Genomic DNA, 57,671 nt, shown 5'->3' with positions numbered 1-57,671 from the left:
GAGCAGTTCCGCGTCGTGGGCGGGGTCCGGGAACCCGACAGCCTGTGAGGCAGAGTCAGACCAGTAGTTCAGCCACCCGAGACAATGTGGAATCTCGGGCGCGGGGATGGAGTCTGGGCGCTTGAGCGCTGGCAACCCCCGTGGTGGCGTTGGTGGCCCATACATCTTCGGCCCCATCTGCTCCGCAATGACGAGCATCACGTTTCCCGGCGTTATATGTCCCCACAAAGCCTGTGCACCCTCTGCCACACCTGCCAATACATCCCCCGCGGCGGCGATAGCGGCTTCCTCCAGCGGCAACAGCGCATGGATTTGAAGCTGCGGCTGGGCGCCCGGATAACGGCCCGCCGGGATTTCCCATCCGCCTAGCGTCACGACATGGTCGTCATCGTCATTACAGAGGAACGGAAAATCCCCATCTGTTCTCTCTCTTTCGACCCATTCATCTCGTTGGGGCAAAGCGACGAGTCCTTCTTCCTTGGACATCGTCCATCCCAGGCGCAAACCAGGGAAAGCTCGTTCCATCCCATGAACGATGGCGAGTCTGCGCTCATCACGGTTCATGAGTGAAGGCGCGTAGACATTGAGGATGAGAGAGTTTTTTGTGTCTGACATTTCAACACCAATTCATGACTACCACATCAAGGCTGGGGTCTGCTCGGAACAGAGCTGCTTTGTGTTCTTCGCTACGAACGCCGACGACAAACTTAAAGCCACATTCCTCGGCAAGCCTTCGCTCTCGCTGTATTTCCGGCAACTTCATTTCGACGAAGAACTGCTGCGAGCGAGGCGGTTGTTTCTCAAAGTCATCCGTTTTGACCTCCCAGAGCGTGCGCGTGGCCAGTTGCAACGCGTCGAAGTTCTTCCCATTCACGTACACATCTCCACCAGGGAAGGTGTTGCCCGGCATTTTGTCGGCGCATTTGTTGTGCGGATCATGCCCGCCACGGTGGCGCGGTAAGGGGATGGGCTTGCATCTCGGGTCGTCTTCTTCCTGGGTGAGGGCGGTCGCGGGCTGCTTTCGCGGTGGTGGCTCCCGGGCCGGTGTTTTCGCCACACGAGGCTGGGCCTCCAATTCCACCATGAGCTGCCGCGAGGACTCCGACACCTCCCGCAGCCGAGCCTCGTACTCCCCTTGTGCGTCCACCCACTCTGGGCGACGGTCGATCTCCGGACCGGCGGTGCTGGAGGGGTAGAGCAGGACGAGGCCCACGAGCAACGGGCCCACCCGGGGGAGGACTTCAGCCAACGCTCTGGCGCGCCCGGGCCTGCTCCAGGTCCTCCTTTCCAATCCGCGACTCTTGCCGCACCGGCTCCATCGGCGCGGACACGAGGCGGATGCTCAGGCCTGGGGGAGGAGTTGGGACGAAAGCGTGAGGCCGTGGCATCGACGGCGGGGCAGGCGCGCTCACGCAGGCGGTGAGAAGGAGCATAAGGGCGCTACAAGCGTGCAAACGCATGGTCACGTCCTTTCAATCAAGCGTGGGAGGAGTGGGTTGAAACCTACGCTTGGTCCGGAGAGGGTGTCAAAGAACCTCCGGAGAGGGTGTCAAAGAACTTGAGCAGGCGCGACACCCGGCGGGAAGGCGAAGGGAGGAAAGCAGGCCAGGAAATCCTCCCGATGCCACCACGCCGCCGCCTCTCGAAATGCCGCGACCCCCGGAGAGATGAAGGTGACGTGCGCGGACGTGACGGCGCTGGAGCGCGTGACGGCCTTCCGTCCCTCCATTCCCCTGGAGAAGGGGCTCGCCCGGCTCGTGGCCTGGTACCGCGGTCACGAGGGGTGAGCCCGGCGGCGGGTGCCGCTCACGGCAGATGGATGATCAATCCACTTCCGGTCCTGACCCTCTTGGTCACCGTGGCGCTGCCGAACCAGGTGATGAGGCCACTGCTTCTCAGCTCGATGCTGACCGTGCCGTTGGCGGTGGCGGTCAGGGGACCAGAGCCTTCGTTGATGAGCGAGGCGGCACCGCTGACGGGCAGCAGTCTGGCATCGAGATAGCCCGAGCTCCGGAGTTGGGTGTCCAGGCTCTGGGTGGTGCCCTGGAGGAACATTCCTCCACTGCCGCTCACTTGAGCATTCACCGCCTGGGCAGTGCCATTGAAGGAGAGAATGCCAGAGCTCTTGACGCTCAAGGCGAGGTTGGCCGCCGGCGTGATCGTGGCACTCACCGGCCCCGAGCCCGCGACGGTGATGGCCGACAGCGCGGTGGCGGAGATCTGCACCTTCGAGCCGTCCTCGACCTCCGCGATGAACTCGCTGGTGGTGATGGTCAGGACACCGTCCTTCACCGTGGTGAGCACCTTGGACTGGAGGTTCGCGTCCACCGTCACCGACACGGACTGTGGGCCATCGACGATGAAGACCGGCAGTAGCGTGTCGTTCTCCACCTGGGAGAAGGGGCCGACCGGCCGTTCCTGCGTCGTGAGATTTCCACTGGAACCGGTTTGAGCAGCCGTCGCCTGGGCCAGAGAGGACTTGTTCGCACTCATGGGTTGTACCTTTTCCACTACGGGTGAATGAGTGGCGGACTTCTAGCAAATGACGGACCAGACCGGCTTCGCCGTCAACCCCGCGTGGAAGCGATGAAGGAGGAGGGCGCGGAGGCCCCGAGAGTGAGGCTGACGTGTCGGTGAACATGTCAGCCGGCACGTCAACGGGGAGCCCGCGACTGATGAGCTATTGATCCCTCGCGCCCACCCCACCTCTCGTCGTACAAATTTCTCCATGACCCATCTGTCTGCTTTCCCGATCACCCAGAAGTGGCCCGCGCAGCACCCCGAGTGGATTCAGCTCTACTCGCTCCCCACGCCCAATGGCGTCAAGGTTTCCATCCTGCTCGAGGAAATCGGCTTGCCCTACGAGGCGCACAAGGTCAGTTTCGAGACCAACGACCAGCACTCGGCGGAGTTCCTCTCCCTCAACCCGAACAACAAGATTCCGGCGATCATCGACCCCGACGGCCCGGGCGGCCAGCCATTGGCGCTGTTCGAGTCCGGGGCGATCCTGCTCTACCTCGCCGAGAAGAGCGGCCGCTTCATCCCGCGGGATGCCGCCGCGCGCTACGAGACCATCCAATGGCTGATGTTCCAGATGGGCGGAATCGGCCCCATGTTCGGCCAGCTCGGTTTCTTCCATAAGTTCGCCGGCAAGGACTACGAGGACAAGCGCCCACGTGATCGCTACGTCGCCGAATCCAAACGGCTGCTCGGCGTGCTCGACCGCCGCCTGCAGGGCCGTGACTGGATCATGGGCGAGGAGTACAGCATCGCCGACATCGCCATCTTCCCCTGGGTTCGCAACCTGATCGGCTTCTACGGAGCGGGCGAGCTGGTCGGTTTCGACGACTTCACCCACGTCAGACGCAGCCTGGAGCGCTTCGTCGAACGTCCGGCGGTGAAGAAAGGCCTGACCATTCCGGGTTGAACGCAGCATCGGCGAACCACCACGGGCCGATCGAACTCGAGCATTCGGAGCGTGAAGGCGCCCTCACTCTCCGACAACTGCCTTGCAATTGCCACTGGGTTGCATTTAATCCTCGTGATGGGACAGGGGGGACCGCGAGTGGTCGCGGTTCATTCGGAGCGAGGAGAGCATGTCCGACATCGTGAACACCGGTGCGCTCGAGGCCGTCGGGCTCGAGCACCGCTATGGCTCGAAGACCGTTCTTCGAGGGCTGAACTTCACCGTGGAGCCCGGGCGGATCTACGCCCTGCTCGGCGGCAACGGCGCGGGCAAGTCGACGACGCTCGGCATCTTCCTGGGCCTGGTACGCCCGACGGCGGGGCGGGCCCGGGTGTGTGGCCAGGAGGTGGCGGCCGATCCCCAGGCCGCGCGGTCGCGCCTGGCCTATGTCCCCGAGAACGTGGCCCTCTACGAGCACCTCAGCGCGCGGGAGAACCTCGACTACTTCCTGACCCTCGCGGGGAGCGAGCAGCGCGCGCCGTCGGACATCGACGCGGCGCTGGAGGCGGTCGGCCTGGCGCACGAGGCGTGGGGCAAGCGCGTGGGCGGGTTCTCCAAGGGCATGCGCCAGAAGGTGGCGATCGCGCTGGCCATCGCCCGGCGCGTGCCCGTGCTGCTCCTGGACGAGCCGACCTCGGGCCTCGATCCACGGGCGACCGGGGACTTCAACCGCCTGCTGGACACGGCCCGCTCCCGGGGTGTCGCCACCCTGATGGTGACGCATGATCTGCTGAGCGCCGCGGAGATCGCCGACCGGATCGGCTTCCTGGCCCAGGGCCGGCTCGAGGAGGAGCTGGCCGCCACCGGCGCGGAACGGTTCGACGTCCGGGCCTTGCATCAGCGCTACGCGCGGGCAGGGGAGGCGGCATGAGCTTCCGACACACGAAAGTGCTCCGGGTGGCCGCCGAGGAGTGGCGCGCCCTGGTGCGCAACCGGGTGGCGGTGATCGCCAGCCTCACGCTCGTGGCCCTGCTGGTGACCTCCGCCCTCCTGGGCCTGGAGCAGCGCGAGGCCACGCAGGCGGCCCGGGCCCGCTACCAGGCCACGGCGGACGAGGCGTTCGACGCCCAGCCGGACCGCCATCCGCACCGGATGGTGCACTACGGACAGTTCGTCTTCCGACCCCTCTCGGCCCTGGCCTTCTTCGATCCGGGAGTGGATGGCTTCACCGGCAACACGGTGTTCCTGGAAGGCCACCGGCAGAACAGCGCCAACTTCAGCGAGGCGCGGCAGTCCTCACTGCTGCTGCACTTCGGCCAGTTGACGCCGGCCTTCGTGCTGCAGACCCTGGCGCCGCTGCTCATCGTCTTCCTCGCCTTCGGGGCCGTGGCACGCGAGCGCGAGCAGGGGACGCTGCGGCTGCTGCTGGCCCAGGGCCTGCGCCCGTCCGAGCTCGCCGCGGGCAAGCTGTTGGCCCATGCCGGCGGGGTGGCCGCGATCGCCGCGCCGGCGCTCCTGGTGCTGGCGGCCGTGGCGCTCGCGGGCTGGGCGCCCCCCGTGCCTGGCCTGCTGCTGGTGTCCGGCTATCTCGTCTACCTGTTCATCTGGGCGGTGGGGGCCCTGCTCGTGTCGCTGCTGGTCCGGCGCGCCCGGGATGCGATGATCGTCCTGGTCGCGGCCTGGATGGGCGTGGTCATCCTCGCGCCCCGGCTCCTTCCCGAGCTCGCGGTGGCGCGCCTCCCCACGCCGACGCGCATCGAGACGGACGTGACGATCCACCGGGAGCTCAAGCGGATCGGCGACAGCCACAATCCAGACGACCCCTACTTCTCCGAGTTCAAGGCGAAGACCCTCGCCCGCCATGGCGTCGACAAGGTCGAGGACCTTCCAGTCCAGTGGGCGGGGCTGGTCGGCATGGAGGGCGAGCGCCTGACGAGCGGGCTGTTCGATCGCCACGCGCGAGACGCCTTCGCCCGCGAGGCGGCGCAGAACCAGCTCGTGCGCCAGCTCGGAGTGCTCAGCCCGCTCATCGCCGTGCGCCAGCTCTCCATGAGTCTGGCCGCCACCGACACCGAGAGCCATCAGGACTTCCTGGAGCAGGTGGAGCGGCACCGCTACGCCTTCGTCCAGGCGCTCAACCTCCTGCAGGTGACGAAGATCCCGAACCAGAACGCCGGAGCGGACCCCCGGATCTCCGCCGAGCATTGGAAGACGCTGCCGGGCTTCACCTACCGGCAGCCGGACGTGCTCCAGCTCGCGGGCGAGCGGATCCAGGCCAACCTCCTGGTGCTGGTCTGCTGGCTGGCGGTCTTGCTCGCCGGCTGTGGCCTCGCCGCCCGGCGCCTGGAGGAGGCCTCGCGATGAGCACCTGGACAGCGGAACTCCGATTGTTGTTCCGGGCGCCGTTGAGCGCCGGCGCGCTCGTGCTGCTCCTGCTCCTGACGGCCCTGTCCGTGGCGGCTGGCCTCGCGGCGACCGCCCGGCAGTCCGCCGTCATCGAGCGGGTGGAGGCCACGCAGGGACTGGACCTGGCCTCGGTGACCCAGGAGTACGGCAAGCCTGGCGCAGAGGCGGGCTCCGCCGCCTACTACACCTTCCACCTCACCACGGATCCACCGTCGCCCCTGGCCTTCGCGGCGCTCGGCCAGCGGGACGTGCAGCCCTATGTCCTGCGCGTGCGGTTGTTGGGCCTGCACTCGCAGCTCTACGAGTCCGAGACCCTGAATCCGGAGCTCGCGCTCCCCGGCGCCTTCGACTTCGCCTTCGTGCTGATCTACCTGGCGCCGCTGGTCATCATCGCCCTGATGCACGAGCTGGTGTCGGGCGAGCGGGAGGCGGGACGGCTCCGGCTCCTGGTTTCCCTTCCAGCCTCCGGTCTCGGGGTGTGGGGACGCCGCGGCCTCCTGCGCTACCTGCTGGTCCTGGGCGCCTTGCTCGTCCCGTTCGGGGTGGGCGCCGTGCTCTCCCGGGCCCCGGTGGCGGGGACCCTCGCCATCGCCCTGGCGGCGGCGCTCTATGCCGCGTTCTGGTCGGGACTGGCGCTGGGGGTCGCCACGCGGGGCCGGAGCTCGGCGGCCAATGGCGCGGCGTTGATGGCCTGTTGGATCGCGCTGACCCTGCTGGCGCCCGCGCTGGCCAACGCCGTCATCTCCCGCGCCATCCCCGTGGCCCAGGGCGTCGATCTGACCCTGGCCCAGCGCGAGCGGGTGCACCGCGCCTGGGACATTCCCAAGGAGGAGACCTTCCGGCCCTTCTTCGTCAAGCATCCGGAGTGGCGCGACACGCCGCCGGTGCTCGGCCGCTTCCATTGGAAGTGGTACTACGCCATGCACGAGGTGGGGGATGACGGGGTCGCCGCCGAGGTCGCGGACTACCGCCAGAGCCTGACGGCCCGCGAGGAATGGGCCGCCCGGCTCGGCTGGCTCCTCCCAGCGGCCGCCGTCCAGACGTTCCTCCACCGCGCCGCGGACAGCGACCTGCGGGCGCAGCTGGCCTACCAGCGCGGCATCGAGGCGTTCCACACCCGGCTCCGCGACTTCTACTACCCGTACCTGTTCCACGAGCGGCCGTTCCAGCGGGCCGACTTCGAGCGGCTGCCTCGCTATGAACCCCGGCCATCGAGCGCCTCCCTGCCACTGGCTCCGCTGCTCGGGCTGCTGGTGCTGACGGCGCTCGCCTCCGGCGCCGCCATCCGAGGCGTCCGGGCCCTGTCCTCGTTCGCGGCCCGGGAAGGACGGTGAACCTCAGTCGTAGTGGGGGCCCTGTTCTCGCCTGCCGAGTGGTATGACGAAAACCGACCCTCGAAGCGCGATCTGCTGAGGAGAATCGTATGAGTCTTCTGGTGCTATGTGAGTTCAGAGCACGAACCGACGGAGAGGCAGAGTTCCTGCGGGTGGCGCGGGCATTGGCATCCGCCGCTGCGACCGAGCCGGGAACGTTGCGCTACCAGTGGTTCGTCACGCAGAGGCCCGGTCATTATTCGATCATCGAGGAGTACGTCGACGCTGACGCGGCCGAAACGCATAACAACCATGTGGATTCACTGCTCCGCGAACTCTTCGCGGTGGCTGATCTGGTGTCGGTGTCATTCTATGGGGAACTCAACCAGTACTTGCGCGAGTGGATTTCCGGCCGCGAGGGAATTGCGATCAATGTGCCGTTGTCAGGCTGAGCACAGGTGTGCCTGAATCGCCTGCGGGGCCGGGACACCGGCCCGGCCGACGGCTCGGTTGGCACCCGGCAGCAGCCCTCCTACCTGATGTTCAGATCCTTGCCCTTACTCGACCGTGAGAACGATCTTCCCTTGGATGTGCCCGTGGGTGGCTCGCTCATGGTCCCGGGGCCATGAGGGCTGAGCCTGGCGGAGTATGCCGCCCCTACGTGGGGTGAACCACGACCTCTCGCTACGCTCCACCTGGGGCGGCATACGATTCGGTTGCTGGCGCCACGCCTCCCCGAGGAGCGACTCCCGCCACGAGGACACCTCTTCATGTTGGACATCCCGGGTTTCAGGATTCTCGGCACGCTGCGCGCGACGGGGTCGAACGTGCTGTTCCACGCGGTGCGCGAGGCCGATGGCGTCCCCGTCATCCTCAAGACGCCCATGTCCCCCTCGCCGGGCTCCAGGGAGAACGAGCGGTACCGACGGGAATTCGTCCTCCTGGTGTTGCAGATCCTCATCAACCTGCTGAGCAACGCGAAACACGCGCTGGACGGAGTGCCCGAGGGCCAGCGCAACCTCTGGGTGAGGCTGGAGGCCGAGGGCAACGTGGCGCGCATCCAGGTGGAGGATGACGGGGTGGGCATCGCGCCGGAGCTGATGGACAGCCTGTTCGCCCACGGCTTCACCACGCGCAAGGACGGCCACGGCTTCGGGCTGCACTCGAGCGCACTGGCGGCGCAGATGCTCAAGGGCCGACTCACCCTGGAGAGCGCGGGCCTCGGCCAGGGCGCCGTGGCCACGCTGGAGCTTCCACTCGCCTAGAACACCGACCGATTTAAAAACCACATCATCCCACCTGCTGCTGGGACAACTCTAGATGGCGTTGCCATGTCTCCAAATTCTGGATGCTGGCCGCACGTCGTAGATCAAAGACGTTCTTACGCACGCCCCGATAGCGCGCACGACGCCCCTGTCGTCGCGCTATATGGGCTTGTCGATGTTCCACCCCTACTCGCTTCCTGAGTCGCTCTCGCCCAGCAGGTGTCTTCATTAATTTGCGCAACTTGTGCTGGAGCGCTTCATCTTCACTGATTGCCACAGTCCGTCCTTGTCCTATCTGGGCTTGTGTACATTTCTCGCGCAATGGACAAGTCTCACAGTCCTTTGTCGCGAATTCGACTGTCTTTCCCAGTTCGAAGCGCATTGTCTTCCCCTCCGGACACGTGATGGTCCGGCTTCGCATATCTATTTTGAAGTCTGACTTCGCGAACAACTCCCCATTGCGTGCCTTCCACGGCTTGCTCAGCACTTCCCCTCCCTCCTCGAGCACGCTGTCCACGATACTGCTGTTGATATACCCCCGGTCTATGTGTAACTCGTCAATCTTCACTCCTTGCTTCTCCATGTCCTTCTCAAGCGCCGGTGTTGCCTCCGCTTCAGGTCGGTTGGCGGGCGTCACAGCACATGCCAGGATGAGTTCTTCGTCCAGCGCCGTGGCCACATGCTGCTTGAATCCGTTGAAGCGCTTGCTTTTGCTCTTGCGTCCATGACGCATCTCCCCATCTTCTACCGACACTCGTCTCTCTTCCGCCACTTGCTGGCGAACGCGGACACCTCCTCCTTCTGGGTCCGGCTCCAGGTCCTGCTTGCGAATCTGCTCGAGAGTCTGAACGTGTTCCCTCAAAGGCTCCTCTTCCATCTCCTCTGCCAGATTCTTTCTTAGCCAGGACAGCATGCTTTCCACTTGCTCGAGCAGGGCTTGCAGCGCTTTCTTTTTCTGCCCCGCTTCGCTCCAGTCCACATCCAATCCCTTCTTGATACTTTTTTCCAACAACAAGGGAATACCCGCCTCTCGGCAGGCCTGCTGCTTGGAACATCCCAGCAGCTTCGCCACGCACATCATCACCTTGCGCGCTGCGTGTCCTACCAGGTTGATGGTGTCCTCTACCCGGCCAGCTCCCTCCAGTGGCTTTGAGTCAATCGCCACTCGCAACAGCGTCTTGAGCTTTCGCTCACCGAACTCTTTCTGTTCCCGCGCCACCTCGACTGTCTTCTCCAGGAGGCGCCGGTCCATTTGGTTTCTCATCAGCCGCTGACGAAACTCATACAACGAGCCCTGGGAGAACGCCGGCTCGCTGTGACCCAACCAGCCCAACACCATCTGCACTCTCAAGTCGAAGACCGTCAGTTCCACCAGGGTGGCATCCGACACTCCCATGTATCCCTGTAAGAGTATTGCCATTGCCATCAGCCCGGGTGCTATAGCCACTTTCCCTGCTCCTGTCTGGCGGTACATGGAGGCCAGTTCCGCCTGAAAAGCCTCATCCATCAGCTTGTGCCGATTCAGACGCAGAAAAGCGAACAGCTTGCCGTTACGGCTCATCCGTTCGACAATCTGTTGCTCTTGCTCGTTCAACTCCCGCGGAGGAGTCCATCGAGCTATCTCTCCGGTCACCTTCGGCGGACTGACGGCTAAGGTCATGTGCCGACCTGATCAAATTCAGCCCCTGTTGTCCACCCCCTCACGTAAATCCTTGATTTTACTAAAAAATCAAATCGGTCGGTGTTCTAGGAGCTTGTCGGAGTATCGCCCCAAAACGTGTCCTACATACCAACCGTAGCGGTGCGTTCGACTCGCACTACTCGATATGTAGTGGGTCGTGGGAATATTCCGACAGGCTCATAGTACTACTTGGTCACTTGCCTCTTCCTCCGAGGAGGTCTTTCCCTTGGAAGCTCGCGGCTCTCCTCGGGAAGCGACCGAGTAGTACTAGAACACCGACCGATTTAAAAACCACATCATCCCACCTGCTGCTGGGACAACTCTAGATGGCGTTGCCATGTCTCCAAATTCTGGATGCTGGCCGCACGTCGTAGATCAAAGACGTTCTTACGCACGCCCCGATAGCGCGCACGACGCCCCTGTCGTCGCGCTATATGGGCTTGTCGATGTTCCACCCCTACTCGCTTCCTGAGTCGCTCTCGCCCAGCAGGTGTCTTCATTAATTTGCGCAACTTGTGCTGGAGCGCTTCATCTTCACTGATTGCCACAGTCCGTCCTTGTCCTATCTGGGCTTGTGTGCATTTCTCGCGCAATGGACAAGTCTCACAGTCCTTTGTCGCGAATTCGACTGTCTTTCCCAGTTCGAAGCGCATTGTCTTCCCCTCCGGACACGTGATGGTCCGGCTTCGCATATCTATTTTGAAGTCTGACTTCGCGAACAACTCCCCATTGCGTGCCTTCCACGGCTTGCTCAGCACTTCCCCTCCCTCCTCGAGCACGCTGTCCACGATACTGCTGTTGATATACCCCCGGTCTATGTGTAACTCGTCAATCTTCACTCCTTGCTTCTCCATGTCCTTCTCAAGCGCCGGTGTTGCCTCCGCTTCGGGTCGGTTGGCGGGCGTCACAGCACATGCCAGGATGAGTTCTTCGTCCAGCGCCGTGGCCACATGCTGCTTGAATCCGTTGAAGCGCTTGCTTTTGCTCTTGCGTCCATGACGCATCTCCCCATCTTCTACCGACACTCGTCTCTCTTCCGCCACTTGCTGGCGAACACGGACACCTCCTCCTTCTGGGTCCGGCTCCAGGTCCTGCTTGCGAATCTGCTCGAGAGTCTGAACGTGTTCCCTCAAAGGCTCCTCTTCCATCTCCTCTGCCAGATTCTTTCTTAGCCAGGACATCATGCTTTCCACTTGCTCGAGCAGGGCTTGCAGCGCTTTCTTTTTCTGCCCCGCTTCGCTCCAGTCCACATCCAATCCCTTCTTGATACTTTTTTCCAACAACAAGGGAATACCCGCCTCTCGGCAGGCCTGCTGCTTGGAACATCCCAGCAGCTTCGCCACGCACATCATCACCTTGCGCGCTGCGTGTCCTACCAGGTTGATGGTGTCCTCTACCCGGCCAGCTCCCTCCAGTGGCTTTGAGTCAATCGCCACTCGCAACAGCGTCTTGAGCTTTCGCTCACCGAACTCTTTCTGTTCCCGCGCCACCTCGACTGTCTTCTCCAGGAGGCGCCGGTCCATTTGGTTTCTCATCAGCCGCTGACGAAACTCATACAACGAGCCCTGGGAGAACGCCGGCTCGCTGTGACCCAACCAGCCCAACACCATCTGCACTCTCAAGTCGAAGACCGTCAGTTCCACCAGGGTGGCATCCGACACTCCCATGTATCCCTGTAAGAGTATTGCCATTGCCATCAGCCCGGGTGCTATAGCCACTTTCCCTGCTCCTGTCTGGCGGTACATGGAGGCCAGTTCCGCCTGAAAAGCCTCATCCATCAGCTTGTGCCGATTCAGACGCAGAAAAGCGAACAGCTTGCCGTTACGGCTCATCCGTTCGACAATCTGTTGCTCTTGCTCGTTCAACTCCCGCGGAGGAGTCCATCGAGCTATCTCTCCGGTCACCTTCGGCGGACTGACGGCTAAGGTCATGTGCCGACCTGATCAAATTCAGCCCCTGTTGTCCACCCCCTCACGTAAATCCCTGATTTTACTAAAAAATCAAATCGGTCGGTGTTCTAGGCCACTTCGACGAAACGCGTGCCGGTGAGGCCCTCCGCCTCCATGGCCTGCTTGAGGTCCTCGGAGATGATGAGGCCCAGGGAGAAGCCCCAGGTGCGGAAGATGCGCGCATCCCCTACCTTCAACGGGTCGATGCGCATGCCCGCGACGACCCGATACCTTCCTACCTTCTCAGGCTGGCCATCCTCCGGCTTCCAATACTGCACTTCCTCGCATCGGGCGTCGTCGATGCAGCGGATGGTGCGCAATGTATTGAGGATGAAAAAGGGCCCCATGTGGCCCTCGATTTGTGCGGGTAGGAATTGCACCTCTTGGATGCCCAGGCGCTCGAAGAGCTGGACCATACGACCATGGACCACGGGGGTGCCGAAGGCGTCCACGGTGAAGTCCAGCGTCAGCCCATCGGGCTTCACGGGGAACCGGATGGTTCCCTGGGGCTCGAGCCATTGGCTCTTGGTGAACCGCCAGGGATTGATTTTCTGGCCGTGCTCATCGAGGGGATGGCGTAGGTGCCAGCGTCCCTCGATGCGCATGTCATCCTCCAACTCGAAGTACCTGGGCATGCTTTTCTCTTCGTCCTCAGTCCGGAGACTTCGTCGCCAGCCGGTGAAGGAGTGAGCCCGGAGTGCATACCTCTTCAGCAACTTTTCGGAGCGCTTGCTGCAGCGTGCTCCTGCATTGAGAGGTGGTTCCACAGTCTTCAGTCGCCAGGCTGAGCCTCCTGAATACCTCTTTGTGGTACTCCTCTGGATGTGGACCTTTGTGTCCCTTGAGGTAGACGAGGTTCTCCGCTGCGTCCAGGCTCATCCCTGCCAATGCGAAGAGTTCCTCGAACCTGGGAGTCCAGGGCCCACCGGAGACTGTCGAGACTTCATTTTTGTTCGTGGCGAGGTGGTGCCAGTGATAGCCACCCTGTCCCTCGGAACCGTCGGTGCAGGCACCGACCACTGCGGCGGCCGCCGTGCCCGCCGCCACTCCCGTCACGACGATGGAGCCATCCGCCATCATCTGCACCGTCGTCGCGCCTTCCATCGACATGCCTCTGGGCAACGCGAACCGGGGAGCACGCAGCAACGCTCCGAGTCCGCCTGTAGGCACCTCGGGTAGACCCCTGGCCACTCCCATGCTGGCCACCACCATTAGCACTCGCAGCCCCGTGCCTCCCATCGCCTTGCCAAAGCGTTCTGACACCGCCTCCAGTTCCTGCACCGTCCTCGCCGCTTGTACCTCCCGGTACAATTGCAAGCAGGCCCAGGCCACCCGGGAGAGTTCCAGTACCCCCACTGCCAGTGCCAACCGGAGCGTCAGTGTCGCCGCGAAGGCTTTGGTGAACAGCGGTTCGGGCAGCAGCCATGCCGAGAAGTACACCGACACCGAGAGCACTACACTGGAGAGGAAGATGGGTGAGCTGAACAGTTCCCGCGCGGCCTCACGCACGCCCGCGCCCATGTAGCGAGGAGAGAGCTTCATGGCTAGGAAAAGGGGGCTTGTCTCCAGCGATTCGGGCAGGGGAAGCAGCGGCGGGCCGTACCGCGACACGAAATCCTCCCTCAACCGTAATTCCCACTCCGCTGGCCCCGGCTCCGTGGAAGTCCGCACAAGCCGGAACCGGCGTCCCTCCTTCCTCGGGAAGGATTCACGAAAGGCCGCGAGCACAGCCCGCCCATCCGCCACCCGCAGTTGCTCCAGTGCCGGGTTCAGTGCCACCGGCTCGAAATGGAGCTTCAGCGCGCCTTGGGATAATGCGCTTGTCCGCACCACCTTCGGCTGCACTGGAGTTCTCGAGGAAATCTCCTCCGGGGACGTGGCACACGAACTAGTCAGAACGAGCCATAGGGCCACGACTGCGCGCTGCCAGGAGCGGGTTCTCATGCGCCGACATCATGCATGGCCCAGGGGCCTCAAGCCATCACGTGCCGAAGAGCCGTCTCCCTCGTCACCTGGACCCGGGAAGATACGTGTTTGCCCCTGGAACAGGGGCTGCCCCGGCTCGTGGCCTGGTACCGGGGCCACCAGGGCTGAGCCCGGCGGCGGATGCGGCCCCCTCCGCCGCCGGAGCGGCCCTGCCTACCAGCGACCCTGGACGCGCTGCATGAAGTCGTACGGGTAGCCCAGCTCCAGGGCACTCGCCTCGTCCAGTCGCTTGACCTGGGCGTCCTCCAGCTTGAGCTCCGCCGCCTTCAGGTTGTCCTCGAGCTGCGCCACGTTACGCGCCCCGAAGATGACGGAGGTGACGGCGCGCTTGCGCAACAGCCACGCCAGCGACACCTGGGAGGCCGAGGCATTCAGCTCGGCGGCCACCGCGTCCACGGCCTCCAGGATGCGCCAGTGGCGCGGGGTGTCGAACTGGGTGAACCGGTCCTTCCACTTCGCCAGCCGCGAGGCCTCCGGCGGGGGCTGCCCCTTGCGGTACTTGCCGGACAGGAAGCCGCCCGCCAGCGGGGACCAGGGGAGGATGCCCAGGCTGAACTGCTCGCACACCGACACGTGCTCGCGCTCCAGCTCGCGCACCACCAGGCTGTACTGCGCCTGCAGCGCCACGAAGCGCGAGAGGTGCTGCGTCTTGCTCGTCCACAGGCTGTCCACCAGCCGGTAGGCCGCGTAGTTGCTCGCGCCGATGTAGAGCACCTTGCCCTGGCGCACCAGGTCCTCCAGCGCCCGCAGCGTCTCCTCCTCGGGCGTGTCGATGTCCTGCATGTGCAGCTGGTACAAGTCGATGCGGTCCGTCTTCAGCCGACGCAGGCTCTGCTCCACCGCGGAGCGCAGGTGGTAGCGCGAGGCGCCCGTGTCGTTGGGGCCCTTGCCCATGCGGAAGCGGAACTTGGTGGCCAGCACCACCTCGTCGCGCCGCTGGGAGCGCTCGAACCAGTTGCCCAGCACGCGCTCGGTGAGGCCGTCGTTGCCGTACACGTTCGCGGTGTCCCAGAAGTTGATCCCCGCGTCGAGCGCACGGTCCATGATGGCGAAGGACGTCTTCTCGTCGGCCCCCACGGTGTGCATCATCGATCCCTCGGACGCCTCGCCGAACGTCATCGTCCCCAGGCACAGGCTCGACACCTTCAGCCCGCTGTGTCCCAGCTTGCGGTATTCCATCGTGCTCCTCCGATCGCGGTGGTACGGAGCCCTTAGCAACTCACAGCGGCTTGTCCAGGGTGATGGGCAACTCGCGCACGTGCTTGCCCGTGGCGAGGCGGCGCTCGCGCCTGATCATAGAACGGCGCTGGCGCAAAGCACCGCCACCAGTCCAACCACTGAAATCACGGTCTCGAGGATCGACCAGGTGCGGAACGTGTCGGGGGTACTCGTCCCGAGATAGCTTTTGACCAGCCAGAAGCCGGGATCGTTGACGTGGGAGAAGAACACGCTCCCCGCGCCAATGGCGAGGACGACCCACTCCGGGGCGATTCCCGTCGCGGTGACGACCCCGGACATGACGCCGACGGTGGTGATCGTCGCCACGGTGGCCGAGCCCGTCGCGAGGCGGATCGCCACCGCGACCAACCAGCCCAACAGGAGCGGAGAGATGGCCTGGGCCGAGGCCAGCTTCGCCAGGAGGTTGGAGAGACCAGCCGAGACCAGGACCTGCTTCAGCGCTCCGCCCGCGCCGATGGACAGCAGGATGGCGCCCGCCGACTTCATCGTCTCCGTCCAGATCGTGTCCTGCACCTGGGGATTGCGCAGCTTGCGCCCGAAGAGCAGCGGCAGGGCGACGAGGTTGGTGAGCAGGAGCGCGGGCACCGGATGGCTCACCGCGCTCAGCCAGCCCAGCCGTGACGCGGTCCACGGCGGCAGCAGCCCGCGCAACTCCCCCGCCGCGATGAGCACCACCGGCATCAGGATGACGCAGAGCGAGGACGCCTTGGGCGGCGCGGCGACCGTGAGGTCATGCCGTTCGATGACAGGCGCCACGAGCCGGACGTCGCGAGAGGTGAAGAACGCCAGGAGCGGACCGGCGATGATCGCGGTCGGGATCGCGACCAGGATCCCGTAGAGCATCGTGCGGCCCATGTTCGCGCCGAGCGCGTTGACCGCGAGCAGGGGGCCTGGATGGGGCGGCACCAGCGCGTGAACGACGGACAGTCCGGTCAGGGCGGGCAGCATGAGCTGGAGTCTGGCCGCGTCCGGGTTCGAGCTGTGGGGCAGGGTGGCCGCGGCCGCCACCACGATCGGCAGCAGGAGCACGAGGCCGGTCTCGAAGAACAAGGGCAGGCCAACCACCATTGCCACGAACAGGCTCGCCCACGGTGCTCCCGCCGGCCCGGTGAGCTTCAGGCTGGCCTGCGCCAGCGAATCAGCCCCACGGCCGCCGCGATGCCGAGGACGGCCGCGAGGAGCAGCCGGAGGTCCGCGAGGCTCAACTTCGCACGCTCTCCGACAGGGCCGCGTTGAGCGCCAGGAGCAGCCGGCGCACGGCATACCCCTCGAAGTCTTCCACGGGGTCCACGGTCGCGGGAAACACCTCGAGCGCGCTCTCGATCATCGCCAGGGCTGGCCGGAGTCCCTCCGGACCTGGGCTCCTGGGCGCCTGGTCCAGGAGGAAGGCGGTGTTCACCAGGTTCGCCCAGCGATTGTTGTCTGCCATTGCCTGGCCGCCTCCTCGCTCACAGATGGAAGTCACCGGATGCTTCGGGCTGGTAGAGAATCTCCACGATGCGGAATCGGGTACGGCGTGCATTCGGCAACGGCCACTCGATGATGTCATTCTTCTTGAGACCCAGCACCGCCAACCCGGCCGGCGCCAGGACCGAGAGCTTCGACTGTTCGATATCCGCCTCTTCTGGATAGACCAGGGTCGCCTCGCGGCGACGGCCCGTGTCCAGGTCCTCGAAGAGGATGCGCGATCTCATGGTGACGACATCGGGCGGAATCTGGTCCTGTGGCTCCACCACCGCGCGCTCCAGCTCTCCGTCCAACTGTTCGGCCGCGGCCGCCAGGGAGCCGTCGAGGTGCCGATCCACCACCACCCGCAGGCGCTGCATGTCCTCGGCGGTGACTCGCACGGTGGGAGCGGAGGTCGTGACGCGCTGCTCGATCTCTGGACGTGAGTTCATGGTGAACCTCGGAGCCCCTGGCGCACCACGGCGCGCCAGAAGCCCTTGGGAAGAGGGGTGATGAGGGGGGAAGGCCGTCTTGCTAGGAAGCGGGGGAGCGGAGCGCCGTCGGCGGTGGGATCAACCCGTCACCATCGAGGCGCGCCCCCCAGGGCAAGGCGTTTTGCGGACACACCTTCCCTGAGCGCCGCGCCGGGGCATCGATGCTCTGAGCGAGAAGGTGGATCGGGACAAGACGCCTCCAAGTGCCATCCTGAAGGTATCTGCTCAAAGGCTCTTCCGCAACCCATGGGAGCCGGACGGGTCCAGCTCTCCCTGTCCCGGCACACCTGCTGCCGATCCCGGAAGCTGCTCGGAGGAGCGGCTACAGGCGGCTCAGCAGCTCCGCCTTCTTGGCCGCGAACTCTTCCTCGGTGAGGGCGCCCTTGTCGCGCAACTCCGCCAGGCGCTCGATCAGCGACAAGGGGTCCGTGGAGGGAGCGGTCGCCGGGATCGCGGGAGGGTTCGTGGGCCCCACGGGAGCGGGTGCGATCACGGGGAGCTCGGAGAGGCGGATGGGGCCGTACTGGCTGGTGAGCGTGAGCGACTGGCCGGCGCCTTGCTGCTGGGAGACGCCGCTGATCCGATGCTCCCCGGTGTCGTGGATCGTCACCTGCCCACTCCGTTGGATGACGAGGCGGCGGTGGTCGGGGAAGTACGCGTAGCGCAGAGTTCCTTGCGCGCCACTGGAGGTCGGCTCACCGAACTCCGCGGGCCACCAGGAGGCGCCGGACGTGGCCGGGGCGAGCAGGGGCTCCATGCGCATCCGCCGGGCGAGTTCCACGCAGAGCGCGTCGACGCGGGCCTTCAGGGCGTGGTCGAACATGTTGCCGACCATGAGCATGCCGCCTTGCGACCATTGGCCGAGCCCACCGAGCTCGGGATGGTTGAACTGGGCCTGGGTGCCGCCTCCGACGGCGAGGGCCTCGAGCAGGACCCGTACGGCCTCGCCGCTCACGCCATGCCGCTGGGCCAGCTCCGCGACGGCGCGGTGTCCTTCCGAGGTCAACTCCGGCATGACGGGCACTCCAGTGGGGGAGGGGCGGACCGGGGGCTATCCGGGCAGGGCGAAGGGCTCCCAACCCGAGGACCACGGGATGCGCGCGTAGGTGAAGTGGTGGGTGTCCTCCGTCGGCCAGGCCGCCTCCAGCGGCTCCTCCACCAGCTCGAAGACTCCATGGTCGAAGGGCTTGCCCTGACCCGGCGTGCTGCGCACCACGCGCTCGCGCAGTCCCCGCCCCGCGAGCTCCAGCGTGCGGTAGTGGCAGTAGGGATTGTTGCCATTGCGGTTGAAGAGCACATGCGCCATCTGGGTGCATCCGCCCCGGCACGCCTCGGCGTACTTGCAGCTCCCGCAGTAGCCCCACATGTGCGCGGTGCCTTCCTCCGTGCCCGCCTTGGCGTTGAAGGTCAGCTCGCGCGAGTCGAGGATGTCCGCCAGGGGCTGCTTGCGGACGTTGCCGCCGATGTACTCGGTGGGCAGGGTGGGGCAGCCCTTGATGCCACCGTCGGCGTGGATGCCCAGCACCGACAGCCCCGCCTTGCACCCGGCCCACACCTGTCCCACGTTGGCGAAGAGCAGGTCGTCATACGGGCCGAAGTAGCCGATGTTGTTGGAGGGCGCCAACGCCAGCTTTCCCTCCTCACGCGCCCGCACCGCGATGCGCGCCAGCATCCGGTAGAGGTCCGGCAGCTCCGCGGGTTGCAACAGCATCCACGCGTTGTCCCCGCCGTTGCCCATGGGGTTGGTGATCTGGATCTGCCAGGCGCTGCACCCCGCGTCCCGCAGCCGCTCGTACAGCTCGGGCATCTCGGGGGCGGACAGCCGGTTGATCTGCGTGTTCGCGCTGAAGAGCAGGCCCGCGTCGCGAAAGTGCCCCAGCGTCTCGAAGCAGTAGCGGAAGGAGCCACGCCGACCACGGATGCGGTCATGCGTGGCCTCCAGTCCGTCCACCGACACGGAGACGTGGGAGATGCCCGCCTCCTTCATGCGCCGGGCCGTCTCGCGCGACAGGCCATAGCCGCCCGTCGTCATGGTGCAACGCATGCCGTGGTCGGTGATGGCTCGGGCGATGTCGAGCCAGTCGGGGCGGAGAAACGCCTCGCCCCCCTCGATGGTGACTTCCTGGATCCCCACCTCGGAGAGCTGGCGGACCAGGTCCATCGCCTCCTCGCGCGACAGCTCGTCCTCGCGCTTGGAGCCCGCGCGCGAGCCGCAGTGGCCGCAGGCGAGGTTGCACTTCAGGGTCAGTTCCCACACGGCATAGGCCGTGCGGGGTTGCAGGACGGGCGGAGGCATGGGGGCGAGCGCGCGGTCAGGGGGAGGACTTCAGCGCAGGTCCGGCGGGGGCGGCAGGCCGTAGATGGAGGCGTTTCCACGCTCGACGCCTCCCGTCACGTTCTCCAGGTTCTTCTCCTCCAGCTCGAGCACCTTGCGCGTGCGCTCGCTCAGCCGATCCAGGATCTCGGTGCGAGGGAACTTCTTCTCGGGCTTCGTCGTCATGGGGACTCCCCTGCGGAATGGGTGAGCCCCCGAGGATAAGAATCCCTGATGGTTCAAGTCAATCGCCAGGAGGCAGAAGGACTAGAAGGTCACCGCGGCGCTCACCGACAGCGAGGTGTCCGTGGGGAATTTTCCCGGCGCGGGCATGCTGTCGTACTGCACGAGGAAGGTGGTGGCGATGGCGAGCGCCCGGGTGAGCCGCACGTTGAGCTGGGCCTGGTTGGTGACGAGCAGTCGCGAGCCCTCGATGAGGCTGGGCAGCACGCTCAACTCATCCACGAAGGCGACGTCCTTGGTGATGCCATGGCGGAAGGCCAGGCCGGCGCGCGGGCCGCCCAGCGACACGTCCGGGAGATCCGTACGCGTGGGGTAGTACTGGAAGCGCGTCTCGCGCGCGTAGCTCAGGGCCAGGTCCGTGCGCAGGAAGGACTCGCTGCCGTCCTGGCGCTTCACGTCCCACCAGATGACGCCGATACCCGCTTCGCCGCTGCCCCGGAACTCCACGCTCTTCACGTGGTCCGTCTCGCCCCGGCCGAGGATGTAGCCGCTGATCTGCGGGGTGAAGCGGTGATCCGCGCGCAACTGCAGGGCCGCGTTGAGCGCCACCACCTGGTTGGGCGCCTGCGCCTGTCCCTCCAGGGTGGGCGCGCGGCTCTCGCCATACGAGCCCGAGGCCTGGGCGGAGTAGATCCAATGCTCCGACTTGCGCTCCGCGGTGGCCAGGCCGTTGAGCGTCACGGTGGATGCGTTGCCGGTGATGAAGATGAGGCCCAGGCCCACCGTGGCGTTCCAGACATCCGGCTTGGGCGGCGGCGGCGGAACGGGCTTGCCGTCCGGGCCGGTCGTGGCGAGGTCGGGAGCCGCGCGGGAGATCTCCTGGGCGAGCAGCTTGATGGCCTCGGTGATGCGGGCGTTGGCGGCGGCGGCGCGCTCGGCGGCGGCGGCGGCGCGCTCGGCGGCATCCGCGGCGGCGGCGGCGCGCTGCTCGCTGGCGGCCTTGTCATCGACGGGTGCCGGAGTCTCGGCGGGAGGGGTCTGCAGCAGGAGGAAGGTGGACAGCAGGGCTGGGACGGAAATCACGGTGAGACATCCTGAAGAGGGCTGAACGGCGCGCAGTCTTCGCCCAGGATGGGTCCGGGTTGCAATGCCTGGGATGGAAGTGCGACGAAGGCAACCGGGCGGGACTCACCACGAGGGGCCGCGGGAGAGACGGGAGATGGACCAGAAACGAGGCATGACACACGCTCCCGGAGGAGGACGGGCCGTGTGGCGGGCGCTGGGGTATCTGCGTCGCTACCGGGGCGAGACGGTGGGGGCGTTCGTGTCGCTGCTGGTGGCCTCGGGCGCCAGCCTCGCCGCTCCCCAGATGGTGCGACTGGCCGTGGACGAGGGGCTCGCCCGAGGGGCGCTGTCCGTGGTGCGTGCGGCCGTGGGCGGGCTGGTGGCCATCGCGCTCGTGCGGGGCTTCTTCAACTTCCTCCAGGGCTACCTCGCGGAGCGGGCCTCCCAGGGCGTGGCGTTCGACTTACGCAACGCGCTCTTCGCGCGGCTGCAGCGCTTGAGCTTCAGCTACCACGATCAGGCGCAGACGGGGCAGTTGCTCACGCGGCTGACGAACGACGTGGACCAGGTGCGCGCCTTCGTGGGCGGCGGGGTGGTGCAGGTGGTGGCCTCGCTGCTCATGGTGGTGGGGTGCTCGGGGCTGCTGTTCCTCACGCACCCGCTGCTCGCGCTCGCGGCACTGGGGGCCATCGCCCCGGTGCTCTGGGTGCTCCGCCAGTTCATGGGCCGCATCTCTCCGATGTTCGGCATGGTGCAGGCCACGCTCGGACGGCTCAACTCGGTGTTGCAGGAGAGTCTGCGCGGCATCCGGGTGGTGCGAGCGTTCTCGGGCGAGGGGCGTGAGGCGGCGCGCTACGGGCGCTTCAACGACGAGTTCCTGGAGCACAACCTCCAGCTCATCCGCATCATCTCCTCGCACTTTCCCCGCGTGGGCCTGTTCGCCAACCTCGGCACCTGGGTGGTGGTGGGGCTGGGCGGGTGGCTCATCTTCCACGAGCGGTTGAGCGTGGGCGAGCTGCTCGCGTTCAACAGCTACCTGGGCTTCCTGTTCATGCCGCTCGTGTCGCTCGGCTTCCTCGCCGCGCAGATGTCGCGCGCGGGGGTGTCGGCGGTGCGCATCTTCGAGCTGCTCGATACGGCGGTGGAGGTGGTGGACAGGCCCGGGGCCCGGCAGCTGCCCGCCTTGAGTGGCCGGGTGGAGCTGCGCGACGTGCGCTTCCGCTACGCGGGGGGCGAGCGGGAGATCCTCCGCGGGGTGAGCTTCGAGGTGGAACCGGGACAGCTCGTGGCGATTCTCGGCACCACGGGCTCGGGCAAGAGCACCCTCATCAACCTCATTCCCCGTTTCTACGACGTGACGGGAGGCACGGTGCTGCTCGACGGCCATGACGTGCGCGAGGTGACGCTCGCGAGCCTGCGCTCGCAGGTGGGCATCGTGCTCCAGGACGCGATGCTCTTCTCGGGCACCCTGCGCGAGAACATCGCCTATGGCCGTCCCGAGGCCACCCTGGAAGAGGTGCAGGCGGCGGCGCGGGCGGCCCAGGCGGAGGAGTTCATCGCCGCGCTGCCCCAGGGCTACGACACGGTGGTGGGTGAGCGCGGCGTGGGGCTGTCGGGCGGACAGCGCCAGCGCGTGGCGATCGCCCGCGCGCTGCTCACCCAGCCGCGCCTGCTCATCCTCGATGACAGCACCTCGGCGGTGGATGCGCGGACCGAGGCGGAGATCCGCCGGGCGCTCGATGCGCTCATGCGCTCCACGCGGAGCACGGCCATCGTCATCGCCCAGCGGCTGAGCACCGTGCGCGACGCCCACCTCGTCATCGTGCTCGACGAGGGGCGCGTGGCCGCCCGGGGACGCCACGAGGAGCTGCTCGCCACGAGCGCCCTGTACAATGAAATCCTCGGCTCCCAGCTCCAGCCGGACTCCGTGGAGGCCGCATGAGACGGCCCGCGGACCTTCGGGGAATGGCGGAGCTGGAGGATGAGCGCGCCCGGAATCGGGGTGCCGTGGCGCGGCGGTTGTTGGGGGAGACCCGGCCCCATCGCCGCTCGCTGCTCATCGCCCTGGGCTTCGTCGTGGTGGGTGCCCTGGCGCAGGCGGCAGGGCCGTACCTGGTGGGCCACGCCATCGATCACGACATCGTGGGCCGGAATGAGCGGGGACTGCTGCGTGACCTGGCGCTCCTGCTGGTCGTCTACGGGGTGTCCATGGTGGCCCAGCGGGAGCAGACGCTGCGCATCGGCGAGACGGGACAGCGCGTGCTCGCCGGGATGCGCGCGCGCCTCTTCGAGCGGCTCCAGACGCTTCCGCTGTCCTATCTGGACCGGCGGCCCCTGGGCGACTTGATGAGCCGGCTGCTGGGGGACGTGGATCTGCTCAGCCAGTTCTTCTCGCAGGGGCTCGCGCAGTTGCTGGGCTCGGTGCTCGGGCTGGTGGGCGTGCTGGTGGCGATGGTGTCGCTGGACGTGCCGCTGGCGCTGGCCTGCTTCTCCATCATTCCGGTGATGGTGCTGACCACCTGGGGCTTCGCCGCCCGGGCCCGGCGCGCCTACCGCAAGACGCGCGAGACGGTGGGGGACGTGACGGCGGGGCTCCAGGAGGAGCTGGGCGGCGTGCGGCAGGCCCAGGCGTTCAACCGCACCGAGGTGAACATCGAGCGCTTCCGGGCGCGCAACGCCGCCAACCGCGACGCGAACGTGTCCGCCACCGGCATCACCTCCGCGTTCTCGCCGGTGATCGACGTGCTCTCCACGCTCTCCATCGCGCTGGTGATTGGCTATGGCGGCTATCGGGTGCTCGAGGGGCACGTGAGCGTGGGCCTGGTGGCGGCCTTCCTGCTCTACACGCAGCAGTTCTTCCGGCCGCTGCAACTGGCGTCCTCGGTCTACACGCTGATGCAGTCGGCGCTCGCGGGCGCCGAGCGCGTCTACGCCATCCTCGACGAGCCCCGGGAGCCGGAGGACGCGCCGGACGCGGTGGAGCTGGAGCGGGCGGCGGGGCGGCTGTCCTTCGAGCGGGTGTCGTTCGGGTACGACGCGGCGCGGCCGGTGCTGCACGAGGTGAGCTTCGAGGTGGCGCCGGGGCAGACGGTGGCGCTGGTGGGCCCGACGGGGGCGGGGAAGACGACGGTGACGAGCCTGTTGCCGCGCTTCTACGACGTCACCGGGGGCGTGGTGCGGCTGGACGGGCGGGACGTGCGCCATATCAAGCGGGCGAGCCTGCGCGCGCAGATGGCCACGGTGCTCCAGGAGCCGGTGCTCTTCTCGGGCACGGTCGCGGAGAACATCGCCTACGGCCAGCCGGACGCGAGCCGCGAGCGGATCGAGGCCGCCGCGAGGGCGGTGCACGCGCATGACTTCATCACCGCGCTGCCCCAGGGCTACGACACGCAACTGGCGCCGGGCTCCACGACGTTGAGCCAGGGGCAGCGGCAACTGGTGTCGTTCGCGCGGGCGGTGCTCGCCGATCCGCGGGTGCTCATCCTCGACGAGGCCACGGCGAACATCGACACGCGCACGGAGGCCCTCATCCAGCGCGCGTTGACCACGCTGCTCGCGGGACGCACGAGCATCGTCGTCGCGCACCGCCTGAGCACCATCCGCCACGCGGACCTCATCCTGGTGCTCGAGGGCGGACGGCTCGTCGAGCGGGGGACCCACGCGGAGCTGATGGCCCGGGGCGGCCTCTACGCCACGCTGTACGGCCAGCAATCCCCCGAGCCCCGTGCATCAAGCACACGGTGAACCTCGACAACCTCACCGTGAATCGAGGCGGAAGGCTCTTCTCATCGGCGGCGAAGAGGAGAGAGGTGGAGGAGGACGACCCTCCACCTCCCGAGCATCGGGTGAAGCTCTGGGATTAGAGCTTCACGAGCTCCACGTCATCCATGTGGATGAAGTTGGCGCCGTCCGCCGTGGTGGCCTGGGTGTGGAAGCCAAACTCCAGGTAGCCGCCGGTGACGTTGATGGTGGGCGTCTCGATCTGCGTCCAGCCGCCGTACGTGCCGAGCGTGGTGTAGACCGGCGCGGCCGAGCCGCTCGTCTTGCCCTGGAGCCGGGCGATGGCGAAGTTGCCACCCTTGCGCACCCAGGCGCGCACCTTGTAGTTGCCGTTGGCCAGTCCCGTCTTCACCTGGTACGTCCAGGTCTCGAAGGGCGAGTTGCTCCAGTGCGTCAGGTGGTAGGAGCCCGAGTGCGCACCGTTGTAGGTCTCGCTGATGGCCGCGCCGGCGGTGCCGTTCGGCGTCCAGGTCGTCCAGTCGGCCAGGCCGGACTCGAAGCTCGCGTTGGAGACCCCGGTGTTCGTGGGGGGCGGGGTGCTGCCCTGCTGGTACCAACGCACCCACTCGACCTCCATGGTCTTCGGCTGGCCCTGCGTCAGCGCGATGCTGCTGGCCGCCGGATAGCCATACCAGTTACCGCCCATGGCCAGGTTGAGGATGATGTAGTGGTTCTGCTGGAACTCGGTCTCGTTGTGATAGAACGTCGTGCCCGCGTACCTGCCATCCAGCCGGAACACCATGGTGCTGGCGGTCCACTCCAGCTCGTAGGTGTGGAAGGAGTCGGCCAGGTTGTAGCCGCCGCTCTGGCCCGTGCCCCAGTCCGCCTGGCCGCCGTTGTACCAGTGATTGGCGGACTTCATCCACGTGGGCTCGTTGGAGTGCCACTCGAGGATGTCGATCTCCCCGCTGGAGGGCCAGCCCACGCTCTGCACGTTGGAGCCCAGCGTCCAGAACGCCGGCCACATGCCGTAGCCCGAGGGCACCTTGATGCTCGCCACGAGCTTGCCGTAGCGCCGCTCCACCTTGCCCTTGGAGTGCAACCGGCCCGAGAACAGCGTGCGCTGCTGGGCGCCACACCGGGTGTCACTCACCGTCGTCGCCGCCGTGCGCTCGGCCTTGAGGATGAGCTTGCCGCCGCTCACCGACACGTTCTGCGTCCGGGGATACTCGATCTCCCCCGTGCCGAAGTTGCAGTTGTTGGTGACGGGATCGAAATCGCTGTTGAGCGTGGTCCAGTTGCCGGTGTTCAGGCTGGTGCCTTCGAACTCATCCGACCACGCGAGGCTCCATCCGGAGCCCGGGTCGTACTCGAGCTCGGACTGGGTTTGCGCGACCGCTTCGGCCCGCGCGGTGGGCTCGGTCTCGGGGGCGTCCAGCCCACATCCGGAGAGCGCCACGAGGCAATAGGCTGCCATGAACTTCGAGGAGAAGACCTTGGGGGACATAGTCGTACCTGGGGCAGGGTGATTCAAGACAGAGACGTGTCGATTCCGAAAAAGCCGTGAAACATCCGATTATCCGGAGTACTAGAAAAACTGTTGCTTGACCAGAGTTCTTCTTGGGCCCCAGGAATTGAGAAACGCGCGCTCCCAGTTGGTCCGCTCGCGTCAACGTTCCTGATTCAACCAGCTCACTGCCTGCGGCGGCAGGTATCTTCATTCCCTCACACGATGAGAACGTTCCGAACGCTGGGTTTCACCCTTGCTACCGCCGCCTCTCACGCCATGTCCCAGCCGACTCGTCTCCGCGGTCAGCCAGGACTTGATCTTCCGCGCACGCGGGCGTGAACTCCCGGTGCATTTCTCTCGGATGCAGGGAGTTCCGGCATGGGTGGTTTGAAGGACAAGGTCGTGATCGTGACGGGAGCCAGTTCGGGCATCGGCCGGGCCACGGCCCTGGCGCTCGCGGACGAAGGGGCCAAGGTCATCGCGAGCGCGAGACGCGAGGCCCAGGGCCAGGAGCTCATCGCGCGCATCCGGGAGCGGGGCGGCGAGGCCACCTGGGTCAGCGCCGATCTCCTCGTCGAGCGCGACATCGAGGCGCTCGTCGAGACGGCGCTCTCCACCTACGGCCGGCTGGATGGCGCCTTCAACAACGCGGGCGGCGGTCTGTCCAAACCCTTCCTCGACACCACCACCGAGGACTACGAAGCCATCCTCAATACCAACCTGCGTGGGGCCTTCTGGTGCATGAAGTACGAGCTGCGCGCCATGCTCGCGGGGGGAGGGGGCTCCATCGTCAATTGTGCGTCCGTGAGCGCCTCGCGCTCCATGCCAGGACTGTCCGCCTACAGCGCCTCCAAGGCGGCCCTGGTCGCGCTCACCCAATGCGTCGCGGTCGAGCACGCACAGAAGGGCGTCCGTGTCAACGCGGTCAGCCCCGGGATCATCGAGTCCGAAATGGCCACCGCCGGCTGGCGCCTCAATGAGCGGATGGGGCGCGCCTTCGCCGCCTCGCTCCACCCGATGAACCGCGTGGGCACCCCCGAGGAGGTGGCCGGCCTCGTCGCCTTCCTCCTCGGCCCCCAGTCCTCCTTCATCACCGGCCAGGACTTCGCCGTCGATGGTGGGTTCACCGCCGCGAGCGTCTCCGCCACCCTGATGAACCGTCCCCGGTGAGCACACCTCCCACCGCCGTGATTCTCAAATCAATCCCGTGAGGGCGCGTTTTTCGAGAAATTGACAGATGGACTGTTGTCATCGGATTCCGTTCAGTGTAGAACCCTTCACTGTAGGGCAAGTCGGGTTGCGGCAAGAATCGGTGGAGCGGGAGGCCTCCCGGCGGCTTTCCATTCACCTGCTGGGAGCCCTGCCCGCCCAGGCTTCGCCTGGCGAACTGAACGCTGACGAACCTTCATCGCGGGAGAAGTGTGTCGATGGCCGCAGACCCGGTCCATGGAGCGCAGTTCCATAGTCTCATCGAGCTCATTCGGCACCACGGCGAGCGCCGGCCCGACAAGACGAGTTTCGTTTTCCTGGAGGACGGCGAGAAGGAGTCGAGCGTCCTGACGTTTGGCCAGCTCGAGCAGCGCGTGCGCGCCGTGGCCGCGCAGCTCCAGGAGCTGGGAGCGACGGATCAGCGGGCGCTGCTCCTCTATCCGCCCGGGCTGGACTTCATCATCGCGTTCCTGGGCTGTGTCTACGCGCGGGTGACCGCGGTCCCGGCGTATCCGCCCCGCAACAATCAAAACCTCACGCGGCTGCGGACCGTCATCGAGGACGCGGGCGCGAAGTGGGTGCTCACGACGTCCTCGCTCGCGTCCAACCTGGGCACCCAGTTCGAGCGCGTCCCCGAGCTGAGCACGCTGCGGTGGCTCGCGACGGATGGCATCGCCGTGGAGCGGCGGGACGCCTGGAAGGAGCCGGTGGTGGGCCCCGATACGCTCGCCTTCCTCCAGTACACCTCGGGCTCGACGGGCGCGCCCAAGGGCGTGATGGTGTCCCACGGGAACGTGCTGCACAACGAGCGGATGATCCAGCTCACCTTCGGTCACACCGAGCGGACCGTGTTCGCCGGCTGGCTGCCGCTGTTCCATGACATGGGGCTCATCGGCAATGTGTTGCAGCCGCTCTACCTGGGCATCCAGTCGGTGCTGATGCCTCCGGCGGCGTTCATCCAGAAGCCCTCGCGCTGGCTGCACATGATTTCGCGCTACCGGGCGACGACGAGCGGCGGGCCGAACTTCGCCTACGAGCTGTGCGCCCGCAAGGTGTCCGCCGAGCAGCGGGTGGGACTCGACTTGAGCAGCTGGGAGGTGGCGTTCAACGGCGCCGAGCCCGTACGCCCTGGCACGCTCCAGCGCTTCGCGGATGCTTTCAAGGATCACGGTCTGCGCGTCACCTCCCTCCATCCCTGCTATGGCATGGCGGAGACGACGCTGCTGGTCTCCGGAAAGGTGCCCGCGCAGCACTCCAGCCTCTTTTCCATCCAGGCGGATGCCCTGGAGGAGGGAAGGGTGGTGCCGGTGGAAGGGGCCGTGGCGGCCAGCGCGACTGGGGCACGGGAGCTCGTGTCTTCCGGCCGCAGCCTGCTCGAGAAGGTCCGCGTCGTGGATCCGGCCTCGCTCAAGGAGTGCCCGGAGGATCGGGTGGGTGAGGTCTGGGTGTCGAGCGCCAGTGTCGCCCAGGGCTACTGGAACAAGCCGGAGCTGACGCGGGAGGCCTTCCAGGCCCGCATCGCGGACACGGGCGAGGGACCCTTCCTGCGCACGGGTGATCTGGCGTTCCGCCGGGGCGAGGAGTTCGTCATCACCGGCCGCCTCAAGGACGTCATCATCATCCGCGGCCGCAATCACTACCCCCAGGACATCGAGCAGACCGTGGAGGAGAGCCACCCGGCCCTCAAGGCCAACGGCGGCGCCGCGTTCTCCGTCGAGGTGGAGGACGAGGAGCGCCTCGTCATCGTCCAGGAGGTCGAGCGCAGCTATCTGCGGGACCTCGATGTGGGCGAGGTGGTGGGCAGCATCCGCCAGGCCGTCTCCGAGCATCACGAGCTCCAGGTCCACGCCGTGGTGCTCATCAAGACGAGCAGCATCCCCAAGACGTCCAGCGGGAAGATCCAACGCCATGCCTGCCGCAACGGCTTCCTCCACAAGACCCTGAACGCCGTGGGCGAGTGGGTGGAGAACCTCCAGACGGAGGCGAAGCAGGCGCCTTCCGCGGAGGCGCCCGCGAATGGCCACTCCGAGGAGGCCATCCAGAACTGGCTGCTCGGCCGCATGGCCCAGTACCTGGGCGTCGCCGCCGAGGAGATCGACGTCCAGGCGCCCTTCGCCCGCTACGGGCTGGATTCCGCCGTGGCCGTGAGTCTGACGGGTGAGCTGGCGGGATGGTTGGGCCGGGAGTTCGAGCCCACCCTCTTCTGGGAGCACCCGAGCGCGGAGGTCCTCGCCCGCCACCTGGCCGATGAACTGAAGGCCTGAGCGAAGGTTCTACGGCCGCGAGGCCCGACAAGTCAGGAGGTGCATTCGTGGAGTCAGTGGCGCGTCCCAGCGTTGACGTCAAGGAACTGAGTACACCCAGACGCTCTTCCATCAAGTTCAACATGTTCGACCCCGCCTTCCACGCGGACCCGTATCCGGTCTACGCGCGGCTGCGGGAGGAAGAACCCGTCCACCGCACCATCATGGGAGCGTGGATCATCACCCGCTACGCGGATGTGAAGGTTCTGCTGCGGGACAACAACTTCGGCGTCTTCGACATCCCGACCCGCATCGAGCGCAAGAGCCCGTTCCTCGAGCGCAAGAAGATTGGCGAGCTGCGTACGCTCGCCTCGGCCATGCGCCGCTGGCTCATGCTGTGCGATCCGCCGGATCACACCCGGCTGCGCAGCCTGGTCAACCGCTCGTTCACCCCCACCGCCGTCGAGTCCCTACGCCCGCGCATCCAGGAGACGGTGGATCAGCTGATCGCCCGCGTCCGGAGCTCCGGCCGGATGGACATCGTCAATGACCTGGCCTGTCCCCTGGCGGTGACGATGATCGCCAGCATGCTCGGCGTGCCGGAGGAGGCCCACTCCTCGGTGACCCGCTGGGCCGACGGCCTGTCCCGTGTGCTCGATCCGCTGCGCTCGCTCGAGCAGTACGCGGAGATGAACAACGTGGCGCAGGAGTTCCTCGCCTACTTCCGCGAGCTCTTCGCCGAGCGCCGCAGGAACCCGAAGAACGATCTCATCAGCAGCCTCATCGCCGTCACCGACCAGGGCGACCGGCTGACCGAGGACGAGATGCTCTCGGTCTGCATGCTGATGTTCATCGCGGGCGAGAAGACGACGGTGAACCTGCTCGGCAACGGCATGCGCGCGCTGCTGCTCCACCGGAGCGAGTTCGAGCGGCTGCGCCAGGATCCCACGCTCATCCGCGGCGCCATCGACGAGATCCTCCGCTACGACAGCCCGGTGCAGCTCAACACGCGTGTGCCCAAGAAGGACGTCGTCCTGCACGGGCAGACCATCCCGGCGGGGGATCTGGTCTACTTCTCCCTGGGTGCGGCCAACCGGGACCCCGCCCAGTTCGAGCAGCCGGACACGTTCGACATCACCCGCCGCGAGAACCGTCACCTCGCCTTCTCGGGCGGCATCCACTACTGCCTCGGTGCGGCCCTGGCGCTCATCGAGGGACAGATCGCGATCGGCACGCTCGTCCGGGAGTTCCCGGACATGGCGCTCGTCCCCGGCGAGACCGAGTGGATGAAGGAAATCATCTTCCGCGGTCCGCAGACGCTGCCCGTCACCTTCACCCCGTGAGGGGTTCTCCCGGGGGGAGGGTTGGTTTTCCCCCCTCGGGTTGTCAGTTCAATCCACGAGAGATCTGATGAACCGCGAACCCATTGCGATCATCGGCCTGGGCTGCCGCTTCCCGGGTGCGAGGGATTCAAGGGCATTCTGGAAGCTCCTGCGTGATGGCGTGGATGCCATTACCCCCGTCCCGCCCGGACGCTGGGACATCGACTCGTTCTACGATCCGGACCCCAGCGCCGAAGGCAAGATGAGCACCCGCTGGGGTGGGTTCGTGGAGCAGGTGGATCAATTCGATCCGCAATTCTTTGGCATCGCCCCGCGCGAGGTCACCACCATGGATCCCCAGCAGCGGCTGCTGCTGGAGGTGACGTGGGAGGCATTGGAGGACGCGGGTCTGATTCCCGAGCGGCTGGCGGGCTCCAGGACGGGTGTCTTCGTCGGGATGTCCAGCTACGACTACTACACGCTGCTGAGCCAGGACTCGCGCAACATCGACGCCCACATCGGCACGGGCAACACGAACTGCATCGCGGCCAACCGCATCTCCTACCTGTTCGACTTCCAGGGCCCCAGCCTGGTCGTGGACACCGCGTGCTCGTCCTCGCTCGTCGCCGTGCACCTGGCCTGCAAGAGTCTGTGGAGCGGGGATGCCACCCTCGCCGTCGCGGGTGGGGTGCAGCTCGTCCTGTCACCCTGGGTGACGGTGGGCTACTCGAAGTCGGGGTTCATGGCCGCGGATGGCCGCTGCAAGGCGTTCGACGCCGCGGCCAATGGCTATGTCCGCAGCGAGGGCTCCGGCATCATCGTCCTCAAGCCGCTGTCCAAGGCGCTGGAGGACGGTGACTCCATCTACGCCCTCATCCGCGGCAGCGCCGTCAACCAGGACGGGCGCAGCAACGGGCTCACGGCGCCCAACCCCGCCGCGCAGGAAGCGGTGCTGCGCGCGGCCTACGCGGATGCCGGGGTGCCGCCCTCGCGGGTGCAATACGTGGAGGCGCATGGCACGGGCACGAAGCTGGGCGATCCCATCGAGGTGAAGTCGCTCGCCGCCGTGGTGGGCGCGGATCGCCCCGAGGGCAATGTCTGCGCGCTGGGCTCGGTGAAGACCAACATCGGCCACCTGGAGGCCGCGGCGGGCATCGCGGGCCTCATCAAGGTGGCGCTGTCGCTCAAGCACCGGCAGATCCCTCCGAGCCTCCATTTCAAGGTCCCCAACCCCTACATCCGCTTCGACAAGATTCCCCTGCGCGTCCAGCAGGAGCTGAAGCCCTGGCCCGAGCGGCCGGAGCCCGCCCTGGCCGGTGTCAGCTCGTTCGGCTTCGGCGGCACCAATGCCCACCTCGTCCTGGAGGGGGCTCCTCCGGTGGCGCCGCCCGAGGACGAGGGGGGTGAGCGGCCCCGGCACGTGCTCGCCCTCGGTGCGAAGAGCCCGAGCGCGCTGCGCGAGCTGGCCCGCCGCTACCAGGCGTATGTGGAGGAGCAGCCGGAGGTGGCGCTGGGCGACCTCTGCTTCAGCGCCAACACGCGCTGCCCGCCCTTCGCGCACCAGCTCACCGTGGTCGCCGCGTCTCCCCAGGAGCTGCGCGAGCGCCTGGCATCCTTCGCGCACGAGCAGGCGACGGCGGGCGTGACGTACGCGCAGCTCAACCGTCGCAAGCGCCCGAAGGTGGCCTTCCTCTTCACGGGACAGGGCGCCCAGTACACCGGCATGGGGCGCGAGCTCTACGAGACGCAGCCCACCTTCCGGGACGCGCTCGATCGCTGCGCGAAGATCCTGCGCCCGCTCCTCGGCCGGAGCCTGCTGGAGGTGCTCTACCCCGAGCCGGGGAAGGCCTCTCCGCTCGACGAGACGGCCTTCACGCAGCCGGCCCTGTTCGCGCTGGAGTACGCGCTCGCGCGGCTGTGGATGTCGTGGGGCGTGGAGCCCGCGGCGGTGCTGGGGCACAGCGTGGGGGAGTTCGTCGCGGCCTGCGTCGCGGGCGTGTTCCGCCTGGAGGATGCCCTGCGGCTGATCGCCGAGCGGGGCAAGCTGATGCAGGCGCTCCCCAGCGGTGGCGCGATGGCGGCCATCCTCGCGCCCGAGCCCCGCGTGGCGGCAGCGATCGAGCGGTATGCCGGCGCGCTCGACATCGCCGCGATCAACGGGCCCGAGAGCATCGTCGTCTCCGGCAAGAAGGAGGCGCTCGACGCCGTCATCACCGCGTTCGAGGCCGAGGGCGTGCGCTGCCAGCGGCTTCGCGTGTCCCATGCGTTCCACTCCCCGCTCATGGAGCCGATGCTCGATGGGCTGGAGCGGGTGGCGGGTACGATCCGTCACCAGGCGCCCAAGCTGCCCTTCATCTCCAACGTGACGGGCGAGGCCCTGGCCTCGGGACAGCTCCTCGACGGGGCCTACTGGCGGCGGCACACCCGCGCTCCGGTGCGGTTCCTGGAGGGCATCCGCGCCCTGCACGCCCAGGGCTGTGAGCTGTTCCTGGAGATCGGTCCGAAGCCCATCCTGACGCACCTGGGCGCACGCTGCCTCCCGGAGGTCCAGGCCGGCTGGCTGCCCTCGCTGGCGGAGAATCGGAACGACTGGGTCGTGATGCTCGATGCCCTTTGCGCCCTTCGCGCGGGGGGCGTGGAGCTGGATTGGAAGGGGTTCGACAGGGACTACCCCAGGAAGCGTGTGTCCCTGCCGCATTACCCGTTCGAGAGAAAGCGCTACTGGTTCAAGGAAGGGGCAACCGAGGTGAGTGAGAAAGCCGCCGCAGCCACAGTGTCCAGGCCCCAGCCAGCCGAAGCCGCGAAGCCCAAGCGTCTGGAGGCCATCACCGTCGCCGTGCGCAAGATGGTGGCGGACCTGCTCAAGGCCTCTCCCTCCGAGATCGACCCCCAGGCTTCGTTCCTGGAGATGGGCGCCGACTCGATTTCGCTCATCGACGCCATCCGCCTCATCGACGCCAACTACAAGCTCAAGCTCTCCGTGCGACAGCTCTTCGAGGAGCTCACCTCGATCGAGGCGCTCGCGGCCCACATCGAGCGCCACCTCCCGCCGGAGGAGTCCGCGCCCGTGGCCGCTCCCGAGGCCGCGCCCCCTCCGGCTCCCGTGCGGAGTCCGGTCCCGGTGCTGGCGGCGGCGGAGCCACGGCGGGACGAGATCGCGCCGACCGCGTGCTCCATCTCCCAGGCGCGGGCCTCCAACCTCGTGAAGGCTCCGCCCACCGGCAATGGCGTTCCGTTCCAGCAGCCCGTGTTCCAGCAACCCGTGCTCGCCGCCCAGCCTCCGCCGCCTGCCCCGGTGGCTCCGGTCCGGCACGCTCCCCCGGCGCTCCCCGAAAGCTCGCTCGAGCGGCTCTTCGCGCAGCAACTCGAGATCGTCTCCAAGCAGCTCGATCTGCTCAAGGACGCGGGCGGAACGCGGGTCGCCCCAGCGCCCGTGGCTCCCCCGGTGGAGCCGGAGCCCCGGAGCATTCCCCCCGTGAGCGTTGCTCCGGCCGTGGCCGCCCCGGCTCCGGCTCCGGCTCCCGCCGTCCAGCCGCCCCGCGCACCCCAGGCCGCTGCCACTTCGCCCGCCTCCGTCGCGGTGGACTCGGCGGAGATGAACCAGCGGCAGCAGCAGTACCTGCGCTCGTTCATGGAGCGGTACGCGCGGCGCACGGGTGGCTCCAAGGCGTGGGCCCAGAAGCACCGTCCGGTCCTCGCCGACAACCGGGCCCTGGCCGGTCTGCGCATGCCCATCAAGGAGATCTGCTACCCCATCGTGGGCTCCCGCTACGCGGGCTCTCGCATCTGGGATGTGGACGGCAATGAGTACGTCGACATCGCGATGGGCTTCGGTGTCCACCTCTTCGGCCACGGGGCGCCGTTCATCAAGCGGGCCCTCATGCAGCAGCTCGAGCTCGGCCATGGCGTGGGCCCCCAGCCGGAGCGTGCGGGACAACTCGCCGAGCTGTTCACCGAGCTGACCGGCGCCGAGCGCGTGACGTTCTGCCAGTCCGGCACCGAGTCCGTCATGACCGCGCTGCGGCTGGCCCGCACGGCCACCGGGCGCAACCGGATCGTGCTCTTCAAGGGCTCGTTCCATGGTCATTACGATGGCGTCCTCGCGCAGGCGCAGGGGGGTGACGGAGACGCCATCCCCGTGGCCCTGGGCATCTCGAAGAACGCGGTCCGGGACGTGGTGGTGCTCGACTACGGCGAGCAGAGCGCCCTCGACTATCTGCGCCAGCACGCCCATGAGCTGGCCGCCGTGCTGGTGGAGCCGGTGCAGAGCCGCCGTCCGGAGTTGCAGCCGCGTGCCTTCCTCCACGAGGTGCGTGCCATCACCGAGGCGTCGGGCACGGCGCTCATCTTCGATGAGATCATCACCGGCTTCCGCATCCACCAGGGAGGCGCCCAGGCGCACTTCGGCGTCCGTGCGGACCTCGCCACGTACGGGAAGGTCCCCGGTGGTGGCATGCCCCTGGCGGCCGTGGCCGGCAAGCGGCGCTTCATGGACGGCATCGACGGCGGCCAGTGGAACTACGGGGACCCGTCCTACCCCGAGGCCGACCGGACCTTCTTCGCCGGTACCTTCAACAAGCCGCCCCTGTCGCTCGCCACGGCGTACGCGGTGCTCGAGCACCTCAAGGAGCAGGGCCCTCGACTCCAGGAGCAGTTGAACGAGCGCACCGCGCAGCTGGCCGCGCAGCTCAACGCCTTCTTCGAGCAGCAGCGCGTCCCCGCGCAGGTCGTCCACTTCGGCTCGTTGTTCCGCTTCGTGCTGAAGGGCAACCTCGACCTGTTCTTCTACCACCTCGTGGAGCGGGGCGTTTACGTGTGGGAGGGGCGCACGTGCTTCCTCTCCACGGCCCATACCGAGGCGGACATCGCGCACATCCTCGAGGCCGTCCGCGGCAGCGTGGAGGATCTGCGGCAGGGTGGTTTCCTCCCCGAGCTGTCTCCGGGCACCCCCGGACCGGGCGGCGGTGGCGGTGCGACCCGGCCTCCGCCGCGGGCCGTCGAGACACCGCGCCCCGGCGCTCCCGCTCAAGTGTCGTCCGCGTCCGCCGCGAGCCCAGGCACTGGCGCCGGGAAGGGGAGCGCGCAGGCACGGGAGCAGGTCCCGGAGCCCCGCACCGAGTTCTGGGAGCGGCGGCGCTCCCGGAGCACGTCCAACCGGGTGGCTGGCGCGAACGACTCGGAGAGCAAGGCCCGGCGGGCGGAGCGTGATCTGGAGTTCAGCCTCTACTTCTTCGGCAAGTACGACGCTCCGTTCCGGGACGACAAGTACGATCTCCTCTTCGACAGCGCACGCTACGCCGACGCGCATGGCTTCTCCGCGGTCTGGCTTCCCGAGCGCCACTTCCACGCCTTCGGTGGTCTCTCCCCGAATCCGGCGGTGGTCTGCTCCGCCCTGGCCCGGGAGACGAAGCACCTGTCGCTGAGGGCTGGCAGCGTCGTCGTGCCCCTGCACCACCCGCTGCGCGTCGTGGAGGAGTGGTCCGTGGTGGACAACCTGTCCAAGGGACGGGTGGGGCTCTCGTTCGCCTCGGGCTGGCATCCGGATGACTTCGTGTACGCGCCCGAGGCCTTCGGCAAGCATCGCGAGATGATGTTCGAGGGCGTCGAGACCATCCGCAAGCTGTGGCGTGGCGAGTCCATGCGCGCGCGCGGCGGAGGCAAGAACGAACTCGACGTGCGCTGCTTCCCGGCGCCGATGCAGCGCGAGCTGCCCTTCTGGATCACCGTCGTGAACAATCCGGACACCTACGTCCGGGCGGGACAGCTGGGTGCCAACGTCCTGACGAACCTGATGGGCCAGACGCTCGAGGACCTGGAGCGCAACATCGCCCTCTACCGGCAGGCCCTGCATGACCACGGACATGATCCGGACGCCGGCAAGGTGACGGTGCTGATGCACACCTTCGTCGGGGAGGATCTCCAGACGGTCCGTGACGCCGCGCGCGGCCCCTTCTGTGATTACCTCGCCACGCACTTCGCGCTCTTCCAGAACCTGGCGAAGAGTCAGAACCTGCCCGTCAACCTGGACCAGCTCACGGCGGACGACAAGCAGTACATGTTGTCCATGGCCTACGACCGATATGCGCGCACGAGCGCCTTGATCGGCACGCCCGAGTCCTGCCAGGAGATCCTCGACCACATCCGCTCGCTCGGCGTCGACGAGGTGGCGTGCTTCATGGACTTCGGGATGGAGCCCAAGGCCGTGATGGCGAGCATGCCCACGCTCGTGGCGCTGAAGGAGCGGTTTCGCGGGGATGGAGGGGGGGCTCCAGGCCCGTCCGGCCCGGCCCGCGGGCCGAGCACCACCCAGCTCCCGGCGAAGTCGGTGGAGTCCGCGGTCACCACCCTGGAGCTGACCGAGTCGCAGCAGGAGTTCCTGGTCGTCGCCCAGATGACGGCGGATGAGGACTCCATGAGCGGGCACCAGGCGCTCGCCTTGAAGCTCACGGGGCCGCTGAATCCCCAGGCCCTGCGCACCGCCGTCCAGTCCGTCATCGACCGGCACGAGGCGCTGCGGACCACCATCAGCGCCGAGGGAGACCGGCAGATCGTCCACCCCTCGGTGAAGGTGGAGCTCGCGTTCGTCGACTTCTCACACGTGCCGGAGGATGCGCGCGAGCGGGAGGCGCTCAGGTGGCTCGATGAGGAGAGCGAGACCGGCTTCGACCTGGTCCACGGGCCGCTCTTCCACGCGCAGGTGCTCGAGCTGGGGGAGCGGCTGCACATCCTCAGTCTGGTGACGCACCACATCTTTTGTGACGGTCAGTCCGTGGCCGTCATCATCGCGGAGCTCGCCGAGCTCTACTCGGCGGCGTGCGAGGGCGTCCGCCGCGAGCTGCCCGAGCCCATGCAGTTCCGGCGCTTCATCGAGCTGCAACAGCAGCAACAGGCCAAGACCCTGGCCGAGCACGAGGCGTACTGGCTCCAGAAGTTCTCCGGGTCGCTGCCCGTGCTGCAACTGCCGTTCGATCGTCCGCGCCCGCCCATCAAGACGTTCGCGGCGGCGCGGCTGACGGACACGATCGGCGGCGAGCTGTGCCAGGCCGTGAGGAAGGTGGGCCAGCGCTACGGCGCCACGCCGTTCATGATGCTCTTCGCCGCGTACACCTGTCTGCTGCACCGGATGTCGGGACAGGGCGACATCATCGTCGGGGTACCCGCCTCCGGCCGGACCGTCGAGGGCAGCGAGGGGATGGTGGGCCACTGCGCGAACCTGCTGCCCGTGCGCACGAACGTCCACGGTGGGCTTCGCTTCTCCGAGCACCTGCTGGCCATCAAGAGCGCGCTCCTGGACGACTACGAGCACCAGGCGTACCGCTTCGCGACGCTGCTAGAGAAGCTGCGGGTGCCGAGGGATCCGAGCGTCTCGCCCATCGTCACGGTGGCCTTCAACCTGGACCGTCCGGTGCCTCCCCCGAGGATGTTCGAGCTGGAGGTCGACTGGTTCCCCCGGCCCATCAGCTTCGGTGTGCCCGAGCTCGGGCTGAGCATCAAGGAGCTGCGCGGCGAGCTGAGCCTCGAGTGGGACTACAACACGGACCTGTTCGACGCGGAGACGATCCACAGGACGATGGGCCACTTCCGCACCCTGGTGGAGGGCCTCACCGCCCATCCCGAGCAGCGGCTGTGCGATCTGCCGATGCTCGCGAGCGAGGAGCGCCAGCGCTTCGCGGAATGGAATCGTACCGCCGCCCCCAGCTACGGCCGCGCGACCCTGCCTCGGCTCTTCGAGGCCCAGGTGCGCCGCACGCCCGATGCGCCGGCGTTGACCGTCGCGGGCGAGACGCTGAGCTACGGTGAGCTGAACGCACGGGCCAACCAGCTCGCCCACCATCTGCGGTCACTGGGCGTGGGTCGCGAGTCGCTCGTGGGCATCTGCGTCGAGCGCTCGGTGGAGATGGTGGTCGGGCTGCTGGGCATCCTCAAGGCCGGTGCGGCCTACGTGCCGCTGGATCCGTCCTTCCCCGCCGAGCGGCTGGCCCACATGGTCCACCACTCGCGGCTGTCCCTGCTGCTGACCCAGGAGCGCGTGGCGGGACGGCTTCCCGAGAGCGGGGTGCGGCAGGTCCGCTTCGAGGCCGAGCACGCGCTCCTGTCGCGGCAGCCCACCGGGGATCTCCCGGACGGGGTGGGAACGGAGGAGCTGGCGTACGTGATGTACACGTCGGGCTCGACGGGAATCCCCAAGGGGATCCAGATCACCCATGGCGCGCTGACCAATCTGCTCGAGTCGATGCGGGAGCAGCTCGAGCCGACGGCGCGGGACGTACTGCTCGCGGTGACGACGATCTCGTTCGACATCGCGGCGCTCGAGCTCTACCTGCCGCTGATCGTGGGCGCGCGGCTGGTGGTGACGGACAGCGAGACGGCGGCGGATGGCGAGCAGCTGGCCCAGGAGATGGCGCGCGTCACTCCCAGTCTGATGCAGGCCACGCCCGCGACGTGGCGGATGCTCATCGAGGCGGGCTGGCGGGGTGATCCGCGGCTGTGCATCCTCTGTGGCGGAGAGGCCCTGCGCCAGGAACTGGCCGAGCAGCTCCTCGAGCGGGGAGGGCGCGTCTGGAATCTCTACGGCCCCACGGAGACGACGATCTGGTCCGCCGCCCACCGCGTGGGGAAGGTGCGCGGTGAGCGCCGCGAGGATGCCTCCGAGCCCATCGGCCGGCCGATTGCCAACACCCAGCTCCGGGTGCTCGGCCCGCGGCTGCATCAGGTCCCCGTGGGCGTCACGGGAGAGCTGTACATCGGAGGACTCGGCCTGGCCCGGGGCTATCTGGCACAGCCCTCCCTGACCGCGGAGAAGTTCGTTCCGGATCCCTTCGGCGACGAGCCCGGCGCGCGCCTCTACAAGACCGGGGACCTGGCCCGGTACCTCGCCGATGGCACCATCGAGTTCCTGGGCCGCACGGACTACCAGGTGAAGATCCGTGGGTTCCGCGTCGAGCTGGGGGCCATCGAGGCCGCGCTCGGCCAGCACCCGGCTGTCGCCGACGTGGCGGTCATCGCGCGTGAGATTGGACCCGGCGACACGCGCCTCTTCGGCTACGTGGTCTTCCGCCAGGGACAGTCCCTCCCCGTGGAAGAGCTGCACGCGTTCCTGAAGCACAAGCTGCCGGCCTACATGATCCCCGCCTCGATCACCGCGGGGACGGAGCTGCCGCTGACGCCCAACGGCAAGGTGGATCGCAAGGCCCTGGCGGCGCTGGACGTGGGCCGGGCGGTCTCGCGGGTCTACGTCGCTCCGCGCAACGCGTTGGAGACGGAGCTGGTCCAGATCTGGGAAGAGGTGCTGGGCGTGAAGCCCGTCGGCGTGACGGACAACTTCTTCCACCTCGGGGGCAACTCGCTGCTCGGCGTCCGGCTCATGACGCGCATCCGCCGGCACCTCGGCCAGGAGGTTCCCCTGGCGCTCTTCATCGAGGACCCGACGATCGTCCACCTGACCCAGGTCATCTACCAGAAGAGCCTGGGGGTTCCCTCCGTGGCGGAGGGGCAGGCCGCGGCGGGGCAGGGCAAGACGTCGATCGTGAAGGTGCGGCCGGAGGGCAAGCACCACCCGTTGTTCTTCGCCGCCCAGCTCGGTGGCATCTACTCGTCCAACGTGGTGGTGGGGCTGCTGGACATGGCGCGCGAGCTGGATCCCGACCAGCCCTTCTACGGCCTGCAGGCCCCCGCCCTCGCCCCCGAGCTGGCCGAGGCGGTCTCCCGGGGCAACCCGCTCTCCCTGGACGACTGGCGGTATGACCGCGCGCACTTCGACCGCGTGGTGCTCGATTGCGTCGAGGCGCTCCGCAAGGTCCAGCCCGAGGGGCCGTACTACCTGGGTGGATTCTGCTCCGGCAGCCTGCTCGTCTTCGAGATCGCCCGGCGGCTGACGGAGATGCGGCAGGAGGTGGCTCGCATCGTGCTCCTGGATCCACCCATCGGGGGCGATGCCGTGCCTCCAGGGCCCTCGCGGTACGATGCCGCGCTCGCGGATCTCGTCTGGTTCATCGGCCGGGAGATCGGCTGGGAGGCGGGATGGGATCTCACCGCCCTCTACGCCGAGCTGGAGCCGCTCGGCGCCGACGAGCGCTGGGCGCTGGCCCTTCGCAAGCTGAAGGAGGCCGAGGCCGTCCCCGCCTCGACGGAGGCCCAGGATCTGCGGCGGCTCTTCGATGCGAAGCGGCTCAACGAGGAGATCATGAGCCGGATCCTCGACAGCTACGAGCCCCCGGTCTCTCCCCATCCGGTCACCATCCTGATCTCGGACCACACCCGCGAGGACTACACCGACGACGCGCTCAAGGCCGCCCTGGAGCGGGTGCGCCGACACATCACCGGCTCGCTGGACGTGCACTTCGTGCCCGGTGACCACGGCAGCCTGTTCCAGTCCCCGAATGTCGCGGTGCTGGCCAACCATGTGAATCGGTGTCTGGCGGAGAGCAGGCCCCGCGGCGCGTAGGCCCCAGGCGGCACCCGAGGACCGCCTCGCCCTCACAACGGCCGGGGCTGGATGCTCCGCGCGCGCTCCAGCTCACCCGCCTCCCTCCAGTGATGGGAGAGGATCTGGGCGGGAGCCTGGGAGCGCTCGAGGACGGCGGCGAGCCGCGCATGCAGCTCCCGGGCGGCGATGGGAGACACGCTGGCCCGGATCGCCTCTTCCACCAGATCATGGCTGAAGCGCTCGCCCACCAGGACCTGGGCGGCCTCGAGTTCGGCGAGCGCCGCGAGACGCTCGGTGGCGGACAGCTCGAGCACCTCGGACACGAGGGAGGTGCGGAAGAAGGGGCCCGCCAGGGCGGCGAGCTGGGCGCTCTGGAGGGCTCGGGGCGAGAGCCGCTCCAGGCGGCGCTGGAGCAGGGGGCCCACCCGTCCCGGCGGGGGAAGGCGGTGCGGCCAGTCCTTGCGCAGGCCATCCGTCTCGATGAGGTGCTTGAGCGTCTCGAGGATGTAGAGGGGATTGCCTCCGGTGTAGCGGGCGAGGGCATCGGCGTGCGCCTCGGCACCGGGCAGCTCCAGGCCCGCGAGGAGCTGGTGGACCTGTTCCTCGGAGAGCGGACCGAGCTCGACGAGGCGCGCGCGTCCCGTGTCCACCAACTGCCGCACGCTGTTCTCGGAGTAGGGCGGGAGTTCGCCGCGGCGGTAGCAGTCGATGAAGCGGGGCGCGTGGGCCGCGTCCGTGCTCGAATCCAGGAGGCGCTCGAACGCGTAGGTGAACACCTTGGAGCTGGCACTGTCCCAGTACTGCACGTCATCCGTGATGACGACGCGGTAGTCCGCCATCAACAGCCGCATGGCCTCCACGTTCGCGTCGTAGAAGCGCAGCTCGTCGGCCTCCGAGGCCAGTGGTGGTGGCCGCTCTCCCCCCAGCTCGGGAAGGATGCGGGACAGCTCCGTGCGGACCCAACCCGGGAGGATCACCTCGGGCCGGTGGGCCATATGGACCCGGAAGGCGCGGGCCTGCGAGGCGAAGGGAATGGCCTGATCCCCGAAGCGCCCCTCGAGCTTCACCCACCGTCCCTTGCTGGCCGCGAACTCCTCGACGAGACGGGACTTGCCCACCCCGGGCTCACCGCTGATGAACACCAACTGGCTGGAGGCGAAGCCCTCCTCGAGCTCGCGCCATGCGACCTCCCGGCCGGCGAGCACGGGTGGGCGCCGCACGGAGAGGGGCAGGGGAGCACCCTGCGCGGCCTGGGGCGGGGGCCTCACCCCGGTGCCCTTCTCGATCTGCCGCACCAGGGCGAGCGTCTCGGGCATGGGGTCCACATCCAGCTCGCGGGAGAGGGTCGCGCGCAGCCGCTCGAAGGCGGCCAGGGCGGCGTCACGGTCTCCCTGGAGGTAGTGCAACTGGATGAGGTGGCGGCCGGCCTGCTCGGACTCGGGCTCGTGTTGCAGCCAGGCGTGCACCAGCGCGGACGCGGTGTTCCAGTCCCCCCCGGCCATGGCCTGGGTGACGCCCTGCTGGCGCGCGGCGCGCACCCAGCCCTCCACGGCGGTGCGCGCGCCGTCCAGCCAGCGTGACAGCTCGTCGCAGTCCTCCAACTCCAGACCGGAGAGCAGCGCACCGCTCCCCGTGGACCGCGCGATCTCGAGCACCCGGGAGTGGGCGTGGGCCTCGGCCGCCGCCTTGAGCTGGGCGACGTCCAGCCAGAGACCCGGGACGGTCGCCAGACGCTCGGAGGTGGCCTCCACCAGCTCCACGCCGTCGCACAGCAGGCGCAGGCGGCGCAGCAACTGGCGCATGTTGGCGCGAATGGTGGTGGGCGGCGAGTCGGGCCACAGCAGGCTCGCGACGGTGAACTTCGGCGAGGGCCCCTCCAGTCCCAGATATGCCAGCATCGCCGCGGCCCGCCGCTCGAGCCGCACCTGTTTGCCTTCGGGGCTCTCCAGGTGCGCCAGTCCCAGCACCCGAGCCACCCATCCGTCCTGGACCCCTTCGACGCTCCTCATGTGCAACTCCCTCCAGAAGCACAAGACAATCCAGACGTCCATCTCTTCCTGAAGGGCGGAGTTCACTGGGTTTGAAAGACATCAACCCGGGAGGAAACGGGGAGCTACCTGGAAGCGGCGTGACCAGGCTGGCGGGCTTGTACTCCCGCGTGGTGGTGATCGACGAGGGCGGCAAGGTCGTCCACGCCGAGCAGGTGCCGGAGATAGGCCAGGAGCCCAACTACGACACGGGGCTCGCTCCGGGCCGGGGCGGGTAGGAGGAGGTCTTCGCGGCCTTCGAGGCTCCCTTCCGGCAGCGGCGCTGGTAAGGGGCCCCGCCCGGAGGCCTGCGCCTCGGCGAGGAGGGGGAGCCGGTGCTTCGCGCGCGGCTGCACGGGGGGCTTCCGGGTGGAGGCGGATAGGGCTGCCGCGTTGACCGGTCTCGGTGCTGCGCTAGGGTGCCTCCATTTCGGGCAAGCACGTCTCCAACGTTGATGCGGTCGGAGACGCGCTCCAGAGGGCAGTGGCGGAAGAGGATGAACGGTCCGAGCAACGAAGGGAACCCCTCCTCCCCTTGCTCGCGGACATCCGGCAACAGGTGGAGGCGACCACGGATCGGGCGCTCTCCCTTTCGATCTTCCATAGACTGTTGCCCCTGCGTGAAACCGAACTCTGCAAAAAGGTACGGATCAGTCTGCGGGCCGTGGCGATCGCGCTGGAGTATGTGCAGAAGTGGCAGGGTTCCGAGCAATCCGAGAAGCTCGATCAGACCACCAGCAGTCAAAACTCAGCGGAAATCGAAGGACAGCTCATCTCCCAGCTCAAGATGATCGCGGGCGGAGCCATCACTTCCGACCTGGAGAGTTCCCTCAAGATCGCGGCCAGCATCATTCGCAAGAGTGGGGCTTCCTCGATTCAGTCCACCCAGGTCGAGCGGCAGCCGGGAGGACAACCTGCGGCAGGCCATTGCTTCCTACCAGTCCGCCCTTGAGGTGTGGACTCGCGAGTCTTTTCCGGAAGAGTGGGCAAGGGCGCACAAAAACTTGGAGAACGCCCTCCACCAGTTGTCGGCGAGCTCATCTGGCGAAGCCGGGACGTCGTGAAGAAGCAGGGCTGTACTGTGCGCTTGCTTCAGATCGAGAATGACGTATCTCCTTCGCAGGAGAACTTGGCATTCAGGATTGTGTTGCATCTGCTGGACACTGGCCACAGCGCTCTCGGCGATGACGGCCACGCGTTTGCTGGAGTATCCCGGGCAGTGGGAGAGGAAACCTCCCACTGCTTGTACGGGCCGAGGTTCCAGTGTGCCAATGCTCGAAAGCGTACCGCATCGCCCAGCAAGACCCAAAGCGGGCGGAATTCGTTCGTGATGTTGGTTCGAGCGCCAAAGGAACTGTGGGCCTACTCGCCCGTCTCCAGGACACCTAGGCGAGTTCGGAGCACATGGGGATGGGCTGCATCTGTTGCATGGGCAGACAGAGGGTGAAGGTGGTGCCCAGGCCATGCTGGGAGCAGACCTGGATGCGCCCGCCGTGCGCCCGGATGATCTGGTCCACGATGAAGAGCCCCAGCCCCACCGAGTTGCGTCCATCGCCACGTCCCCGGCGGAACGGCTCGAAGATGAAGGGGAGCAGTTCCTCGGGAATGGGCGGGCCGTCGTTGTGGACCTCGACGTAGGACTCGCTCTGCCGGGCCCCGACCCGGAGCGTGACGGGCGTCTCCGGGTGGCCATACTGGACCGCGTTGCCGACGAGGTTGGTCAGTGCCTCCGCCAGCCGGTGCGGATCCCACATGCCGCTCGTCTGCTCGGAGATGAGTTCGATCCGCCGCTGGGGAAAGGCGCTCCTCGTTTCATCGACGACCGTGCGGGCGAGTTCATCCATCCGCGTGGAGACAATGTCCAGCCGCAGTCCTCCCATCTGCCGGAGGCGGGTATACTCGAGCACCTCGTCCACCAGGTAGCGCGCGCGTGTCACGCTGGAGAGGATTCGCCGCACGTTGGTGTGTTCCCGCTCCTCGAGTCCGTCTCGCCGCAGCAGCGACTGGGCCGCCAGGGAGATGGCCCCCAGTGGGTTCTTCAGGTCATGCGCGAGAATGGGCATGAGCCGTGTGAGCATGGGGTCCTCACCGCTACCGGGCGTCTCCGACGGAGGGGCCTCTCGGGACTGGAGTTGCACCACTCGTTGCCAGCACTCGGCGTGGGAGAGAGCGGCGGAAGCGGCTTCGGCCAGCACGTCCAGCAGGAACATCTCCCGCTCGGTCGCCGCGTGCTCGTGCGCCCAGTAGACGCCCAGCGAGCCGACGGGCGACTCGCGGCCCAGGGGCAGGATGGCGAGGCTTTTGACGAAGGTGGGACGGTAGGCCGCGTGGGGAATGCGAGAGTCGGCGTAGATGTCCTGGATCGCCACGGGCTGATGGTGGTGGATCGCCCATCCGGAGATGCACGCCGAGGCCGGAAAGCGGCGTCCCCGCCAGAGACAGGAGGGAGACTCCTCCTCGGCGTAGTAGACGTTCTCGCCCTCGCTCAGCACGAAGGTCGCGCCGTCGGCCGCCGCGAGTCGTTTCGCCACCGAGCATGTGCGCTGGGCGACTTCACGAAACTCCCGGAGCCTGGCGAGCAACTGGGCTGCCTCCAGGAGCGAGAGGACGTCCTCCATCGTGGCGCCCGCCCGCTCGGCTCGAGCTCTCAAATCCATGCGCACACCAGTTCACGCCGATGCCGTGTCGCCAAGCTGCTTCCTCCCCATGGCTTCACACCCTGGTCAAGGTTGGAAACAGCTCAACGGGCCTCGGCCCTGCGCATGGAACCGCGAAAGTGCGAGGGCGAGGATTGGCTGCCCGGTGGGTGGCGATGCGAAGTGAGCGCCTTACTCCGAGCTCACCTCCACGCCGCCTCCGCCCACCCGCCAGCATTCCTTGGTGCACCTCCGAGCGAAGTGCGCGTCATGAGAGACCAGCACCAGGGCGCCAGGGTAGCCGTGGAGGGCTTCCTCCAGTCGTTCCAGCGAGGGCAGATCCAGGTGGTTGGAAGGCTCGTCGAGCACGAGCGCCCAGGCATGTTGGCCCAGGCCCCGGGCGATGAGCAGCTTGCGCGTCTCCCCCGGCGACGGCTGTTCCGAGGCGAGCAGGTGCTCGGGATCCACCCCGAGCGCGGCGATGAGTGACAGCACGCGGCCCTTCTCGTCGGGGGGCAACTCGCGCACCGCGTCGAGCGCCTCCCGGGCCTCCTCCGCGCTCACGTCCTGGGGCAGGTACAGCACGCGCTCGCGCGGCACGCGGGCATGCTCGAGCAGGGCCCTCAGCAGGGTGCTCTTGCCCACGCCGTTGGGACCCTCGATGCGGATGCGCGCCTCGCGGGAGATGTCGAGCCGCAGCGGACCGAACAGCTCGACGTCTCCCGCGCGCAGGCCGGGCAGGTCGAGGCTGAACAGGAGCGGGTGGGGCGGGCGGACGTAGTCCACGAAAACGGAACGGCCGAGCGTCTTCTCCACCTCGATCGACTCGACGGCGGAGGCGGCGCGCTCGACCTCGCGGCGGGTGGTCGTCACTCGCCGGCCGAGCCGCTCATCCGCCCAGTTCGCGAGGTTCTTGGCCCCCAGGGTGCGCGCGTCGCTGTCGTACTTGTTCCGCATGCGGCTGCCCGCGTTGCGCGCGGCGGAGGCGGACTCCTGCTCCCGGCGCGTCTGGACGAGCCGCTGCTGGAGCCGACGATGCTCCTCCTGGGCGTGTTGGCGCGTGGTGCGGCGCGCCTCCAGCTCCGCCTCCCAGGCCTCCCGTGCGGCGGGATAGGCGCCCGGCCACAGCCGCACCGTCCCCGCGTGCACGCGCAACGTGGAGGTGGTGAGCTCCTCGAGCACCTCGCGATCATGGGAGACGAGCACGCCCACGCCCCGGAAGCGGCGCAACGCGGCCAGCAGCCACTTCCGGGCCTCGGCATCGAGGTGGTTGGTGGGCTCGTCGAGCAGCAGCACGTCGGGCTCGCGCGCCAGGGCGGCGCCGATCTGCCAGCGCTTGCGCTCACCCGGGGACAGCGTGGCCCACCGCTCGAGCGACCAGGGATCCAGGGCGAGCTGCCCGATGAGCCGCCGGGCCCGCGAGTCCGCGGCCTCCGCGAGCGCGGTGATGTCGGGAGTGAGCGCCTCGACCTGTTGGGGACAGAGCTGGATGAGCGCCGAGGGGGGCTCGAACTGGAGATGGCCGTCGGTGGGCGTCAGCTCCCCGGAGAGCAGGCGGAGCAGGGTGGACTTGCCGGCGCCATTGGCGCCAACGAGGCCCGTCCAGCCGGAGGGCAGGTGGAACTCCACGTCGGAGAACAGGGAGACGGCGTCGGAGAAGGCGAAGGAAACGCGGTGAGCGCGGACGGATGACACGAGGGGACTCCGGAATCGTTCCGGGCACGCACGAGGGGCCCGGGAGTGGCTGACGGACAGCGCTGACGATTCAGGAGTGCAGCTTCAATGGAGTACGAGGCCTCGTGGACGGAGAACACCGGACCGCTCGACGCGCCCAAACTAAACCTCCGGGATTTTTCGCGCAATCCCTTCGTGCGTTCCCCAGGGTGTTCCACCAAGCGTCCGACAGCCCACAACGCTCACGACGATGTTCATGTTTTCAGATGGCTGGAGCGCGTGTGGCCGGGTAGCTAGGCGGCCAGCCGTTTCACCCACCGCCCCGCCTCCCTGGCGGGAAGGAGTCCTCCGTGAAGAACCCCTCCGTTGCCTTCTTCCGTGTGTCCCTGATGTCCGCCGTGCTCGTGCTCGCCGCGTGCGGCACGGGGCGCAGCGCCATCGCCACCCTGGACAGCCGCAGCGACAGCCTCACCACGGGCAAGGCCACCTTCATCGAGTCCGGTGACAAGGTGACGCTGGATCTGGAGGTCGCTGGCGCCACCCCGGGCCTGCACGGCGCTCACATCCACCAGACCGGGGACTGCACCGCGGCCGACGCCGCGAGCGCCGGGGGCCACTGGAATCCCGCTGGCGTGAGCCATGGTTCCGCGGATCCCGGTCACCACCTGGGCGACCTGGGCAACATCGAGATCGGCCAGGATGGCCGGGGCACGCTGAAGCTCACCAAGCAGGCCTGGAAGATCGGCGATGGCTCCGCGCAGGACGTGGTGGGCAAGGCCCTCGTCATCCACGCGGGACAGGATGATCTCGCCACGGATCCCGCGGGCAACTCGGGTGGCCGCGTGGCGTGCGGCGTCATCGCCGAGAAGACCGACAAGAAGTAGTCGCCGTCAGCGGCCCGCCCGCCACTCGCGCAGGACGTCGACCACCAGCGCGTGGTCCTCCTCCTGCGCGAGTCCGGACACGGTGATGCTGCCCACGCATCCGAGTCCGCGCACCAGCAGGGGGAAGCTGCCCCCGTGGTCCACGTACTCGGAAGGGTCGATGTGCGGCTTGTCGGCCAGGCTCGAGCCCTTGGCGGCGTAGTAGCGCCCCATGTAGAACGAGCTGTGCCAGAAGCGGCTCACGGTGTTGCGCTTGCGCCGCACCCAGTCCTCGTTGTCCGGGCGGCAGCCGGGAAGGGCGCAGTGCAGGACGGTGAGTCCCGCGAGCGCCACGTCGATGACCACGGGGAGCCGGTCGCGTCGCGCGCGCTCGAGCAGCTTCAACCCCAGCGCGAGCGCGTCCTCGTGCGCCAGGTGGTCGAACTGCAACTCGGCTTCCTCCGCCAGCAACTGATCCAGACTCACGGACACGTGTGCCTCCCCTGGTTACAAGGATAGGGGAGAACGCGCCCGCGGGGTTAGGCTGCGCGGCGGATTCGCGAGGAGATACACGATGGCAGGCCGGGTCGAAGGCAAGGCAGTGCTGGTGACGGGGGCGGCGTCGGGGTTGGGCAAGGCGATGGCGGTGATGCTGGCGCGCGAGGGCGCGCGGGTGGCCGTCACCGATCGGAATGAAGAAGGGGCCCGGGAAGTGGCCCAGGCGATCGGGGAGTCGGCGCGCGCGTGGAAGCTGGATGTCACGAGCGAGGAGGACTGGGGGCGGGTGGTGGACGAGGTGTTGTCCACGTTCGGCCGGCTGGACGTGCTGGTGAACAACGCGGGAGTGGGCGCCGTGGCGGACATCGAGGCGATGACCCTGGAGCAGTGGCGCTTCGTGCACGCGGTGAACGTGGATGGCGTCTTCCTGGGGTGCAAGCATGCCATCCGGGCCATGCGCCAGTGCGGCGCGAAGGGCTCCATCATCAACATCAGCTCGGTGGCGGGACTGGTCGGCGTGGCCGAGTTTCCGGCGTACAGCTCGAGCAAGGGGGCCGTGCGGCTGCTGAGCAAGTCGGTGGCGCTGCACTGCGCGTACAAGGGCTATGGCATCCGCTGCAACTCCGTGCACCCCACGTTCATCGAGACCCCCATGGTCGACAAGCTGGCGACCGCCATGGGTGATCCGCAGGCGAGCCGGGCGAAGCTCGCGCGCAAGATTCCCCTCGGCTCGCTCGGTGAGCCGGATGACATCGCCTACGCGGTGCTCTACCTCGCCTCGGACGAGTCCAAGATGATGACCGGCTCGGAGTTCGTCGTGGACGGTGGCACCACCGCGACCTGAGTCCTTTTCTCCTGGAGCCCCACCATGCCCTGGTTGGACGTCAATGGTACCCGTTTGTATTACGAGGACACGGGGGGGCCGGGCGCGCCCCTCGTGTTCAGTCATGGCCTGCTGTGGAGTGGCCGGATGTTCGACAAGCAGGTGGCGGCGCTGAGGGACCGCTACCGCTGCATCACCTATGATCATCGGGGCCAGGGCCAGAGCGACGTGTGGCGCGTGGACACCGTGGACATGGAGACGGTGTACGCGGACGGGGTGGCGCTCATCGAGAAGCTGGGCGTGGGGCCCTGCCACTTCGCGGGCCTGTCCATGGGCGGCTTCGTGGGGATGCGGCTGGCCGTGCGGCGGCCGGAGCTGTTGCGCTCGCTCATCCTCATGGAGACCTCGGCGGACCCGGAGCCCGCGGAGAACGTGCCGCGCTACAAGGCGCTCAACTTCGTCGCGCGCTGGTTCGGCATGCGGTGGGTGGCGGATCGGGTGATGCCCATCATGTTCGGCCGCACGTTCCTGGAAGATTCCGCGCGAGCGGCGGAGCGGGCCGAGTGGCGGCGGCGGCTGATGGCGAACCGGCGGGACATCTGGCGCGCGGTGAATGGCGTGGTCCGCCGGCGGGGCGTGTACGAGGAGCTGTCACGCATCCGGACGCCCACGCTGGTGGTGGTGGGCGCCGAGGACACGGCGACCGTGCCGGCCAAGGCCGAGCGCATCCACGCGGCCATCGCGGGCTCTCGATTGGTGAAGCTGCCCCGGGGGGGACATTCCTCCTCCATCGAGGAGCCCGCGCTGCTCAACGCCGCGCTGGAGGAATTCCTGCGCGAGCGGGCCTAACGGCCGTCCGGGCTCCGGAGGCTCCGCTTCCTCCGGCGCAGCAGGACGATGCCCAGCATGGGCATCAGGAAGCCACCCACCGCCGCCAGCGTGCGCGGTCGCGGGTTCTCCCACCGGAACGAGAGCCCGCGGTCGCGCAGCCGCTCGAAGTCCGGCTCCGGGCATTCCTGGCCGAAGCTCGGGATGGGATGCTCGAGAGAGAGCGCGCCCTTTCGCACATAGGTCCACCAGAGCCGTTGGCCCCGCTCCGGCTCGGTGCGCGAGGTGAAGCGCGCGGCATGACAGAGCAGCGCCGCGTAGGCCTGACTTCGCTCGGGCACCAGCGCCGCGGCCTGTTCGGCGAGGTCCGCCGCCGTCGAGCGGTAGTGGAAGCGCGTGAGGTGCGGGGGCACATGCGCGTCCAGTCGCCCGCGCTCCGCCGGGGTGATCAACGGCGCGGGGACCACCTCGGGATGCACCGGGGGCGCATCCTCGGGCCGCTCCAGGCTGGGAACCCACGTGCCCAGCTCATAGTTGCCCTCCACCCAGCTCCAGTCGGGCGCACCCTCGGTGCCCAGCAGCTCCATGCCCGGGGTGCGCGCGAGCCGCGCCGCGGTGTAGAGCGCGCGTGCCTTGTCCACGTCCCACCACGCGGAGCGGGCCCGGTCGAGCGCGTCCACGTATTGGCGCGCGGGCTCCTCCCACGGCGTCCCCCGGAAGTGTTCCAGGGCCTCCGCGCCCCGTCCCTCGCGCAACAGGCGCCTCGCGAGCAGCAGGTGCAATGGCTCGCTCAGCTTGGGGGGAACGCGCGTCTCGTCCCAACGGAAGGTGGACTCGGGTTGGCATTGGAGTTTCGGATCCGAGGCGTGTGTCGCGACCAGGCGCTGCAACTCCTCGACCGACAACACGCGCTCGGCCACATAGGCGAGGTCCGGCCAGGAGCAGCTGCTCAGCGCGTGCTCGGCCGCCCCCGAGAAGTCATCGCGCAGCAACGCGAGCAACACACGCTCCACGTCCACCCTCACCCGGGGCCGCAGCGGGTACCGGTACGGGTCTCCCACCCAGTCTTCTTCATACGGGAAGCCTTCCCGGGCCTCGGCGAGCCCCTGGTCCGCCGCCATCCGGTCACCCCGGCGCAGCGCCAGCTTCGCCCGTACCCAGGCGTCGAGCGGGGTACGCTCCCGTCCGGCGAAGCGCTCGGCCAGATCGAAGCGGCCCTCGCCCCAGGCGGTTGCCGCCAGCCGATCCGCGCCCGACAGCGTGGGCACGGCCGCGAGTTCCTCCAGGAGTGGAGCCAGGGCGGGTGGGTGGCTCGTCGTCCCGTCCTCCGCCCAGATCTCCTCGTGACCCCGGGTCCAGGCGTAGGTGGTGAGCAGCCGCTGCACCACGGGCTCGTGCAGGGCCCGCCGCAACCGGGTCACCTCCTGGGTGAGTGCCCGGGCCACGAACAGCAGGGAGGTCGTGCCCGACGCGCTGCCATGGGCCGCCTGCTCCGCGTAGAGGCGGACCGCCGCCGCGTCATCCTCGCCCAGGTGTCGCCGGGCCTCCTCGCCCAGGCTCGCCACCGCCAGGCCCAGCGGATCCTCGAAGCCCTCGCGCACCAGCGCGCGCACCGCGACGAAGTGCTCGTGGGCCTCCGGGGCCGACTCCGCCATGCGCCCCAACATGAAGGCGGCGAAGGTGGAGAAGCGGCGGCGCTGCTCCGGGGGCAGGGCGAGCACGTCCTGGAAGCGCTCGCGGGCCTCGTCCCACTTCCCGGCGTGGAAGGCTCGGGCACCGGCCTCGTACAGCGCCGTCTCCTCGGTGCCGCCTCCCACGCGGGCGCCCTCCGGCTCCTGGGACTCCACCACCTGGAAGGCGTCCGGAGGCCTTGGCACCAGCCGGCCGGCCTCGATCAAGAAGGCACCGGACGGCAACACCGACAGCGTTCCGGCCCGGTCCTCCAGGAAGTAGGGCGGGAACAGGGGGCCACATGCCCGTGCCGGGCGGATGGGCAGGGTCAACGCTCCCAATACGGACAGACAGACCAACGCCTCACGGAAGAGCAAGAGCCACCTCGGATCCCCGAACGAAGCCGATGACGCGGTGCTCGCCGGCGCGCAGGCGGGGAGGCGTGCGAGCCACGAGCGAGGTGCCTCGCGCGGAGTAACCCGCCACGCCGTCGAGCACCTCGAGCCTGCCGGAAAGGGAGAGCCGCGTGGGGGCCTCGGCATCCACGTGGCCCGTGTTCTCGAGGACGATGTCCAGCGTGCCGCCCCCGGCATCCACCAGACGCGGCAGGAAACGGGGAGCGAGCGGCTCGCCGCGCACCACCGCGGTGAGCGTGGGCAGGCTCCAGGCCTCGGTATCTCCCTGGTGACCGAGCCGGAACCAGACGAGGCCCGAGACTCCCGCCACGGGCCGCTCCCGCAGCGCGGCGAGGAAGCGGGCCACCTCGCGAGGCTCCGCGGACAGGGGCGTGCCGTCGCGCAGCCGCACGCGGTAGGTGGGCAGCGCCACCTGGAAGGGCCGGTCCGTCACCCGCGCCCAGGCCTCGACGAAGCCCCGGGCCTGCTCGGCGGTGAAGAGCGTGGGCGCGCGCACCGCGTGCACCTGGAGCACGACGTCGTCGGGCAGGGAGGCGAGCCGGGGCAGGGCAGATGAGCCGCTCCACGTGGGCAGCGCCGTGATGGACAGCGACAGCTCGTTTCCGAGCACCACCCGCTCGCGCTCGAGCCAGTCCGCGTACCCGGCGAGGGCCGCGGTGGCGCAGTCATGATCGATTTCGATGCCGCGCACGCGCACGCCCCGCGCACGCCAGGCCCGGGCGAGCACGGCCACCTCCTGAAGGGACACCCCCTCCAGCGGCGCCGTGCCCTCCACGCGCATCACCGCGACCACCTCGCGGCCCGAGCGGGCCAGGGCGTCCACATCCACCGCGATGTCCACGGGGGCGCGTTGGGTTCCCGAGCGCTCGCGCGCCAGCACCCGGAGCGTTCCCAGTTCCCGGGGGGCGTCCGTGAGCGCCTGGCTCAACGCCGGGCTCCAGTCGCGCTGCCAGACGTAGGCCTCGTGAACGAGGGGCCGAGGCTCCGGCCGGGAGCAGGCCATTGCCCCCACGAGGAGCAGCAGGACGCCCCAGTACACCCCCCTGCGTCGCTGAATCGAGGACACCGTCGGGCCTTCCCCCACGCCGGATGAAGAGAGGCCCATGCTTCGCTCGTGCCACGGGCCTGTCAAGCGCGAGGGGTGTCCCTCGTGCCTTCAGCCCTGCAGGTCCGTGAGCGAGTCGTAGTCGTAGTGGTTGGTGGCGCCGAAGGGGGCTCCGAGGGCCAGGGGGTCGAGCACACCGCGCGGGGTGACGGGCGTGGTCTCGCGGAACACCGAGTAGAGGGCATCGTCGATCCGGTGGAAGGCCAGGGTGTTGGAGGCGTTCTGCGGAGGGACGTAGGGGGCGTTCGGATAGCGGAGCTGCCACGCGCGCCAGACGCGGTCCACGTTGCCGTGGTGCAGGTAGAACATGGGATCATTGGGCGAGGTGCTGTCGGCCATGTCGCCGCCAATCCAGACATGCACGGCATTGTGGATCCGCGCCGGTCCCTCCCATCCCTCCAGGTAGTTGCGGAAGCCCGAGGAGGAGCTGTTGTAGGGAGGGGCGTCGTATAGGATCTGGTCGCGGAGGACGGTGCGGACCGCGTCTCGCGATGGCAACGTGGCGCCCAGCACGCCGAGCGAGCGGTCGAGCGGCCGTGGCTGCGCCAATCGCGTGAGGCCGCGCTCCGCGGGGACGACGCGGACCTGCCAGAGGCCGGGATTGGTGAAGCGTCCCATGGCGTCCTGGCTCCAGATGGGAGACAGCCTGGGGTCCGAGAGCGCCGCATCCGTGGACCAATCCCAGTAGGGCAGCCGGAAGTCGGGGGCGCCGAGCGCGTCGATGAGGTACCCCTCGAACCGCAGCAGGAAGTACCGGTGCCACGGCAGGAAGGCGGGGCCCGAGTGGGCCGAGTTGCGATCCCGCTGCGAGGGGGGCGTGAAGAGCATCATCGACTGGTGGTGCCACGCCACGAAGAAGTCATAGATGGAGAGTCCCGGCTGCCCCGGCCAGGGGAAGCGCGCCGGATCCTTGAGCGCCAGCACCCCGTCGATGAACTGCTGCCTGGCGCCCTCGTCCGAGAGGATGTTCCGGCGAATCATCACGCACCTCCGTGTGTGTGCTCATGAGCGGAAGGGTCATGCTCCGGGTGTGGACCGGGTGGCGCCGCCTCGAACAGGTGGGGCATGCGCGTGAGCAGGTGGCGCACCAGCTCCAGGGCCGACGCGAAGGTCAGATAGGGGCACAGGTGGGACCAGAGCCGTCCCTCCTCATCCACCATCATGTGCAGGGAGACGATACGCCCCTCGACACGTACCTCGTACGTGGTGGTGATGGAGATGACTCGCCCCTGGTGCTCGAGCGTGCGCACGCTGCGCGCGAGGCTTTCGTGCTCGTGCTCGACGTAGGTGGGAAACCCCTGACGCACCCACTCCGGATGATCGAGACCCGGGGTGAACGGATCGTACTCGAGCGGTGGGACGCGGTGCGCCCCGGCACCGGCCGCCCGGCGTACTGGCTTACCCCGCTCCGCCTGTCGCTTCTTCCTGGCCGCCATGGGTGTCTCCTCCAACGAAGCGCCATGCCGCTCGCCCTGGTTCGGTTGGGTGGAGGGGGCTTGCGCGTTTCGTGATGCCGCGCGGAATGTCTTCCGTCCAGGCCGCCTTCCATGAAGGGAGCCCATGGCCACACTGGAACGCTCCTCGCCTGACACACGGGGGACCGCATGCCTCCGGGGCGGACTCAGCGAGCAGGTAGTGGATGCCGTGGGTGTGGTTTCTGGAGGGGAGGGTTAGGTTGTACGCTCCTCACTGGAGGGGGCGGCACGTAGACCGAGCCACGATGTTCGACATTCCAGGTTACAAGATTCTCAGCACGATTCGCTCCACGGGCTTGAACGTGCTCTACCAGGCCGAGCGTGAGTCCGATGGCCTGCCGGTCATCATCAAGACGCCCGCCGTGTCGTCCTCGGGCCCACGCGAGCGCGAGCGCTATCGCCGCGAGTTCGGCATCCTGCAGCGGCTGCGGACCGTGAGCGGTGTGGTCCATCCCTACTCCCACGAGCAGGTGCTCGATCGCCCCGTGCTCCTGATGGAGAAGGTCCAGGGCGAGCCCCTGTCTGACTTCGTGGGCCAGCCCATGGCGCTGCCGCGCTTCCTCGACTTCGCCCTCGCCCTGGCTTCCAACCTCGGGGAGATCCACCGTCACGGCGTCATCCACAAGGACATCAAGCCCGGCAACATCATCATCGAGCCGACTGGACGCCTGCGCTTCGTCGACTTCGGAGGGGCCTCGCTCCAGCGGGCCGAGCACCTGGAGGCGGTTCCCGTTCCCCTCATCGAGGGGACGCTGGCATACATGTCGCCCGAGCAGACCGGGCGGATGAACCGCCAGGTGGACTACCGCACGGACTTCTACTCGCTGGGCGTGACGCTCTACGAGTTGCTCACCGGCAGCCGTCCCTTCCAGGGACGTGACGCGCTCGAGTGGTTCCACGCCCACATGACGCAGCGCCCCAGGCCACCCCACGAGCTGCTGCCCTCCATTCCTCCGGCGGTCTCGGCCATCGTGCTCAAGCTGTTGGCCAAGACGGCCGAGGAGCGCTACCAGAGCGCCGAGGGACTCTGGGCCGATCTGGATCGGTGTCGCGAGGGGCTGCGCCAGGGCGCGCTCGAGCCCTTCCCGTTGGGCACCCGGGACATCCCCCGGCAATTCCATCTGCCGCAGGGGCTCTATGGACGCGAGGCCCAGGTCTCCACGCTGCTGGGTGGATTCGAGCGGGTGCTGCGCGGAGGGCAGGCGGAGCTCATGCTGGTGCGTGGCTACTCCGGCATCGGCAAGTCCTCGCTGGTGCAGGAGCTGCACAAGCCGGTGGTGCAGCGGCGTGGGTTCTTCCTGAGCGGCAAGTTCGAGCAGTTCCAGCGCGACATCCCCTACGCGACGCTGGCCCAGGCGCTCCGCGGGCTCGTGCAGCAGCTGCTGGCCGGCAGCGACGAGGAGCTGGCCCGCTGGCGTGAGCGCCTCCAGGCGGCCTGGGGGGACCAGGGCCAGCTCCTGGTGGACATCGTCCCCCAACTGGAGCTCGTCGCGGGCAGACAGCCGCCAGTCGAGGAGCTGCCGCCCACCGAGTCACGCAGCCGCTTCAACCAGGTGTTCCTTCAGTTCCTCGGCGTCTTCGCCACGCCGGAGCAACCCCTGGTGCTGTTCCTGGATGACTTGCAGTGGGCGGACCTGGCCAGCCTCCAGCTGCTCCAACACCTGCTCACCCACTCGGAGACACCCCCGCTGCTGCTGCTGGGCGCCTACCGGGACAACGAGGTCAGCCCCGAGCACCCGCTGATGCTGACGTTGGCGGCGGTCCGCAAGTCAGGCGCCCGGGTGACCGATCTCCAGCTCGAGCCGCTGAGCCTGGAGCAGGTGCGACAGCTCGTCGCGGATGCCCTGCCGGGGGCGGGGCCGGAGCTCGTCACCCCGCTGTCGGCGATGGTGCGCGAGAAGACGGGCGGCAACCCGTTCTTCCTCAATCAGCTCATGCTGACGCTGGACCGCGACGGGCTGCTGGTCCGCACGTCCGAGGGCGGGTGGAATTGGGACGCCGAGCGTGTCCAGACCATGGGCTACTCGGACAACGTCGTCGACTTCCTGGTGGGCAAGCTGCGCCAGTTGCCCGCGTCGGTCCAACGCCTGCTGAGCCTGGCGGCGTGCGTGGGCCATGTCTTCTCCCTGTCGATGTTGAGCACCCTCTCCGGACAGGAAGACGTGGGCGAGGTGGAGCAGGGACTCGGGCCCGCGCTCCAGGAGGGCCTGTTGATGCGCGGCGGCCCGGAGCAGTACCGCTTCCTTCATGATCGCATCCACCAGGCGGCCCATGCCCTCATCTCCGAGGAGGAGCAGAAGGCCATCCACCTGCGCATCGGCCGGGCGATGCTGGCCAGCCTCACCCCCGAGGCGCTCCGGGAGCAGCTCTTCGACGTGGTGAGCCAGCTCAACGCCGGGGCGGAGCTCATCCAGGATTCCGCGGAGCGCCACCGCCTGGCGCGGCTGAACGCGGAGGCGGGCCTGAAGGCCAAGGCCG

41 protein-coding genes and 1 pseudogene (2 of these 42 running past the window's edge) are annotated in these 57,671 nt (G+C 67.8%); 18 read left to right on the top strand and 24 right to left on the bottom strand.

The window, feature by feature from the left end; translation table 11 throughout:
- The 3 genes from CYFUS_RS27775 to CYFUS_RS27765 form a co-directional block, all read right to left on the bottom strand.
- Nucleotides 1–564: the 5' portion of a DUF5953 family protein gene (locus tag CYFUS_RS27775; RefSeq protein ID WP_232536841.1), read on the bottom strand. The gene continues 144 nt to the left of window position 1, outside the view; the window shows 564 of its 708 coding nt (coding positions 1–564); the start codon lies at nt 562–564; its stop codon lies beyond the left edge, outside the window.
- 52 nt (nt 565–616) lie between these two features.
- A complete protein-coding gene (locus CYFUS_RS27770; protein ID WP_157758687.1) occupies nt 617–1,213 on the bottom strand; it encodes a DUF6310 domain-containing protein in 597 nt (198 codons plus the stop codon).
- A 593-nt stretch (nt 1,214–1,806) separates the two neighbouring features.
- Nucleotides 1,807–2,493 carry a GIN domain-containing protein gene (locus CYFUS_RS27765; RefSeq protein ID WP_095987977.1) on the bottom strand — a complete coding sequence of 229 codons (687 nt, stop codon included), beginning with the start codon at nt 2,491–2,493 and terminating at the stop codon, nt 1,807–1,809.
- A gap of 235 nt (nt 2,494–2,728) precedes the next feature.
- On the opposite strand from CYFUS_RS27765, the gene CYFUS_RS27760 reads away from it, so the two are divergent.
- The 6 genes and pseudogenes from CYFUS_RS27760 to CYFUS_RS54635 all read left to right on the top strand — a co-directional run.
- Nucleotides 2,729–3,427, top strand: a complete 699-nt coding sequence (locus CYFUS_RS27760) for a glutathione S-transferase N-terminal domain-containing protein (protein WP_095987976.1) — start codon at nt 2,729–2,731, stop codon at nt 3,425–3,427.
- Between the two features lie 169 nt (nt 3,428–3,596).
- On the top strand, nt 3,597–4,337 hold the full coding sequence (locus CYFUS_RS27755; RefSeq protein ID WP_095987975.1) for an ABC transporter ATP-binding protein: 741 nt from the start codon (nt 3,597–3,599) through the stop codon (nt 4,335–4,337).
- A complete protein-coding gene (locus tag CYFUS_RS27750; RefSeq protein ID WP_095987974.1) occupies nt 4,334–5,770 on the top strand; it encodes an ABC transporter permease in 1,437 nt (478 codons plus the stop codon). The genes CYFUS_RS27755 and CYFUS_RS27750 overlap by 4 nt, the downstream gene beginning before the upstream one ends.
- Nucleotides 5,767–7,146 (top strand): DUF3526 domain-containing protein, encoded by a 1,380-nt coding sequence (locus CYFUS_RS27745; protein WP_095987973.1) that lies wholly within the window; start codon nt 5,767–5,769, stop codon nt 7,144–7,146. The genes CYFUS_RS27750 and CYFUS_RS27745 overlap by 4 nt, the downstream gene beginning before the upstream one ends.
- An 89-nt stretch (nt 7,147–7,235) precedes the next feature.
- Nucleotides 7,236–7,577, top strand: coding sequence for a putative quinol monooxygenase (locus CYFUS_RS27740; RefSeq protein ID WP_095987972.1), 342 nt, complete (start codon nt 7,236–7,238; stop codon nt 7,575–7,577).
- A 492-nt stretch (nt 7,578–8,069) separates the two neighbouring features.
- Nucleotides 8,070–8,390, top strand: a pseudogene (locus tag CYFUS_RS54635) (ATP-binding protein); the annotation flags it as partial.
- 25 nt (nt 8,391–8,415) lie between these two features.
- Here the strand turns inward: CYFUS_RS54635 and CYFUS_RS27725 are convergent.
- From CYFUS_RS27725 to CYFUS_RS27675, 12 genes are all read right to left on the bottom strand, one after another.
- Complete coding sequence (locus CYFUS_RS27725) at nt 8,416–10,050, bottom strand: IS1182 family transposase (RefSeq protein WP_095987884.1); 1,635 nt, start codon at nt 10,048–10,050, stop codon at nt 8,416–8,418.
- Between the two features lie 317 nt (nt 10,051–10,367).
- The gene (locus CYFUS_RS27720) at nt 10,368–12,002 is read right to left on the bottom strand and encodes an IS1182 family transposase (RefSeq protein WP_095984660.1); all 1,635 of its coding nucleotides are present in this window, start codon (nt 12,000–12,002) and stop codon (nt 10,368–10,370) included.
- Between the two features lie 86 nt (nt 12,003–12,088).
- Nucleotides 12,089–12,655 (bottom strand): imm11 family protein, encoded by a 567-nt coding sequence (locus tag CYFUS_RS27715; RefSeq protein WP_095987970.1) that lies wholly within the window; start codon nt 12,653–12,655, stop codon nt 12,089–12,091.
- A 16-nt stretch (nt 12,656–12,671) separates the two neighbouring features.
- Entirely contained in the window at nt 12,672–13,964 is a 1,293-nt protein-coding gene (locus tag CYFUS_RS27710; RefSeq protein WP_095987969.1) for an AHH domain-containing protein, read from the bottom strand.
- A 195-nt stretch (nt 13,965–14,159) separates the two neighbouring features.
- On the bottom strand, nt 14,160–15,185 hold the full coding sequence (locus tag CYFUS_RS27705; RefSeq protein ID WP_095987968.1) for an aldo/keto reductase: 1,026 nt from the start codon (nt 15,183–15,185) through the stop codon (nt 14,160–14,162).
- A 114-nt stretch (nt 15,186–15,299) separates the two neighbouring features.
- The gene (locus tag CYFUS_RS27700; RefSeq protein WP_198316109.1) at nt 15,300–16,508 is read right to left on the bottom strand and encodes a GntP family permease; all 1,209 of its coding nucleotides are present in this window, start codon (nt 16,506–16,508) and stop codon (nt 15,300–15,302) included.
- Complete coding sequence (locus tag CYFUS_RS27695) at nt 16,447–16,674, bottom strand: hypothetical protein (protein WP_095987967.1); 228 nt, start codon at nt 16,672–16,674, stop codon at nt 16,447–16,449. The genes CYFUS_RS27700 and CYFUS_RS27695 overlap by 62 nt, the downstream gene beginning before the upstream one ends.
- A 19-nt stretch (nt 16,675–16,693) precedes the next feature.
- Nucleotides 16,694–17,143 (bottom strand): nucleoside diphosphate kinase regulator, encoded by a 450-nt coding sequence (gene rnk, locus CYFUS_RS27690; RefSeq protein ID WP_095987966.1) that lies wholly within the window; start codon nt 17,141–17,143, stop codon nt 16,694–16,696.
- 364 nt (nt 17,144–17,507) lie between these two features.
- The gene (locus tag CYFUS_RS27685; protein ID WP_095987965.1) at nt 17,508–18,200 is read right to left on the bottom strand and encodes an SHOCT domain-containing protein; all 693 of its coding nucleotides are present in this window, start codon (nt 18,198–18,200) and stop codon (nt 17,508–17,510) included.
- Nucleotides 18,201–18,236: 36 nt separating this feature from the next.
- The gene (locus CYFUS_RS27680; RefSeq protein ID WP_095987964.1) at nt 18,237–19,481 is read right to left on the bottom strand and encodes a radical SAM/SPASM domain-containing protein; all 1,245 of its coding nucleotides are present in this window, start codon (nt 19,479–19,481) and stop codon (nt 18,237–18,239) included.
- A gap of 30 nt (nt 19,482–19,511) precedes the next feature.
- Nucleotides 19,512–19,685, bottom strand: coding sequence for a hypothetical protein (locus CYFUS_RS51855; RefSeq protein ID WP_198316102.1), 174 nt, complete (start codon nt 19,683–19,685; stop codon nt 19,512–19,514).
- An 81-nt stretch (nt 19,686–19,766) separates the two neighbouring features.
- Complete coding sequence (locus tag CYFUS_RS27675) at nt 19,767–20,765, bottom strand: DUF481 domain-containing protein (protein ID WP_232536839.1); 999 nt, start codon at nt 20,763–20,765, stop codon at nt 19,767–19,769.
- A 136-nt stretch (nt 20,766–20,901) separates the two neighbouring features.
- Here CYFUS_RS27675 and CYFUS_RS27670 point away from each other — a divergent pair, with 136 nt between their 5' ends.
- Nucleotides 20,902–22,689, top strand: a complete 1,788-nt coding sequence (locus CYFUS_RS27670; protein ID WP_095987963.1) for an ABC transporter ATP-binding protein — start codon at nt 20,902–20,904, stop codon at nt 22,687–22,689.
- Nucleotides 22,686–24,491, top strand: coding sequence for an ABC transporter ATP-binding protein (locus tag CYFUS_RS27665; RefSeq protein ID WP_232536838.1), 1,806 nt, complete (start codon nt 22,686–22,688; stop codon nt 24,489–24,491). Before CYFUS_RS27670 ends, CYFUS_RS27665 begins: the two co-directional genes overlap by 4 nt.
- 115 nt (nt 24,492–24,606) lie before the next feature.
- Here CYFUS_RS27665 and CYFUS_RS27660 read toward each other — a convergent pair whose 3' ends face one another.
- Entirely contained in the window at nt 24,607–25,974 is a 1,368-nt protein-coding gene (locus CYFUS_RS27660; RefSeq protein WP_095987961.1) for a glycoside hydrolase family 16 protein, read from the bottom strand.
- Between the two features lie 381 nt (nt 25,975–26,355).
- Here CYFUS_RS27660 and CYFUS_RS27655 point away from each other — a divergent pair, with 381 nt between their 5' ends.
- The 4 genes from CYFUS_RS27655 to CYFUS_RS27640 all read left to right on the top strand — a co-directional run bounded on the left by CYFUS_RS27655 (nt 26,356) and on the right by CYFUS_RS27640 (nt 41,195).
- The gene (locus tag CYFUS_RS27655) at nt 26,356–27,147 is read left to right on the top strand and encodes an SDR family NAD(P)-dependent oxidoreductase (RefSeq protein ID WP_095987960.1); all 792 of its coding nucleotides are present in this window, start codon (nt 26,356–26,358) and stop codon (nt 27,145–27,147) included.
- A 257-nt stretch (nt 27,148–27,404) separates the two neighbouring features.
- Complete coding sequence (locus CYFUS_RS27650) at nt 27,405–29,450, top strand: AMP-binding protein (RefSeq protein ID WP_095987959.1); 2,046 nt, start codon at nt 27,405–27,407, stop codon at nt 29,448–29,450.
- 122 nt (nt 29,451–29,572) lie between these two features.
- Nucleotides 29,573–30,772, top strand: a complete 1,200-nt coding sequence (locus CYFUS_RS27645; protein ID WP_232536837.1) for a cytochrome P450 — start codon at nt 29,573–29,575, stop codon at nt 30,770–30,772.
- Between the two features lie 67 nt (nt 30,773–30,839).
- Nucleotides 30,840–41,195, top strand: a complete 10,356-nt coding sequence (locus CYFUS_RS27640; RefSeq protein WP_095987957.1) for a hybrid non-ribosomal peptide synthetase/type I polyketide synthase — start codon at nt 30,840–30,842, stop codon at nt 41,193–41,195.
- A 32-nt stretch (nt 41,196–41,227) separates the two neighbouring features.
- Here the strand turns inward: CYFUS_RS27640 and CYFUS_RS27635 are convergent, their stop codons facing one another.
- Nucleotides 41,228–43,186 (bottom strand): ATP-binding protein, encoded by a 1,959-nt coding sequence (locus CYFUS_RS27635; protein ID WP_095992263.1) that lies wholly within the window; start codon nt 43,184–43,186, stop codon nt 41,228–41,230.
- Between the two features lie 119 nt (nt 43,187–43,305).
- Between CYFUS_RS27635 and CYFUS_RS27630 the strand changes: the two genes are divergently transcribed.
- Both CYFUS_RS27630 and CYFUS_RS27625 read left to right on the top strand, forming a co-directional pair.
- Entirely contained in the window at nt 43,306–43,443 is a 138-nt protein-coding gene (locus tag CYFUS_RS27630) for a hypothetical protein (RefSeq protein ID WP_232536836.1), read from the top strand.
- A 296-nt stretch (nt 43,444–43,739) separates the two neighbouring features.
- Nucleotides 43,740–44,156 (top strand): hypothetical protein, encoded by a 417-nt coding sequence (locus CYFUS_RS27625; protein ID WP_157758686.1) that lies wholly within the window; start codon nt 43,740–43,742, stop codon nt 44,154–44,156.
- Nucleotides 44,157–44,589: 433 nt separating this feature from the next.
- On the opposite strand, the gene CYFUS_RS27620 is transcribed toward CYFUS_RS27625, so the two are convergent.
- Nucleotides 44,590–45,861 carry a GAF domain-containing sensor histidine kinase gene (locus tag CYFUS_RS27620; protein ID WP_157758685.1) on the bottom strand — a complete coding sequence of 424 codons (1,272 nt, stop codon included), beginning with the start codon at nt 45,859–45,861 and terminating at the stop codon, nt 44,590–44,592.
- 171 nt (nt 45,862–46,032) lie between these two features.
- A complete protein-coding gene (locus CYFUS_RS27615) occupies nt 46,033–47,535 on the bottom strand; it encodes an ATP-binding cassette domain-containing protein (RefSeq protein WP_095987954.1) in 1,503 nt (500 codons plus the stop codon).
- Nucleotides 47,536–47,864: 329 nt separating this feature from the next.
- Between CYFUS_RS27615 and CYFUS_RS27610 the strand changes: the two genes are divergently transcribed.
- Nucleotides 47,865–48,398, top strand: a complete 534-nt coding sequence (locus tag CYFUS_RS27610) for a superoxide dismutase family protein (protein ID WP_095987953.1) — start codon at nt 47,865–47,867, stop codon at nt 48,396–48,398.
- A gap of 6 nt (nt 48,399–48,404) precedes the next feature.
- On the opposite strand, the gene CYFUS_RS27605 is transcribed toward CYFUS_RS27610, so the two are convergent.
- A complete protein-coding gene (locus tag CYFUS_RS27605) occupies nt 48,405–48,869 on the bottom strand; it encodes a heme-degrading domain-containing protein (RefSeq protein WP_095987952.1) in 465 nt (154 codons plus the stop codon).
- Between the two features lie 82 nt (nt 48,870–48,951).
- Here CYFUS_RS27605 and CYFUS_RS27600 point away from each other — a divergent pair, with 82 nt between their 5' ends.
- Together CYFUS_RS27600 and CYFUS_RS27595 are read left to right on the top strand one after the other, a co-directional pair.
- On the top strand, nt 48,952–49,719 hold the full coding sequence (locus CYFUS_RS27600; RefSeq protein ID WP_095987951.1) for a glucose 1-dehydrogenase: 768 nt from the start codon (nt 48,952–48,954) through the stop codon (nt 49,717–49,719).
- 24 nt (nt 49,720–49,743) lie between these two features.
- Nucleotides 49,744–50,547: an alpha/beta fold hydrolase gene (locus tag CYFUS_RS27595; protein WP_095987950.1), complete on the top strand. Its 804-nt coding sequence runs from the start codon at nt 49,744–49,746 to the stop codon at nt 50,545–50,547.
- On the opposite strand, the gene CYFUS_RS27590 is transcribed toward CYFUS_RS27595, so the two are convergent.
- The 4 genes from CYFUS_RS27590 to CYFUS_RS27575 are packed head-to-tail and all read right to left on the bottom strand — an operon-like array spanning nt 50,544 to nt 55,154.
- Nucleotides 50,544–52,574, bottom strand: a complete 2,031-nt coding sequence (locus CYFUS_RS27590; protein ID WP_198316100.1) for a hypothetical protein — start codon at nt 52,572–52,574, stop codon at nt 50,544–50,546. The genes CYFUS_RS27595 and CYFUS_RS27590 overlap by 4 nt on opposite strands.
- Nucleotides 52,561–53,718, bottom strand: coding sequence for a DUF3142 domain-containing protein (locus CYFUS_RS27585; protein ID WP_232536835.1), 1,158 nt, complete (start codon nt 53,716–53,718; stop codon nt 52,561–52,563). Before CYFUS_RS27585 ends, CYFUS_RS27590 begins: the two co-directional genes overlap by 14 nt.
- Nucleotides 53,719–53,769: 51 nt before the next feature.
- Nucleotides 53,770–54,699 carry a tyrosinase family protein gene (locus CYFUS_RS27580; protein WP_095987949.1) on the bottom strand — a complete coding sequence of 310 codons (930 nt, stop codon included), beginning with the start codon at nt 54,697–54,699 and terminating at the stop codon, nt 53,770–53,772.
- Nucleotides 54,699–55,154, bottom strand: coding sequence for a hypothetical protein (locus tag CYFUS_RS27575; protein ID WP_095987948.1), 456 nt, complete (start codon nt 55,152–55,154; stop codon nt 54,699–54,701). Before CYFUS_RS27575 ends, CYFUS_RS27580 begins: the two co-directional genes overlap by 1 nt.
- Before the next feature lie 284 nt (nt 55,155–55,438).
- Between CYFUS_RS27575 and CYFUS_RS27570 the strand changes: the two genes are divergently transcribed.
- Nucleotides 55,439–57,671, top strand: the start of a protein-coding gene (locus CYFUS_RS27570; protein WP_095987947.1) for a trifunctional serine/threonine-protein kinase/ATP-binding protein/sensor histidine kinase. 3,056 nt of this gene lie beyond the right edge of the window; 2,233 of the gene's 5,289 nt are visible here — the first part of the coding sequence; the start codon lies at nt 55,439–55,441; its stop codon lies beyond the right edge, outside the window.

Origin of the sequence: Cystobacter fuscus (assembly GCF_002305875.1) — a bacterium.
Lineage (GTDB): Bacteria > Myxococcota > Myxococcia > Myxococcales > Myxococcaceae > Cystobacter > Cystobacter fuscus_A.
This window is presented reverse-complemented; position numbering and strand designations above follow the sequence as displayed.

What these genes read in the sequence shown, in the direction of transcription:
- CYFUS_RS27765 (WP_095987977.1), bottom strand. Translation starts at nt 2,493, where the DNA reads ATGAGTGCGAACAAGTCCTCTCTGGCCCAGGCGACGGCTGCTCAAACC.
- CYFUS_RS27760 (WP_095987976.1), top strand. Translation starts at nt 2,729, where the DNA reads ATGACCCATCTGTCTGCTTTCCCGATCACCCAGAAGTGGCCCGCGCAG.
- CYFUS_RS27755 (WP_095987975.1), top strand. Translation starts at nt 3,597, where the DNA reads ATGTCCGACATCGTGAACACCGGTGCGCTCGAGGCCGTCGGGCTCGAG.
- CYFUS_RS27750 (WP_095987974.1), top strand. Translation starts at nt 4,334, where the DNA reads ATGAGCTTCCGACACACGAAAGTGCTCCGGGTGGCCGCCGAGGAGTGG.
- CYFUS_RS27745 (WP_095987973.1), top strand. Translation starts at nt 5,767, where the DNA reads ATGAGCACCTGGACAGCGGAACTCCGATTGTTGTTCCGGGCGCCGTTG.
- CYFUS_RS27740 (WP_095987972.1), top strand. Translation starts at nt 7,236, where the DNA reads ATGAGTCTTCTGGTGCTATGTGAGTTCAGAGCACGAACCGACGGAGAG.
- CYFUS_RS27725 (WP_095987884.1), bottom strand. Translation starts at nt 10,050, where the DNA reads ATGACCTTAGCCGTCAGTCCGCCGAAGGTGACCGGAGAGATAGCTCGA.
- CYFUS_RS27720 (WP_095984660.1), bottom strand. Translation starts at nt 12,002, where the DNA reads ATGACCTTAGCCGTCAGTCCGCCGAAGGTGACCGGAGAGATAGCTCGA.
- CYFUS_RS27715 (WP_095987970.1), bottom strand. Translation starts at nt 12,655, where the DNA reads ATGCCCAGGTACTTCGAGTTGGAGGATGACATGCGCATCGAGGGACGC.
- CYFUS_RS27710 (WP_095987969.1), bottom strand. Translation starts at nt 13,964, where the DNA reads ATGAGAACCCGCTCCTGGCAGCGCGCAGTCGTGGCCCTATGGCTCGTT.
- CYFUS_RS27705 (WP_095987968.1), bottom strand. Translation starts at nt 15,185, where the DNA reads ATGGAATACCGCAAGCTGGGACACAGCGGGCTGAAGGTGTCGAGCCTG.
- CYFUS_RS27700 (WP_198316109.1), bottom strand. Translation starts at nt 16,508, where the DNA reads ATGCCGTGCGCCGGCTGCTCCTGGCGCTCAACGCGGCCCTGTCGGAGA.
- CYFUS_RS27695 (WP_095987967.1), bottom strand. Translation starts at nt 16,674, where the DNA reads ATGGCAGACAACAATCGCTGGGCGAACCTGGTGAACACCGCCTTCCTC.
- rnk (WP_095987966.1), bottom strand. Translation starts at nt 17,143, where the DNA reads ATGAACTCACGTCCAGAGATCGAGCAGCGCGTCACGACCTCCGCTCCC.
- CYFUS_RS27685 (WP_095987965.1), bottom strand. Translation starts at nt 18,200, where the DNA reads ATGCCGGAGTTGACCTCGGAAGGACACCGCGCCGTCGCGGAGCTGGCC.
- CYFUS_RS27680 (WP_095987964.1), bottom strand. Translation starts at nt 19,481, where the DNA reads ATGCCTCCGCCCGTCCTGCAACCCCGCACGGCCTATGCCGTGTGGGAA.
- CYFUS_RS51855 (WP_198316102.1), bottom strand. Translation starts at nt 19,685, where the DNA reads ATGACGACGAAGCCCGAGAAGAAGTTCCCTCGCACCGAGATCCTGGAT.
- CYFUS_RS27670 (WP_095987963.1), top strand. Translation starts at nt 20,902, where the DNA reads ATGGACCAGAAACGAGGCATGACACACGCTCCCGGAGGAGGACGGGCC.
- CYFUS_RS27665 (WP_232536838.1), top strand. Translation starts at nt 22,686, where the DNA reads ATGAGACGGCCCGCGGACCTTCGGGGAATGGCGGAGCTGGAGGATGAG.
- CYFUS_RS27660 (WP_095987961.1), bottom strand. Translation starts at nt 25,974, where the DNA reads ATGTCCCCCAAGGTCTTCTCCTCGAAGTTCATGGCAGCCTATTGCCTC.
- CYFUS_RS27655 (WP_095987960.1), top strand. Translation starts at nt 26,356, where the DNA reads ATGGGTGGTTTGAAGGACAAGGTCGTGATCGTGACGGGAGCCAGTTCG.
- CYFUS_RS27650 (WP_095987959.1), top strand. Translation starts at nt 27,405, where the DNA reads ATGGCCGCAGACCCGGTCCATGGAGCGCAGTTCCATAGTCTCATCGAG.
- CYFUS_RS27645 (WP_232536837.1), top strand. Translation starts at nt 29,573, where the DNA reads ATGTTCGACCCCGCCTTCCACGCGGACCCGTATCCGGTCTACGCGCGG.
- CYFUS_RS27640 (WP_095987957.1), top strand. Translation starts at nt 30,840, where the DNA reads ATGAACCGCGAACCCATTGCGATCATCGGCCTGGGCTGCCGCTTCCCG.
- CYFUS_RS27635 (WP_095992263.1), bottom strand. Translation starts at nt 43,186, where the DNA reads ATGAGGAGCGTCGAAGGGGTCCAGGACGGATGGGTGGCTCGGGTGCTG.
- CYFUS_RS27620 (WP_157758685.1), bottom strand. Translation starts at nt 45,861, where the DNA reads ATGGATTTGAGAGCTCGAGCCGAGCGGGCGGGCGCCACGATGGAGGAC.
- CYFUS_RS27600 (WP_095987951.1), top strand. Translation starts at nt 48,952, where the DNA reads ATGGCAGGCCGGGTCGAAGGCAAGGCAGTGCTGGTGACGGGGGCGGCG.
- CYFUS_RS27595 (WP_095987950.1), top strand. Translation starts at nt 49,744, where the DNA reads ATGCCCTGGTTGGACGTCAATGGTACCCGTTTGTATTACGAGGACACG.
- CYFUS_RS27585 (WP_232536835.1), bottom strand. Translation starts at nt 53,718, where the DNA reads ATGGGCCTCTCTTCATCCGGCGTGGGGGAAGGCCCGACGGTGTCCTCG.
- CYFUS_RS27580 (WP_095987949.1), bottom strand. Translation starts at nt 54,699, where the DNA reads ATGATTCGCCGGAACATCCTCTCGGACGAGGGCGCCAGGCAGCAGTTC.
- CYFUS_RS27575 (WP_095987948.1), bottom strand. Translation starts at nt 55,154, where the DNA reads ATGGCGGCCAGGAAGAAGCGACAGGCGGAGCGGGGTAAGCCAGTACGC.